This is a genomic window from Sphingobacterium yanglingense, assembly GCF_004363245.1.
In the GTDB taxonomy this organism is placed as follows: domain Bacteria; phylum Bacteroidota; class Bacteroidia; order Sphingobacteriales; family Sphingobacteriaceae; genus Sphingobacterium; species Sphingobacterium yanglingense.
On sequence record NZ_SNYV01000017.1, the window covers coordinates 346029 to 403699 of the forward strand.

Annotated in this window: 44 protein-coding genes (2 of these 44 cut by a window edge); 12 read left to right on the forward strand and 32 right to left on the reverse strand. The window is 40.7% G+C overall.

The annotated features are described in order from the left end of the window. The 10 genes from CLV99_RS19465 to CLV99_RS19510 form a co-directional block, all read right to left on the reverse strand. Positions 1 to 34, reverse strand: partial view of a sigma-70 family RNA polymerase sigma factor gene (locus CLV99_RS19465; protein WP_133586176.1) — the 5' end (the start) only. 494 nt of this gene lie to the left of the window's left edge; only the first 34 of its 528 coding nucleotides appear in the window; it begins with the start codon at positions 32 to 34; the stop codon falls past the left edge of the window. A 254-nt stretch (positions 35 to 288) separates the two neighbouring features. After that, on the reverse strand, positions 289 to 3642 hold the full coding sequence (locus tag CLV99_RS19470; protein WP_246032814.1) for a SusC/RagA family TonB-linked outer membrane protein: 3354 nt from the start codon (positions 3640 to 3642) through the stop codon (positions 289 to 291). Between the two features lie 142 nt (positions 3643 to 3784). Then, positions 3785 to 4903, reverse strand: a complete 1119-nt coding sequence (locus CLV99_RS19475) for a FecR family protein (protein ID WP_133586175.1) — start codon at positions 4901 to 4903, stop codon at positions 3785 to 3787. A gap of 66 nt (positions 4904 to 4969) precedes the next feature. Then, on the reverse strand, positions 4970 to 5497 hold the full coding sequence (locus CLV99_RS19480) for a sigma-70 family RNA polymerase sigma factor (RefSeq protein ID WP_133586176.1): 528 nt from the start codon (positions 5495 to 5497) through the stop codon (positions 4970 to 4972). 254 nt (positions 5498 to 5751) lie between these two features. Beyond that, complete coding sequence (locus CLV99_RS19485; protein ID WP_133586177.1) at positions 5752 to 7119, reverse strand: outer membrane beta-barrel protein; 1368 nt, start codon at positions 7117 to 7119, stop codon at positions 5752 to 5754. Further along, positions 7109 to 7684, reverse strand: a complete 576-nt coding sequence (locus tag CLV99_RS19490; RefSeq protein WP_133586178.1) for an RNA polymerase sigma factor — start codon at positions 7682 to 7684, stop codon at positions 7109 to 7111. The genes CLV99_RS19485 and CLV99_RS19490 overlap by 11 nt, the downstream gene beginning before the upstream one ends. Before the next feature lie 72 nt (positions 7685 to 7756). Next, complete coding sequence (locus CLV99_RS19495; protein ID WP_162850164.1) at positions 7757 to 8335, reverse strand: DUF4840 domain-containing protein; 579 nt, start codon at positions 8333 to 8335, stop codon at positions 7757 to 7759. A 172-nt stretch (positions 8336 to 8507) separates the two neighbouring features. Beyond that, positions 8508 to 9734, reverse strand: coding sequence for an SH3 domain-containing protein (locus CLV99_RS19500; RefSeq protein ID WP_133586180.1), 1227 nt, complete (start codon positions 9732 to 9734; stop codon positions 8508 to 8510). Between the two features lie 36 nt (positions 9735 to 9770). Continuing rightward, positions 9771 to 10214: a hypothetical protein gene (locus CLV99_RS19505; RefSeq protein WP_133586181.1), complete on the reverse strand. Its 444-nt coding sequence runs from the start codon at positions 10212 to 10214 to the stop codon at positions 9771 to 9773. Positions 10215 to 10218: 4 nt separating this feature from the next. Continuing rightward, positions 10219 to 10647, reverse strand: a complete 429-nt coding sequence (locus CLV99_RS19510) for a hypothetical protein (RefSeq protein ID WP_133586182.1) — start codon at positions 10645 to 10647, stop codon at positions 10219 to 10221. A gap of 359 nt (positions 10648 to 11006) precedes the next feature. Here CLV99_RS19510 and CLV99_RS19515 point away from each other — a divergent pair, with 359 nt between their 5' ends. The 5 genes from CLV99_RS19515 (at position 11007) to CLV99_RS19535 (ending at position 16048) form a co-directional block, all read left to right on the forward strand. Next, positions 11007 to 11804 carry a hypothetical protein gene (locus tag CLV99_RS19515; protein WP_133586183.1) on the forward strand — a complete coding sequence of 266 codons (798 nt, stop codon included), beginning with the start codon at positions 11007 to 11009 and terminating at the stop codon, positions 11802 to 11804. 89 nt (positions 11805 to 11893) lie between these two features. After that, positions 11894 to 12475, forward strand: a complete 582-nt coding sequence (locus tag CLV99_RS19520) for a hypothetical protein (protein WP_133586184.1) — start codon at positions 11894 to 11896, stop codon at positions 12473 to 12475. Between the two features lie 75 nt (positions 12476 to 12550). After that, a complete protein-coding gene (locus CLV99_RS19525; RefSeq protein ID WP_133586185.1) occupies positions 12551 to 13108 on the forward strand; it encodes a hypothetical protein in 558 nt (185 codons plus the stop codon). Next, positions 13108 to 14823, forward strand: coding sequence for a HEPN domain-containing protein (locus CLV99_RS19530; RefSeq protein ID WP_133586186.1), 1716 nt, complete (start codon positions 13108 to 13110; stop codon positions 14821 to 14823). Before CLV99_RS19525 ends, CLV99_RS19530 begins: the two co-directional genes overlap by 1 nt. Before the next feature lie 19 nt (positions 14824 to 14842). Then, positions 14843 to 16048, forward strand: coding sequence for a hypothetical protein (locus CLV99_RS19535; protein ID WP_133586187.1), 1206 nt, complete (start codon positions 14843 to 14845; stop codon positions 16046 to 16048). A gap of 199 nt (positions 16049 to 16247) precedes the next feature. On the opposite strand, the gene CLV99_RS19540 is transcribed toward CLV99_RS19535, so the two are convergent. The 18 genes from CLV99_RS19540 to CLV99_RS19630 all read right to left on the reverse strand — a co-directional run bounded on the left by CLV99_RS19540 (position 16248) and on the right by CLV99_RS19630 (position 42486). Next, positions 16248 to 17027 carry a hypothetical protein gene (locus tag CLV99_RS19540; protein ID WP_133586188.1) on the reverse strand — a complete coding sequence of 260 codons (780 nt, stop codon included), beginning with the start codon at positions 17025 to 17027 and terminating at the stop codon, positions 16248 to 16250. 425 nt (positions 17028 to 17452) lie between these two features. Next, positions 17453 to 18640 carry a TlpA disulfide reductase family protein gene (locus tag CLV99_RS19550; protein ID WP_133586190.1) on the reverse strand — a complete coding sequence of 396 codons (1188 nt, stop codon included), beginning with the start codon at positions 18638 to 18640 and terminating at the stop codon, positions 17453 to 17455. A 97-nt stretch (positions 18641 to 18737) separates the two neighbouring features. Next, positions 18738 to 20054, reverse strand: a complete 1317-nt coding sequence (locus tag CLV99_RS19555; protein WP_133586191.1) for a RagB/SusD family nutrient uptake outer membrane protein — start codon at positions 20052 to 20054, stop codon at positions 18738 to 18740. A gap of 11 nt (positions 20055 to 20065) precedes the next feature. Continuing rightward, positions 20066 to 23632 (reverse strand): SusC/RagA family TonB-linked outer membrane protein, encoded by a 3567-nt coding sequence (locus CLV99_RS19560; protein ID WP_133586192.1) that lies wholly within the window; start codon positions 23630 to 23632, stop codon positions 20066 to 20068. Positions 23633 to 23757: 125 nt separating this feature from the next. Beyond that, entirely contained in the window at positions 23758 to 24858 is a 1101-nt protein-coding gene (locus tag CLV99_RS19565) for a FecR family protein (protein ID WP_133586193.1), read from the reverse strand. A 53-nt stretch (positions 24859 to 24911) separates the two neighbouring features. Beyond that, positions 24912 to 25463, reverse strand: coding sequence for an RNA polymerase sigma factor (locus CLV99_RS19570; RefSeq protein WP_133586194.1), 552 nt, complete (start codon positions 25461 to 25463; stop codon positions 24912 to 24914). A gap of 60 nt (positions 25464 to 25523) precedes the next feature. Then, positions 25524 to 26819, reverse strand: coding sequence for a chloride channel protein (locus CLV99_RS19575; protein ID WP_133586195.1), 1296 nt, complete (start codon positions 26817 to 26819; stop codon positions 25524 to 25526). Positions 26820 to 26867: 48 nt separating this feature from the next. Beyond that, on the reverse strand, positions 26868 to 27689 hold the full coding sequence (locus CLV99_RS19580) for an MBL fold metallo-hydrolase (RefSeq protein ID WP_133586196.1): 822 nt from the start codon (positions 27687 to 27689) through the stop codon (positions 26868 to 26870). 56 nt (positions 27690 to 27745) lie between these two features. After that, the gene (locus CLV99_RS19585) at positions 27746 to 29248 is read right to left on the reverse strand and encodes a PKD-like family lipoprotein (RefSeq protein WP_162850165.1); all 1503 of its coding nucleotides are present in this window, start codon (positions 29246 to 29248) and stop codon (positions 27746 to 27748) included. Between the two features lie 4 nt (positions 29249 to 29252). Then, the gene (locus CLV99_RS19590) at positions 29253 to 30026 is read right to left on the reverse strand and encodes a DUF4843 domain-containing protein (RefSeq protein WP_133586198.1); all 774 of its coding nucleotides are present in this window, start codon (positions 30024 to 30026) and stop codon (positions 29253 to 29255) included. A gap of 3 nt (positions 30027 to 30029) precedes the next feature. After that, positions 30030 to 31502 carry a RagB/SusD family nutrient uptake outer membrane protein gene (locus CLV99_RS19595; RefSeq protein ID WP_133586199.1) on the reverse strand — a complete coding sequence of 491 codons (1473 nt, stop codon included), beginning with the start codon at positions 31500 to 31502 and terminating at the stop codon, positions 30030 to 30032. 11 nt (positions 31503 to 31513) lie between these two features. Further along, on the reverse strand, positions 31514 to 34927 hold the full coding sequence (locus tag CLV99_RS19600) for a SusC/RagA family TonB-linked outer membrane protein (protein WP_133586200.1): 3414 nt from the start codon (positions 34925 to 34927) through the stop codon (positions 31514 to 31516). Between the two features lie 5 nt (positions 34928 to 34932). Continuing rightward, a complete protein-coding gene (locus CLV99_RS19605; RefSeq protein WP_133586201.1) occupies positions 34933 to 36078 on the reverse strand; it encodes a FecR family protein in 1146 nt (381 codons plus the stop codon). A gap of 15 nt (positions 36079 to 36093) precedes the next feature. Next, positions 36094 to 37338: a TlpA disulfide reductase family protein gene (locus CLV99_RS19610; RefSeq protein WP_133586202.1), complete on the reverse strand. Its 1245-nt coding sequence runs from the start codon at positions 37336 to 37338 to the stop codon at positions 36094 to 36096. Positions 37339 to 37777: 439 nt separating this feature from the next. After that, positions 37778 to 38353, reverse strand: coding sequence for an RNA polymerase sigma factor (locus tag CLV99_RS19615; RefSeq protein ID WP_133586203.1), 576 nt, complete (start codon positions 38351 to 38353; stop codon positions 37778 to 37780). A gap of 37 nt (positions 38354 to 38390) precedes the next feature. Next, positions 38391 to 39818 (reverse strand): L-serine ammonia-lyase, encoded by a 1428-nt coding sequence (locus CLV99_RS19620; protein WP_133586204.1) that lies wholly within the window; start codon positions 39816 to 39818, stop codon positions 38391 to 38393. A 325-nt stretch (positions 39819 to 40143) separates the two neighbouring features. Next, the gene (locus CLV99_RS19625) at positions 40144 to 41847 is read right to left on the reverse strand and encodes a glycoside hydrolase family 3 protein (RefSeq protein ID WP_133586205.1); all 1704 of its coding nucleotides are present in this window, start codon (positions 41845 to 41847) and stop codon (positions 40144 to 40146) included. Between the two features lie 96 nt (positions 41848 to 41943). Next, positions 41944 to 42486 carry a TetR/AcrR family transcriptional regulator gene (locus CLV99_RS19630; RefSeq protein ID WP_133586206.1) on the reverse strand — a complete coding sequence of 181 codons (543 nt, stop codon included), beginning with the start codon at positions 42484 to 42486 and terminating at the stop codon, positions 41944 to 41946. A 266-nt stretch (positions 42487 to 42752) separates the two neighbouring features. Here CLV99_RS19630 and CLV99_RS19635 point away from each other — a divergent pair, with 266 nt between their 5' ends. After that, positions 42753 to 45524 (forward strand): outer membrane beta-barrel protein, encoded by a 2772-nt coding sequence (locus CLV99_RS19635; protein ID WP_133586207.1) that lies wholly within the window; start codon positions 42753 to 42755, stop codon positions 45522 to 45524. Positions 45525 to 45546: 22 nt separating this feature from the next. On the opposite strand, the gene pncA is transcribed toward CLV99_RS19635, so the two are convergent. The 3 genes from pncA to CLV99_RS19650 all read right to left on the reverse strand — a co-directional run bounded on the left by pncA (position 45547) and on the right by CLV99_RS19650 (position 48429). Then, a complete protein-coding gene (gene pncA / locus CLV99_RS19640; RefSeq protein WP_133586208.1) occupies positions 45547 to 46137 on the reverse strand; it encodes a bifunctional nicotinamidase/pyrazinamidase in 591 nt (196 codons plus the stop codon). Between the two features lie 193 nt (positions 46138 to 46330). Further along, positions 46331 to 47008 carry a response regulator transcription factor gene (locus CLV99_RS19645; protein WP_133586209.1) on the reverse strand — a complete coding sequence of 226 codons (678 nt, stop codon included), beginning with the start codon at positions 47006 to 47008 and terminating at the stop codon, positions 46331 to 46333. Further along, positions 47005 to 48429, reverse strand: a complete 1425-nt coding sequence (locus CLV99_RS19650) for a sensor histidine kinase (RefSeq protein WP_133586210.1) — start codon at positions 48427 to 48429, stop codon at positions 47005 to 47007. The genes CLV99_RS19645 and CLV99_RS19650 overlap by 4 nt, the downstream gene beginning before the upstream one ends. A 118-nt stretch (positions 48430 to 48547) precedes the next feature. On the opposite strand from CLV99_RS19650, the gene CLV99_RS19655 reads away from it, so the two are divergent. Further along, positions 48548 to 49912, forward strand: a complete 1365-nt coding sequence (locus CLV99_RS19655; RefSeq protein ID WP_133586211.1) for a DUF4270 family protein — start codon at positions 48548 to 48550, stop codon at positions 49910 to 49912. A gap of 3 nt (positions 49913 to 49915) precedes the next feature. Then, a complete protein-coding gene (locus tag CLV99_RS19660; RefSeq protein ID WP_133586212.1) occupies positions 49916 to 50905 on the forward strand; it encodes a Kelch repeat-containing protein in 990 nt (329 codons plus the stop codon). 281 nt (positions 50906 to 51186) lie between these two features. Here the strand turns inward: CLV99_RS19660 and CLV99_RS19665 are convergent, their stop codons facing one another. Further along, positions 51187 to 52176 carry an aspartate-semialdehyde dehydrogenase gene (locus CLV99_RS19665; protein WP_133586213.1) on the reverse strand — a complete coding sequence of 330 codons (990 nt, stop codon included), beginning with the start codon at positions 52174 to 52176 and terminating at the stop codon, positions 51187 to 51189. A gap of 332 nt (positions 52177 to 52508) precedes the next feature. Between CLV99_RS19665 and CLV99_RS19670 the strand changes: the two genes are divergently transcribed. The 4 genes from CLV99_RS19670 to CLV99_RS19685 all read left to right on the forward strand — a co-directional run. Then, positions 52509 to 54128 carry a lamin tail domain-containing protein gene (locus CLV99_RS19670; RefSeq protein WP_211348583.1) on the forward strand — a complete coding sequence of 540 codons (1620 nt, stop codon included), beginning with the start codon at positions 52509 to 52511 and terminating at the stop codon, positions 54126 to 54128. Between the two features lie 159 nt (positions 54129 to 54287). Beyond that, complete coding sequence (locus tag CLV99_RS19675; RefSeq protein ID WP_133586215.1) at positions 54288 to 55238, forward strand: NAD-dependent epimerase/dehydratase family protein; 951 nt, start codon at positions 54288 to 54290, stop codon at positions 55236 to 55238. Between the two features lies 1 nt (position 55239). Beyond that, positions 55240 to 55965, forward strand: a complete 726-nt coding sequence (locus CLV99_RS19680) for a YebC/PmpR family DNA-binding transcriptional regulator (RefSeq protein WP_133586216.1) — start codon at positions 55240 to 55242, stop codon at positions 55963 to 55965. Positions 55966 to 56137: 172 nt separating this feature from the next. Further along, a protein-coding gene (locus tag CLV99_RS19685) for a hypothetical protein (RefSeq protein WP_133586217.1) crosses the window boundary here: on the forward strand, positions 56138 to 57671 show its 5' portion. Its footprint extends 77 nt past the window's final position; 1534 of the gene's 1611 nt are visible here — the first part of the coding sequence; its start codon is at positions 56138 to 56140; its stop codon lies off the right edge, out of view.

A 57671-nucleotide genomic window follows, 5' to 3' on the forward strand; every position in this document is an offset into this window, starting at 1 on the left:
AATACTCTTTGAAAAGCGTTTCTATTCCTAACATACCCCTTATCAATTAAGAATTTCAAAAATAAGCCAGGAACAATTCCGAAGCCAAGGCAAATTATAAATTTTTTATCTATTTCAGGGTCTTGATTATGAAATCTATAAGAGAGAAGAAAAAATCTTATAAAGAAGAAATGCAAGGTAATTTAACCTTAGTCGGGGGAATTTTATATTTCACATCGCTAATGAGCATTAGCTAACGTTATCACAGCCAAAAATTTAACAGATAACCTAGCTCCGCTGACTGATACCTTATGGCAGCGGTATTCTAAAGCCGATGTTCAAATTGAAGTTGACCGGCTTTTGATTATAGATCGTCTGCACTGTACTATTATTATCCATATTATAGCGGATACCCGGCTCTAGGTATAATCCGATCTTTCTCGTCAGTTGAGTTTCTATACCTACTCCAGCATTTACAGAAAATTGAACCGGAGAAGCTTTTAATAGCTCCTGATCTGTTGCTCTTACATTATCGTCAAGGACAAACTCATTTGTGATCCGACCGCTGGTCGACTTCTCTATAGCCGCTCCCCCGGTTACATATGTAGAAACTCTCTTTTTTTGCCAGACTTTATAGCTCACCTGTACAGGCACACCGATATAATTCAGTTTTTGAGATTGAGCTACCTTATTAGCAGCACTTCCTGAAGAGAGCGTTGATACGGTCTGCGCATAGGTCAAACCGATATTCAAGCTCATTTTCTTATTCACCCGATATTGAAGCCCCAGTCCAAGCGCCACCGGACTACGGTGTTGAATATCTGTCGTCACGTTTTCTGCCGAGTTAGCTTCAATGATATCCGACATCAACCCGCCATTCTCTTCATCATAGATATCCCACTTATCCTTTGCATACCCCATATTAGCACTGATACCATAGGATACTTCACCAATACGATCATTCCAGTTTAAGGATACCTCCCCCCCTCTATAGCTTCTAGCAGCATAGTTTTCAGGTGCCAACTCTCGACCATAAGTATCTGGCATAGCATTCTGCCTACGCCCTAGAATGTCCGTCTCTTTTCGCACAAACCCATCCAATGAGCCACTCAATCTACTGTTTAACATTGCGAAGTCTATCCCCACGTTATAACTTTTGGAAGTCGTCCAAGTTAGGTTCTGAGTAGGGTTATTACCATAGGCAATTCCGTTATAGTAACGGTCGCCAAAAATAGACCCTCCGCTCGGTGTATACTTCTCACGGTACAAAAACTGTCCTATACGTTCGGCACTCACATTCAAATCATTCCCTGTTGATCCGTACGAGGCACGTAACTTTAAGTCATTCACCGTATTCTTTAAATTCGTAAAGAAGCTTTCTTCGGACACACGCCAAGCAGCGGACATGGAAGGGAAGAATCCCCAACGTTTGTCATTTGGAAACAATGGCGAGCCGTCATAACGGAATGAGAATTCGGCGATGTAACGGTCAGCATAATTATAGTTGACACGTCCGATTACACCTCTTCTCGAATCGACCGTTTCTTTGGCCGTAGTCGATCTATAGTTACGATCCGTTGGATAGATAAACATCTGATCTAAACTCACGATCGGGCTTTCTGCACGCGAATTGATAAAAGTACCACCTTCTTTAAATTGCTCGTAAACCAAGATTCCATCCACAGCATGTTTATTGAATTTACGGCTATAGTTCAAGAACCAGTTGACCTGATATTGCCAGGTCCTTTCGGGAGTATAATCCATAAAGGGTTGTGCTTGACTAAACGTAAACACATTGATCTTGTCTTCCGAAGGTGGAGCCGGGATAAATCGGTTTCCATTAGGATCTAAAGAAGTAAAAGTATAGTTCTTCTGGAATGTCATGAATCTCTTTTTCATGTAGTCCTGAGCCACGTACGAACCGACCACTTTAGTCGACAGCCCCTCTATCAGCTTATCCAATTTATAATTGAGTGTCAGAATCGGATTCACCTGTCTGACTTTGCGATTGACGTAGCGATTTCCGATTACCTGGTCGATTACGTTCCAAGCCTGCCACGAACCCATGGGGGTCTGTACCGGGTATTCCGTAGGACTATCACTTGGTGTTCCGTCTGCATTTAGATAGAATGGATACATCTTCGGCCAGTTGAATGTCACCCGATAAAAATCGGCAACATCAAAATCAGCATCATCTGCAGAGGTGCTAAATGGCCAAAAAAAACGATCCGAATTCGTCTGGTTCATGGCTATATTTACATCCACACTAAAGTCGTCCGAAAGCTGGGCACTTACATTACTCCGTAAGTTAAATTTTTCATGCTCCAGCGTTTTATAAGAACCTAATTCTTTACGGTAACTTACCAGGTTGTAATAGGTAATCTTGTCTCCACCACCATTCACGGAAATCGACTGACGATGACTAAATGGATTACGCCATATCACGTCATTGACACTGTATTTTTTATCCAAAAAATAATCAAACTCTTCCTTTCCGTTTGGGGCTACAAAAGGGTTCTTACGATCCCCTTGCTCCCAGTTAAACTGGGCAACCCTATTCTGATAAGTCAATTCATCTGCCGCAGTTGTAATATCAGCGAGCAACGTCTGTGTCGGTGTACTGAAATTATAACTACTCTGTACATTAAATACCGGCGCCTGATTGATTCCTTTTTTGGTGGTCACCACTACTACACCATTACCGGCCCTTGTACCATATACTGCTGCTGTAGCGGCATCTTTCAAAAAGCTCATCTGGTCGACTTCATTTGCTTCGAGCGCATCGAATGCTGCTTTATCACGTACTATCCCATCAATAACATATAAAGGCTCTGCAAAGCTACCTCGTATCCGTAAACTTGAAGAAGCACCAGCCATACCTGACGTATTGGTTACATTCACACCTGGGGCACGGCCCGCCAACGTATTGGACAGATTAGATGGTGCTATGTTTTTCAATTGATCAGCATTCACAGAACTTACAGGTCCCGTTAAGTTTGCTTTGCGTTGTCGTCCATACCCTACTACCACCACCTCATCCAGTGCATCGACCTCATCTTGCAGTACAACTTGTACCCCCTCCAACTTATCCACGGTTATGATCTGTGTTTTGAAACCAAAATAGCGCACTTCAATGCTATCTCCTACTTTACCTGCTACAGAAAAACGTCCATCTGCAGATGTGGCGGTAGACTTGCCCCCCCGTACCGCAACTGTGGCACCCGATACCGGATTGCCCTCTCCATCCACGACACGCCCAGTCACCAACTGCTGTACCGCATATTTTGCTACAGCACGCTCATCCCGTTTTATTACCACCGTATTATTATGGATCGTATAGGTGAGATTGCTTGCATTAAATACCTTAGAAAGGGATTGGTCCAGGCTTTCATCACTAATCTGTACGGTAGTGCGCTCCTCGGCGAGCAGGCCATGCTCATACACAAATCGTACTCCCGTTTGTTTTGAGATTGTACCCAAAACTTGTTCAACTTTTCCGTTTTTAACTTTTAAGGTTACTTGACCATTGGTCGTTGCGAAGCTGGTGAACATTGAGGTTACTAAAATTAAACCGGTCAATTTCATCTTAATCAGCGTTTTCAAAAATCGGGCCTCCCGGTTAGTAACGGGCACAGCGATTTTTGAATATTTTTTAATATTCATAAATTTGTAAAGAATTTAATGGTTTATAACAAATTTGAATTCATCATTAGCGGAGGTATGGCAGTACCTTCGCTTAGTTTATAATTTGGTATTCTATCTCATATATCGCCCTCCCAGTTTAGGTTTATTATTTCACAATCAGTTATTTGACAATCAGCCTATCTTCTTCTATTAGATACTGATATCCTGTCAGGTCCTTTAATACCGAGCACACTTTAGCCAGTGTTACATTACGTTCGATACTCCCGGTATATTTCTTTGTATCCAACGTCCTATCCACCTGCAACTTCACCCCATACCAACGGTTTATCTCCCTAAGAATCGTCTTGATATCTTTGTTATTGAAATTGAAGAAACCATCTTTAATGGCCAATGCATCTTCAAGAAGTGTCGATTCCTCTGCTTTCAGTGTACCATTCACAATCCCTGCCTGGTATCCGGCCTCAAGAACGGCTTGTGCAGTCTGTGTATTCAATTGTAGTCGACCTTCGGTAAGCACCACCTGCGGTGCATCTTCGGTATAATTCCGAATCGAGAAAGCAGTCCCTAATGCTTTGATTTCTAAACCATCTACCTCGACAATAAAAGGTTTGGCCGCATCCTTCGCTACTTCAAAAAAGGCCTCTCCTTTCACTTTAACCCGACGCTCCGTCTTTGAGAAAGCCGATAGATATTCGACTTTTGACTCTGGGCTCAACCACACCTTGGTGCCGTCAGAGAGTTTTAGGGAATAAGAAGACCTAATCGGAGTGATGATCCGGTACCGACGGTTATTCGTATTTGCAGTACCCGGTGACTTTCCAACATCCTCTATACCGAGCTGCTTCACAAACTTGTCGTCGACTTCAAAGCGTGCCTGTGCATCCGTTGGCAGAATATCGTTCTTTTGCCCATATACAGTGTCCTCTACAATATAAGCGGGCTTATCACTTTTGGCAAACCACAATACCCCGATGACCGACACTGCAATCAATAGCGCCGCCACAGTCCCCCACCTTATCCAATTGTATTTAACAACCGGAACATTCTGCGCTACCACACGGGACTGAAATACACTCCATTCCTTATCTATTTCTAGTTTCAGCAGATCTATTGGGGTTTCTATCCGACCACTTTCTATGACATTCCGCAAATACGTGCGTGCTTCTGGGTATTGGATCAATAAACCGGACAAAAGAAGCTCCTGCTCATCATTCAATATATGCCCAGCTGCCAATAAAGACGCCAGCTCCGCCAATACAATTTTGTCGTTTTCTATCATAATTTGTTTATAAGTAACTTGAAAATCAAAAAAGGGTGTCTTCGGATTTACTTTTTTTAATATTCTTTAAATAGCGCTATAAAGGGCTGTTAAAAACAACAGAACAAGTAAGGGTACAAGTTTGCTTTTCAATATCCGTAGAGCTCTTTGCCGTTGGCTTTTAACCGTATTCAAACTTATATTCAAAAGCTTAGCAACCTCATCGTATTTCTTTCCATCAAAATAGATAAGCTTACAGATATGCTGGCATTTATCTGGCAAGGTGGAAAGTTGTTTATGGAGCACTCCGATTATCTCAGCTCTAATCAAACTAGTCAATTGATCTTCATCTTCTCCTTCGACTTCCAATATCGTATGCACCTTTGCAGCAGTCGCTTCTCTTCGTTTATAATTTAAGCATTGATATTTGACGGTACTATATAGAAAGCTTTTGACAACAGGTTCTGGTTGTTTGAGGATATCATTTCTATCAAGAAGGATAATAAAAGCCTCTTGTACGATGTCTTTGGCTATTTCCTCGGAATCAACGAAAGGATACGCATAGACTGTCAACCGTACAAAATACTCTTTGAAAAGCGTTTCTATTCCTAACATACCCCTTATCAATTAAGAATTTCAAAAATAAGCCAGGAACAATTCCGAAGCCAAGGCAAATTATAAATTTTTTATCTATTTCAGGGTCTTGATTATGAAATCTATAAGAGAGAAGAAAAAATCTTATAAAGAAGAAATGCAAGGTAATTTAACCTTAGTCGGGGGAATTTTATATTTCACATCGCTAATGAGCATTAGCTAACGTTATCACAGCCAAAAATTTAACAGATAACCTAGCTCCGCTGACTGATACCTTATGGCAGCGGTATTCTAAAGCCGATGTTCAAATTGAAGTTGACCGGCTTTTGATTATAGATCGTCTGCACTGTACTATTATTATCCATATTATAGCGGATACCCGGCTCTAGGTATAATCCGATCTTTCTCGTCAGTTGAGTTTCTATACCTACTCCAGCATTTACAGAAAATTGAACCGGAGAAGCTTTTAATAGCTCCTGATCTGTTGCTCTTACATTATCGTCAAGGACAAACTCATTTGTGATCCGACCGCTGGTCGACTTCTCTATAGCCGCTCCCCCGGTTACATATGTAGAAACTCTCTTTTTTTGCCAGACTTTATAGCTCACCTGTACAGGCACACCGATATAATTCAGTTTTTGAGATTGAGCTACCTTATTAGCAGCACTTCCTGAAGAGAGCGTTGATACGGTCTGCGCATAGGTCAAACCGATATTCAAGCTCATTTTCTTATTCACCCGATATTGAAGCCCCAGTCCAAGCGCCACCGGACTACGGTGTTGAATATCTGTCGTCACGTTTTCTGCCGAGTTAGCTTCAATGATATCCGACATCAACCCGCCATTCTCTCCATCAAGGGGATAATCCCCACTGGTCACTGGTGCACCACTCATACTGGCATAACCACTCACGTTCTGCCCCGAACTAACACGCATCCGATTCGAATATGCTGCTATAGACCATCTCCCACTGTTTATTAATTTATTCTTTATTTTGCTGTTATCAGCATAAAGATTATCCATGGCCAATCGTTCATAATTTTCATTATTGCGCACCAACACCTCATCATCACGATCACTATGGGTAGGATTAAATACACGATTCTGCAACACCATCTCTAAAGGCTTTATCGTATTATTTTCGAAGTCAAATCCGTTATCCCAGCCCACAAGCTTTGTCAGTGCAGGTAATTCAGCGAAATAAGAATTTTTCACAATTTTATCCGATGAACCATTTTTCAGTTTAGCCTGTTCTGTTTCATTATGATGAGACTCCATATCATTCGAATACGACATTCCTTGAGATAACCCTTCTCCGCCTGGAAGTTCGGAGTTTATCCCCTCGCTATGTTGGCTCAAAATAGGCTCATCAGCAGGAGGCTGTGTAGGGTAGAAAACAGGATACAGAAACACCAATACCAGCGCTGCGGTAACAATAGCTGTCCCTCCCCATATCAGCCTGATCACCGAACGCTTATTAGCTTTGGGTACCGCTTCCTGCTGTAAATTCGGATGTAACGGAATTACCTTTCCTGAATCGGCATCAAAAAGCCTATCTGAAATGCTCTCCCATAAGTTTTCCGGTGCTTGCTCTTGCCCATTCTGCACCTTCTTATCCAAATCATTTAACCAGTTATCTTTCATAAGCTACCTCCTGTGACTGCCTAAATTTACCTATCTCTCTTGCCAAAAGCTTTTTGGCTCGATGAAACTGTGATGCTGATGAGCTTTCTGCTATCCCTAACTCTTCAGCAATTTCGCGATGGCTTCTCTTTTCAAAAACGAACAAATTGAATACAACTCTATATCCGACAGGGAGGCAACCGATCAAATTCAAGATCACCTCATTGGGGATATCATTTACTACGGGCTCCGGTTCGTCTGCTATTTCGGGAAAATCCTCATCTATTAATTCGAATTCTTCCTTTTTTGATAGCCGCAAATACCGCAGCGATTCATTAATGACGATCTTTGAAGCCCAGGCCCGCAAAGATCCCGCACCGCGATACTGAAAAGAATCGATCGCATTAAACATCTTGACGAAACTATTTTGCAACACATCTCCCACATCCTCACGAAACCTGATATACCTTAGACTGACATAGGTGAACTCGCTGGAATAAGCCTCATACAGCTCCTTCCATGCACGTTGCTCCCGCTTTTGCAAGCGATCTACGACGTCTTTCTCCCAGCCCTTGTTTATCGTCATGAATATTGGTAAGATGCATTTGCAAAAAAGAGGTCCCGCAAATCTATCTTAACAAGACCTCTTTTTTACGATTTACTTTTTCACAAGGGACTGAAAATCGTAGAATATAGCTTCAAATGGAGCAACAGCTGTACCATCGACAGTCACCTTGTCTACTGTAAGACCAAATTTTAAGGCTTTTGTTTTACCTGTATACGTGCCTGCCTGTTTTGCTACAACATTCACCACTACTTTCTTATTCGCATTATCCACGGGAAACTGTAGCTCTATTGCTTTAGGGGCAAAAGTAAGATCAACAGCTGTTTTACTACCGTTCACCTTTGCTGTGTAGCTTACATCGTACTTAACTTTACCCAATTTATTAATAACCTCCTGTGCTTTCACTTTATCTTTCACAACAGAAAACACGATTTCAGTCACAGGTAGATCCACTATCGAGATCGTATTGTTTTTTGCAGACAACGCAATTGTCGACTCCGACTTAGTCGTTCCCTGTGTTAGCGCCAACTTACCACTGAAATTCCCATTGACATCTTCCAACTTGACCGGGACAACTGGTTTCGTATTATTGTCTTTCTTACATGACACGAAAGTCAATCCTACAACCACCACTAAAGCCATCAACATCTTAATTGTATTTATTGTTCTCATTTTAAAGTTCTTTTTAATTTTTTTATAAAACATTCATTTTCCTGTGAGTACTCACCCTAATAAACCCCACAATTCAAATTCCTTGCATGAACATTTCAAGAAAAAATAAAATAAAACACAAAAAGCTCTTTTACAGAGCTTTAAATTTTAATAAAAATTTATACAAGAAGTTCTAGCAGTAGTAAACCGACTCAAAAGATACCGGCACCCCATCTTTAAAGCGGATTGCAAAGAAGCCTGCATCACCATTGGCGATACGGTAATAGTGAGGCATATTAGTCCAATCTACGGAGAGTAGATGACCAAACTTGCTAACAAAGTCACGTTCGCTGTAACTGCCATCAATGATTTCTTTGCCCAGCACTACAGCCTGCTGCTCGGCAAATGTCATGGAATACACCGAACCCACCATTTTATTTTTTGAGGGGTAATCCTCTTCAAACGCCAAAATAATATCAGGAGAGCGGTAAAAATAAAGCGGTTCCCAACCACATTCTGGCGAATCGGGGATATCCTTAACCTTTTTCAGATTCAGATCTGCAGCCTCTCTTTCCGAAATTTTACCATCCCAGAGCCTTCTTCCCTGAACTAGATAATACATACTCAGTCTACGCATTTCTTTTTCATACACCTCATAATCTAAGTTCTGGAGCTTAGAGGCTAGCAGAAGTTCAAAATCAATATCCACCTTAGCATTAGTCTGCCCTGATCGCTCCCAAGATTCTTTGTAATAATTGAGCGCCTGCAACATCTCTTCCTTTGTACCGGACCAAGCAATCTCGCGCAGGCGGCTTACTGCATTCAGTTCCTCAGTCATATCTTTACCTTTGACCTTAAGGTAGGCATCTAAAAGTTGTTGATACGTAAACCCCATCCCCAGGTACTTGGCCTGTATATATTCGGGCTGTTCATGAAAATGATCCCCGATATACACCCAACCATCATTATACAGCGGATAGTAATCCAAGGAAATATGTTCATTGAGGCGCGCTTTACGCACTATCTTACCTTCTACTGAAGGTTGATCACGGACACGTAATTCTGCTGCCTCGACATAGAGATGAGGACCTTGATATCCCTCTTCACCTCTGTAAAAATATTGCGCAGGTTCGCCAGCAGACTTTTTACCGAACATACGTGTATCCAAGGGCTGCTTTGGTATATAGCCGATGTCACCATTGCTGACCCGGATTCTATAATGTGTACGCGTCGAATCCAAAACTGTTATCGATGCCTCTGTGCAAAATACACCGAGTATAGCTTCTTTATTTTCTGGTGTGGAAAATAGATGTCCCCAGCGCGATGTATATACTGGTCTCCACTCTTTGGTCTGTGCATTTCCCAAAAACACAGCAAGCATACAGGCGATAAAGCCTGCAGCGAATCTTCTTTTACGCATACCTAATGATCAGCTTTTCGGGCTGTTCGACAGCCCCTATTTTTTCTTTTTCTTCTTTTTGCTGTCCTTACCTTTTTTCTCGAGTAACTCTACTCGTTTTGTCAAAGCCTGAACATGCAGGGCATGCTCTGCAATCAATGTGCCAAGCTCCTTGAGTGTATCATATAATGCAAGTTGGAGTTCCTGCATTGAAATTGGCGCGGGAGACTCATTAGCGACCACAGGCTTATTTTCCACAACACCTACAGGCATCGGTCTGAGCATCTCTCCTTCCCCTAGCAACAGCCAAGAGGGATTTATTTCGGGATATTTGGACAACACTTTCAGTAAGGCATCCGAACTAAGGCCAGATTTCTTTTGTTCGCCTTTAAAATTGGCATAAGACATGCCAAGATCCTTAAAGAACTCCATTTTACTCAATTTAGCGTGGCCAGCGATCAATAGGATACGCTCTTTAACAGTAAGTGATAGATTGTCCATATGATTAGTCTTTTCTTAGTAAGGTTATCTCGCGTTCCAGCAGTGTCAGATGCTTCTCCAAAGCGGCAATTGTCTTCTCCTGCGACTTAATAGTCACTTCTTGAGAAGATATAACACGCTGCATAGAATGAATGACAGCATTACTCACCCCCTCAAGCTCTGCATTCAAATAGGTTTCGTTACGTTCTTCAGTATGTACAGCATCCCGGAACATTTCCCCCTCACCAACCAATAGCCAAGCCGGGCTAATATCTTTGTGTACAGATAAAATCATTGCCAAGGCATCAGAACTAAGCGCAGACTGTTTTTGGACTCCCTTAAAATTACCATAAGACAATCCTAACTCATTGAAAAACTCCAACATGTTAATACCTTTCTCCTGCGCTATCCGAACCACCCTATCTTTAATATTATAAACTATTTTCTCTTTCATCTTGTTTAAGAAAAATATTTATCTTAAATTTGGTTAACAATTATAAAATAGTATCTCTAACAAGGATACTCCGTCAATTGAACTTGTGAGTTCATTTTCCCTACGCACCATTTACAATTACAAAACAGATGCAATGAAACCATTGTCGGCGCCGTAATGATTTCTAGTGTATCACAGTTTAATGTCAATGATGCCCTATCACTCGTCCCGATTCATCGGGATAGACAACTTGCTATATAGCGTAAGCGTTCGTGAGGAGCTCATTGTCAGCAAACTAAAAATTATTACGAAACCTTAGGAACATACGTCCAAAATAAATGGACAAATGCCACTTATCGTTTCACCACCTTTAAGTAATTATGATGAAAAATACACAAAAGAAACTGAAAGCTAAACAATTTAGGTATTTAAATAAGGATACCGTAAAAAATCCGATGATTTATATCCATAACTTTTATCGATACGAGACCAACGTTATTTATTGGATGAATAATATAAACTTATTCATTCAAGCAGGTTGCCTACCCGAGATGGCGGATCGAGCCCACGCGGAAACAGGATTCCATTGCAAACAGATGATTGAACAGATTGAAATCGCTTACGTCATCTTTAAACAGTGTCATATCCCAAAACAAAAGAACCCCTTACAATTTGTAGCACAGCGTGAAGATCATTTTAATTATACGCACAATCTTGAATACACCTGGAAAGGAAAAAGAGCTCCCTATGATACCATCAGCAAGTTTTTCTCTTACCAGAGCCTAAATAAATGGTATACTACGATGGATGACCTGATGATCTATATGTCCACAAAAGAATCGAGTTACTACGACAAATTCGGGGACAAGATATTAGCGATTAAAGAACTACTGATCCGCCTCGCATTTGCACTGTATTACATCTATGAAGATAAACATCTACAGATTTCCGTCCCGTCTTACGTTAAGGCAGAGCCTGCTCCTGTACACGAAGGCAAATCGAGATTATCAAAGCTAGGAGAATTAATCCACGACTCTATTGACAAGCAGTATGAAGAGAAAGAGCGAAAAGAAAAGGAAGAGGCAGAAAAGGAGGCAGAGGAGAGTAAAGAGGAGGAGCAAATTGCCTTAGAAAAAGGGGGCGAGATTTCGATTGAGTCGGAAGACAGTGCAAAATAGTAACTATTCTCGCTTATGAGAGTCGGGGCAAACCAGCCAGTGCCCCGACTTATTCAAACGAATATTATTTATCACTCAAAACTAACAACGTGAACAAAATTAACAACAAGCTGTCCAAGCAGAACTTTCGATATGCTGGTAAGCAGGAAATCATTGATCCTATTTCTATTTTGGACGACTTCTACAACGCCAAAGTAGATTTCACTTCATGGAAAAATCAAGTGAAGCACTTCCTTTTGGCAGGACTGGACGGAAGACTGAGGCGTAATGGGTTAGAGTATGGTTATATCTCTCAGCACCTGATAAATCACATCGAAATAGCGTATATCATCTACAAGCAGAGTAATATTAAAGCCCACACTACCTATAAGCGACACCTATCGAACCTCAGTGAGATGTATAAGGTCACAAGCCCAAGTAGCCTATTAACGGAAAAGGAGACACTATATCTCTTCTTCAGATATCAATCGCTAAAAGGATGGGTAGAGGAGATCGATTCTCTCGTATGCAATGCTTCTATCGGACTAAAAGATTATCATCACGAGATTAACTCCGAAGCAGTCATTATCTACCATCTCATTTCCTCTTTGACAGATGCCCTCTATCAAATCCATCAAAAGAATGGCGTAGAAATAGAATTACCATCCTATATACAGGTGGCTCAGACCTAAACAACAAATAAAACTTAATTTTTTTAAAAGCCCAGAGGAATGTAACACGAAAACAATCACAAACCACATACAACAATGGAAACAAAAACACACAAAACTAAGAAACTTCGGTATCTCGCTCCGGAGTACGTAAGCGAGCCGAATCGATTTCTCAAAGAGGTCGTTCAGAACTGGGGTATTAATTGGTCGCTCAACTTTGGGTTCTTATTCAGCTACTCGATGTGCCCCATGCTGGATAGAAACCGTGTCTTTGACTATGGGTTTACCTACCTCCATCTCGCGCAGATGATAGAGGCGGCCTATGCCGTACTTAAAATGAGAAACTGGCAGCCCACATCTAAGAAAAAACTATTTCAGTATAAAGATTTTGGAGAATTAAGCGCATTACTATTAGATAAAGAAAAAATAGATGCACAACGCATCATCTGCGATTTCTTTGGTTTTATGAACTTACGTGATTGGTACGATTTCCTCGATGAGTTACTTCTATCCAGCGATATCAACAATAAAAGGAAACAGGGCTATGAAATTGAGCAGGAACTCTTGATAGCACGTGAATTCATCCTGCTTCTGCCAGATGCACTTCTACAAATCCACAAAGACAATGTAGCATACTTTAACCCTCAATCGTAATGGACATGACAGCAACCCTAGAATCCAATCTTGAAATTATTTTCAAATATCTTACCGTCGATGAAATCTTCCTATGGACTTATCACCGCAATGGTATAGGACAAACTATAATACAGGTCCATACGCACAACAAGCAACGCAGTAGAACCTTACGGGAAAGATGTGAACGCGCGCTCCAACCCATGGAAGGTCACTGCTTCACCTTCTATAACACCAAAGAAGTTCAGTCTAGAATAAACGATGGACTTGGTCGCTTACACCTCAATTGCCAACCTAGGAACCAAATCTATGTGAATCCCGAACCTATAAATACAGTGATTCTGCCAAATCTCAGTAGCGAACAGCTTCTTGAGCAAACCAGAGCATATATAAAAAGGGAAAAAGACAAAATAATAGCCTTTATGGAAGGCTACCATCTCTATTTTGACAAAGAAAACTATACGAATGCTGCATTTATGCTCCATCAAGCTTTGGAAATATCATTACGGACAGCTCAAAAATTGCTATTGGGAGTCGAGGAACGCTCACATTCACTGAAACAAAATATCGATTTCTTCCAGCCGTATGACCTGACCTTGGCAAACCTACTCACAAGCAAGGAGGAGGAGCAAGCTATCAATAGGCTGACGGAGTCTTATACAGGCTCGCGTTACAAAAACAACTTTGTGCTCGATCTGCAAAAGACAGCATTCTGCAAAGACATTGCCGACCGGACATTTGCATGGATAGAAGATTACGAACAGGAATTACTGTTAGAGATAGCGGAAAGATTTATTCATATCCCAGACTCTCATCAACAAACTGATATTATAAAAACCAAAATCAATATGGAAAAGTCAACAAACATCAACAACAACCATCGAGATCTGATCCACAATGCGCTGAAAACCTATGGAAAGGTACATGGACTTTACTGTTTTGCTTATGTGACACGTCAAGACAGTATGTGCAACCTCCTAAATGTACAACAGTCGCATAACGAGATACACCACTATTATCTCTTTGCCATTATGGCTGATCAGAGCAAACCCATTGTGGATCTACAAAACTGCGTTATGCAGTTACTCCCAGAGAAGATAAAGGTCACGCTGATAGTGGAAAGTCCTGAAGCAGTGAAAAATTCTTTAAAAAAAGGGAACAACTTTCAGACAAATCTGCTACGTACTGCTGAATGCTGGCATACCAACAAAGAGATCCTCATCAAAGATGTGGAACAGATGACATCCCCGGAAAACTTAGGATATTTAAAATATCTATGGGCTAAACGCCATGAAACTGCCAACTTCTTAATCGACCCATGGTCGGGAGAAGATACCATTACCCCATTAAATGAAATATGTAGCTATATGTTGGTTTTGTCGATTGAGCAGATTTGTCTAGGACTTACAAAACAACTCTTCGATTATACGCCCTCGTCCACCAATCTACATTATCTCCTAGATCTATGCGATCTTATATGTCCAGAAGTTACTGCTGATTTTCAGAGAGAGCGTCCTCAACAAAGAGCAATATTCAGTCAGCTCGTAAAAGCTCAGCAAAAGTTTAGACACTCCACTACATATGAAGCTAAAGGGAAGCACTTGGCAGAGCTCTATCAACTCACAAAATCCTTTATTAGCAAAGCTAATAACTTTGTTGAGGCCTACTTTGAACAATTGACACCATTTGTGGTAGAAGAACAATCTGAAATACCTGAACTCTCATTATCTAACTAAACATCTAATAAATTCTATTATGGTTACTGAATTTAACTATATCCCTTCTCGTGAAGACAACGAATATCTTCACCATTTTTTCTACGAATTAAGAAGGGTCGTCCAGTGTCACGGACATGAACAAATGAAAGACAGACTGTGGTTATTGACAAAGACAATAGTATCTTATCCCTCAGAAGAAATTGACATTGAATATCAAAAGCAAACAATCAAAATACTAAAAGAACTAATAAGTGGAGCGTGGCATTGTAAAGATGAGATGAGAAAAGAGAAATACAGCCACCCTTCATTTTCTTTAGAGTGGACCGATAACCCCTATGCTCAGCGTAAAACTGACCAAGATCGCGACTACAAAAAAAGAAATATACATTGTCTAAGGGAGCTCGGTAATATTAAATGGCTAAGTGATCGTGAAATCACCAACTTTACTTTAGCTATAGATCATTTCTTTGATCAACTACACGTCTTGAATTGGTTTGCTCTCCTAGATAAATGGGAAGAATATACCACCAAACGCGGATGCATCTTTATTGATGGTTGGGATGACCAACCATTAACGACATACGAAGAATTGGCAAGACTTATTGAAGCCTCATTTCTGGCTGCCGAATTTCTGTATAGTCATCTCCCAGAGGAGGGAGTTCCTCACAACGAACATCTGTACGATTCAAGTTTTGCTATCACTAAATTAGATGCGATTAACACTGATGTATATAACCCTCTAGAACACATCAACGCCATATTTGGATATTACTCAAGCTCTGAACTCCTTTCGAATCTTGATCATTGGCTTGAATGTGCTATCACAGAAAACAAAATATGGGATGTGGACGAACCTGGAAGGCTAGTTGAATTTCACGACACCATAGTCTGTATATATGAAGCAGGTTGGCTTTTAACCCAAGGAGACCAAATACCTAAAACTTGGTTGGACCCCAATCGCTTTAAAGGTTATGCCGCACCAAAAGAAAACCTTAATCTACAAGGGAAGCTTTTACTACAACCAAAACAACGCGCCAACAGCGCTCGTACTTTATCTATATTATATAGAAGAACGGGACTTGATCTAACAAAAGACCACCTAGCAGAGGCACTTTCGTATGCTCTTCAAAAGAAATCTAGCCCTTATAACAAATATAGTCAAGTGAGAATAGTAATAAAAAAAGTTATCGAGATATTAGACATGATTAATAGAAACGTATGCCAAAAATACGGCTCCCAATAATTGAACAGACCAACGAGTTAGGTCTTAGCACGTCACGTCATATCGACCGAAGTGGAGATATCTAGCACCATAGTATAGTTTTTAGATGTCTCCACAAGGTCGACTACCTGTCCCGACTTCGGGATGAACGTATGCGTGCTATTTCCCTTCCAACCCTTTTATCATATTCCAAGTTGGATAGCGCAGGCTTTTAGTAACACTACACCCATTCCGTTCCTCCTTCTGGAGTAGGTTTCTGCACATGTGTTGATTCCCGAACCACATCCTTCATTAACTTCCCATCACGTATCCGAAAGACTTCCAGTATATCAGCTGCCATAAAAGCCTGACTGTTGGACAAATAATCGTCTTTACCGTCGGCATGCCATAGGCGACAACGAACCACTCCTGTAACAATAATCAGGCAATTGTCCCAATCCGAAGTCGGGAACATTGTTTCTTTTGCTGGAGGCTCTTTGCCAGGGAAGACCTGAAGTTCCCCAGAGTAAATAAAATCAATTTCATCCTCCAACTCAAAGGGCACTTTCAGCGCATGATAACGAATGCACAGCGAACTTATCCGCTTATCAAGGCTTGAAAAACTCCACAACTTGTCGTCTATAATTTTCAGTAAAACAGCCCCCTGCCCCTCATCATACAGGATTTCCGTTTGCCAAGGCACTAGCCCGGAGAAAGTTCGTTTCTTATTCCAACGGAAGCCTTTTAAAGCTGAGCTATTACCATAACCTATACGCAGCTGTCCTAGCTCATGCTCCTCATCCAACCTAACGAGCTCGCCCACCTTCTTCGCAAAACGATTAAAAACAGGGCGTCCGGCCATCTCGGGCCAGATTTTTTTCCCATGCTGGTATATCTTAGAACTCATCTGACTAGTATATGTAAAATCCACGTTTACAAGCTTACTATTTTCACTAAGGTTATACTGAGCACCGCGCTTGCGCAGCTTTTGGGAAATAATTTCTTTGATAATCTCGTCCATAACAGAGGCAATTGGTTAAAAACTATAACAGACTTAGAACCTACAAGTTAACAAAAATCAAACAACAGAACAAACACCACACACAAAGTCCGCTCAAGTCCCCTTAAGTCTGCTCAAGTCCCCTCAACTCCGCTATAGCTTCGACGACCCTTCGATACTTCTTCGTACTTCCCCCGGGACTCCTTCGGTACAGCTTCGGCCAACAGTCGCCTCTTCTTTGGTTATTCCTTGACTCAAAGGCAAACAACAGCCAAACAACGATCGAACAACAACCAACGATGCCCCGGACCTATCTCGAACCTCTCTCCTAGCATTCTCGAAGCGCCATGCAAGAACTGTCGAAGGGGATAACATAAACCAGTACATAAAAAAATGCCTTAGATAATACTTTATCTAAGGCTCATTCTTATAGAGACATCGCTATATCAATAACCGTAAATGTCTAACAATGCAACATCCAGCTTGCAACCGCGCATATTGAAATCAACAATACGTCCTTCCGGATCCAATAATATGGCAAAAGGAATGCCTTGTATATTATATGCTTTTGTGATCTCACCGTTAAAACCATTTGGATCATTGAGCTGTGTCCAAGTCATTTTCTCCTCCTCCATCGCTTTTCGCCATTGAGCGTCTTTCTCATCAATCGATATACTTATGATCTTAAAACCTGCATCTTTATACTTTTCATTGATCTTTACCAGGTGTGGTATTTCGCCACGACAAGGCCCGCACCAAGAAGCCCAAAACTCTAACATGCAATATTCACCTTTAGGAACCAACGAAGATATTTTCATTTTATTCCCTTCGGGAGTTAATAATTCAAAATCCTGGTATTTAGTATGGAGAGCTGTCTTTTTCGCTTTTTCGGATAGCTCTATAAAATTGGTATACCGATCGGTGCCGTCCCAACCTTTTTTTACAATCTGCTGAAGATCTGAAATTTGATCAACGGTCAGCTCTACAAACATACCCAAGAAATTCATACGAGCCTGATCGTAGGCTACCACGGAATTTGGATTGGCACGAATAAACGCTAATGTAGCTGCTTTAATCTTCTGCTCTACAGGTTGCATAGCTTTGGTAAGGCGAATACCCTCTTCGGTATTAAAAACACCATCCATAGTCGGAAGGTGGTATTTCTCCATATAATCTTTATACAGAGCTGCCATTTGCGCCCGTTCTTCTTTTAGCGACTCTTTAAAAGCGGTATACTCGTCTTCTGTTTTAGAACCTGTCACGGTAGCGGCTTTCTTCTTCGGATTGTGGTAATAGGTACTCATGCTATCGATATGAGCCTCTATCGTAATCGGTGAGTTCTCTAAGTAAAAATGGGTACTTGTCCAGTTTTTTTCATAAGACGTCTTACCTTTTAATGTACGGTCAATGATAATACGGTAATACATAGGTGAAGGGACAGATCCTACAAATTTGAATGTTCCGTTTTTTATAACGGCACTATCAACCTTTACATCTTCAGCGTAATCATTCTTATAGAGATAGACTTTATTACCTTCTACCTCTCCAGCAATATTTCCGGTGATGGTATATTTTTCTTGCGCATAGCTCCCCATGCTCAATAGCAATAATGCTACTGTGAATAATCTGTTCATATGTTTTATTTTATAGTTATATAAGTTAAGGAGGTTAAAAAGTTATGAAGGCCTCTCTCTTAACGATTATAACCTTTATCAGCATTATGACTTAACTTTAAAAATTCTTCGGCATTCCTGGGTTAAACATCAAAACCCTAGAAGGTATCTCAAAGGTATAAGTATAGGTCGCAGGATCAATACTCAAGAGATCTTCATGATTTATCGATTGCCGTCTTGCAGGCGTACCTAATCCCAATTTAGCCAAGCGTTTCATATCCATCCAACGGGTAGAACCAAATGCCAGTTCTCTTCTCCGTTCACTAAGCACCCAGTTCAAAACCTCTGCTTTATTGGCCGACACAAGCGGCTGATAGGCCGAGCTTTCGATACGCAGTACTCGAAGTTCATTCAGGATCTTCAGTGCGCCATCCAAATCATTTGCATGCGCCAACGCCTCGGCCTGAGTAAGCATCAATTCGGAAAAACGTATACCATATACGCCCCAATAATTTTCAAGACGCATATACAGACCATTATAAAAATAGCCAAACACATCCATCCTTAAATCATCCGCGGCAAACATATTAACAAGGTCATTGGAATAATGTAGGTCAAATATTAACGCATGGTATGTTGTTGTTCTCAACCAAAGAAGTTCTGTATTTTTATCTTGCATAGGGTAAGTATACTCGTTGTAATCTATGATTTCATGTGGTTCTTTCATAGCTAGGTCTGCATATTTCTTGGCTTCTGCAAAACTCCCCATATAAAGGTATACCCTAGAGAGTATCGCCTGAACTACCGCTTTATTAAAACGTGTCTTATTCAAACGATTAGTGCTCAAATATCCTTCTGCGTCTTTTAAGTCTGCTAGGATATGATCCATCGTCTCTTGTAGCGTTGTCCGCGGTGGTGTCGCCGTGGTCACATCGGTATAGGTCACCCAAGGAATACCAGGAAGATTAGCTGCCGTCGCTGGGTCATAGGCTTTGGTGAAAGCTGTCACTAAGACAAAATGTGCATTAGCTCGTTCAGCCAAAGCTTCTCCCAGCAATTGTTTCTTTTTTTCCTCACTGGCATCGGTAACAGCAGCAATATTGTTGATAATAATATTGGTGTTATAGATCTGGCGGTATAATGGTCCCCAGATAGCGGGTGTTCCATCATTGTCGACATCAATGGTCTCTCTCCAAAAATAGGCATTGGCCAATGGATCGGGAGCCACTAATGTATGAGGGGCGTATAAATCGTCACTGGCATAAGCCAAATGATCAGGATAGCAATTGGTATTGATTTCCGCATTAAGTATAGCATTGAACTCCTCAAAACGCTTTGGTATCACGATACCTTTGGGTTCAACATCTAGGTATTTATCGCAGGAAGAGAACACGCTTACTGCAACAATTAATCCGATTATATATTTAAAGTTCATGTGTTGGTCTATTAGAAGTTAGTGTATAAAGAAATACTGTACATCGCTTGCCTTGGTAACGAACGCTTACCTGTAGCACGATCAATCGCATCAGGATCTATACCATTATCACTAAAGGCATACTTGAGCGGATTCTGAACCTGAAAACGAAGCATGGTATTGGACAACTTAAATCTATTAGAGAAATCTTCTTTCAAGCGGTAGGTCAAGACAATATCTCGTAACCGTATGAAATCAGCTTTTTTAACAAATTTATTAGCATAGGTATAACCTGTCTTGGCATACGTGTTAAAATAATTTGGCTTCCCTATTTCAGCAAATCCGGGTATATCTGTTGTTGCTTCGTCGCCTGTTTTTTTCCAATAGTTCAATCCCTCTTCCATAAACGACCTATTCGTCACATTAGGATCTGGTGCCTGCGTGCGCATTACATGTCCGCCATAATACATCAACAGGAAAGACAAATCAAACTGTCCCAAGCTAAACTGATTGTTCAGTCCCATGACATACTTAGGTGTAGTAGTCCCCATATACAACATATCATCGATAGTAATCTCACTATTGCTCCCTCCCCCTGATGTACTGACCATGCGACGTTTTCCCTTTTTATCAATAATTTCGGGCTGTCCTTTTTCATTGAGTCCCGCATAATTGTATGCATACAATGCACCAATAGGTCGGTCAGCAACGTATTGCACCTGCGAAATCAGTGGCAGCATAGCAGCGTCGCCTGTCGGCTGCGCGGTAAGTACTTCCTTTACTTTATTGAAATTGAAGGACCCCGTAAGCTGTGTTTTCCAAGAGAAGCTAGCGTGTTGGATATTTGTAGATGTCACTTGCATCTCAAAACCATTATTCACAATGGTAGCCGTGTTGGCACTGTAGGAATTAAAGCCTGAAGTTGGATCCGAGCTCAGTAGACCAATGACATCTGAGGATTTTTTATGATAATAATCCAAGCTACCGGATACACGGTAGTTCCAAAGTGCAAAATCCAAACCAACATTAGACGTTGCAGTGCGCTCCCAACGCATAGAGCTATTCTCCGGAGACAAGACATCATAATACTTGACAGAAGGAGAATACGTAAAGTTCAAATCCGAACTAAGTATCATGTATTTACCATTTGCCGAAGTAGGCGTATTTCCATTCACCCCATAGGCAGCACGGATTTTCAATAAGGAAACCCAATTAAAATCCTTCATGAACTCTTCTTGATGCATACTCCAATTGGCTCCTATAGAGTAGAACGGTTTATATCTATACTTCGGATCGGTTCCAAATAGATTGGACTGATCGGTTCGGATGCTTCCGGTCAAAGCATATCTATTTTTGTACAGATAGGTTCCGTCTGCATAAAAGGACACAAAACGTCTGTCGTCGTAGTTTTCACCGAAATATTTTCTGTAATCAATAAAGGGAACCCCAGTATTAGGCAGCGTATTTCCAAAAGCTAGTGGACCTGTTGCTGCTAACCCAACAAAATCTATTGGTGTATATATGAGTGTCTGCCCATCGTAGCCAAATACCGAAGTCAAATAATTACTATTTTCAATCCGGCGCATCTCAGAACCAAACACTCCCGACAATTGGTGATCTCTTGATATGCTAGCATAATCAACATTAAACTGCCCCCTTACGGTGTAACTTTTCATCGACTCATTATCCCGAGACAAAAGGTCTCCCTTGGGAAGCTTGCTGAACACAGCTTGCCCCGTAGCCGGATCCTTTGATGCATTATAGTTCATGATTCGACGCATATCGATAAAATCCTCTTGTTTAAGAGTACTAATAAGATTACGCTGATCCTCATAAGCGCCACCAAGGTCAAAGTTTAACCAAGAAGTAATCTTTGTATTCAACCTCGCTTGGAAACGAACAGATGAAGTAGTTTGACCTATGTTTGCTCTAAAAACATCCGCATAGGGATAATACAACTGATCATAGAGTCCTTTTTCTATATTCAAATCATTATTACTCGGCATGATACTCGAAAATCTACTAGTTCCACTACCGTAAGCATCTACTCCCCATACCACTGGAAGTGCATTTCCATGGTCGTCGATTAGTCTTTCGTAGGATTGGAAATCATTGACCCCAACTCTACGATAAGGATTGTTGTTTTTCCCATTGCGATAGATGCCCTTGAAGTCCAAATGCATCAATCTGTTGAGCTGATGGGTAGAAGCAAAATTGAGTAGAATCCGTTTATTGTCTGTCGCCACATAATCTCCTCGCTCAGTCAAATAATTCCCCCCTAGCAGATAGGTATTCTTTTCGGAACCACCACTCAAGTCAAAATCCACTTGATTCGTCAAGGCATTCCTGTAGAACAGCTTTCTATATTCTTCCAGATTATCATAACTTCCTATTGTAGCCACCCGCTCATCCAACTCCGCCTGTGTAATCTTGCCTTCTTTAAAGTCAAAAACAGCGTCATGTACTGGTGTTGATGCCATTAATTTGCCAGTATAATTTGCTCTTACCCCGCCCACATCAGCCAATAGGTTGTCCTTTAAAATCGAAGTTAATGCAGAAGCGCTCGCATAGTTCATGTGATCGAAATTGGGACGTGGCTGTATTGCAGTCGTAGCACGCAGGTTAAATTTAGTCCCTCCCGTTTTTCCTCTTTTGGTCTCGATGACAATAACCCCATTTGATGCTCGAGATCCATAAATCGAAGCTGCTGCTGCATCTTTCAATACGTTGACGGAGACAATATCATTGGGGTTGATGCTCTGTATATCTATTTCTGTTGGGAACCCATCCAACACGATCAATGGCTTGCGCACGGCATCAAATGTAGACACTCCACGGATGGAAAGATCGTTGGACTGTGGGTTGTATACTAGCCCCGCAAGCTTACCTTCTAGGTTTTCTAAAAAATTGCCTGATACAGCGACACGCTGATCGTAGTCTTTTTGATTGATATTAGCGACAGCTCCAGTCAACTGTGCATCGGTCAAGGCCCTATACCCAGTCTGTACAATAACCACGGATTCGTCGATAGCATATTGAACTTGCTCTAATACGATATGGCTAAGATTGCTACTGACATTCAACTCTTTGGTATGATAGCCCAGTATCAATATTTCAATATACTTTTCATCAGGAAGCATCCCTAAGACAAAGCGTCCCTGTCCATTTGTCGCGCTACCACGAAAAGTTCCTTTTACGCGGACGGTGGCATTTTGAATGGGTAGCCCATTTTTATCATAAACAAAACCAACGATATCCTTGGTCTGCTGCTGACTGTCACCTCGCTTCAAAATAATGGTATTGTCTATAATTTCGTAATGAATAGGCAGGCTACCTAATGAAGTGCTCAATACCTCGCGCACGTCTTTCTGCTCAAAATTCACATTTTGTGCCTTCAGGTTTCGAATAAGCTGATCCTCATACACAAACTTGTAATTGGATTGGCTTTCAATCTTTTGGATCAGTTCTTTAAACGACAAATTTTTGGCGTTCACATTAATCAACTGACCATAAACGGATGCCTTACTTTGCAGGAGAGCTGCTCCCATAAGGGCACATACTAAATGGATTTTCATTAGTATTCCTCTTTTGTAATTCATAAATTTGATTGGTTTTGTTAGTTATTTAGTTATCACGACACGGTATTAAATGTTAACATCCATCGAGGTCAGATATGTTCGAGCATATTTGGCCTCTTCATTTGGTTGCCAACCGTTAGTTTCTATTATTTAACGATGATTTTTCTTCCTTCGATTTCAAAGTTTAAAACTTCTGTTGCTTCCAATACTGCTATTACCTTAGTCAATTTCGAATAACGTTCGATTCTACCTGTAAAACGTTTCGTTTTCAATTCGTCATTCTCAAACTCGACCTCTAAATTGTACCACCTTGCAATATCATTCATTAGCTCCTCGGCTGTCTTTTCATTAAAAACGAACTCTTTGTCCACCCAATCTATCTGCTGCTTCTCTTTTGACGATAGCAGCAGCTCATCGTTTTTATTTACAATCTGATCGCCCGGTTTCATCAGCACTTCTTTGCCCGAGACATTGCTGCTTACCTTCACACTGCCACGCAATAATTTGGTTGTTGTCTCCAATTCCGAAGCATACGCTTTGATATTGAACTGTGTACCCAATACGGTTACTTTTTGCTTGGCGGTACGCACCACAAAGGGCTTGCTTGACTTCTGAACATCAAAAAATGCTTCACCCGAAAGGTCTATCCTGCGGTCAGCTTTATTGTATCCTGCCAACAGCTTCAGCTCGGAGTCTGCATTCAGCTTGACTAATGAACCGTCGGGCAAGGTGATATCGAACTCTCCCCCTTTGGGTGTCTTGATAGTACTAGGCTGGAGCTCATCTGCCCCTGTCTGATTGATCTGTATGCCACCAGTAGCAAGCTTTACGATTTCAACTCCTCCCTGATGGAGTGTGGCGCCTGCGACCATTGCCTTCAAATCGAGTTCTTCGCCATTGGCCATGCTAAAAATCGCTGTTTCTTCTCCTGGTTGAATGCTATCCTTGGCTACCAGCTGGCTATCTGAGGCTGTATCTACACCTCTCATGAAATAGGCTCCTGCTATAAAAACTAAAACAACTGCCGCAGCAGCAATATTCTTCCAAACAGGTCTGATACGCTTGGTTTTATACAATTGCTGTATTTCATGCTTTCCTTCAGAAAAATGTGCCAACAGGATTTCTTGGTCTATCAACTGAGGTTTCTCTCCTATAGAAAGATACCAGGCTTCCACCTGTCTCTTTTCCTCAGGCGAAGCACTCCCTTCGTTGTATCGCTTTAATAAGTCTTGGAGGTTAGGATCCATAATCTGTCTTTTGAAATAAGACAGCTAACTATGGAATAGGGTGTAGATGTTTTTTAGAAAAAAAGGAAATTTATTTTGGATCGTATGATTTTCAACGCATTAACAATCTGTCTTTTCACAGTTTTGTCTGATATATTGAGCTTTTCACCTATTTCTCTATGACTTAGGTAATCAAACCTGCTCATTTCAAAAACTAACCGCATCTTCTCAGGGAGTAACTCTATACCCTCTTCTATTTGGGTCCTCAACTCTTTCTCAAAAACATAACTCTCCGTAGAATTATGGATCGACAAAGTATCTAAATGATCTAAATAGTTACTCCGCACCTTTTTCTTTTCCAAGAAGTTGAGGATTTTATTCTTTAACAGCACATAAAGATACCCCGAGAAGTTTTCGATCTCCCCAAGTGTTTCTTTTTTCTGATATAAGGTAATAAATGTCTCCTGAACCAAATCTTTTGCTTCTTGGGCGTCTTGTAGCTTCCGAAGAGCATGCACATACAAAAGTGAAAAAAAACGTTCGTAAAGTACATCAAATGCAGCGTTGTCTCCTTTTTGAACTAAGGAGAAGAGATGTTCATCACTATATCCGCTGTAGGCTTTCATTGCTTTTGAAGAAATGGAGTTCGTAAAGATAGTGAATCAGTTGGGATCCGAAAACCTTTCTTACCCCTTTACGACAGCATACTCCTCTTTATAAGTATATACATTATAGGGACAAACCCATTTGGCAAAAACTTTAGCAATAATGCTAGCAATCAACAGTGGGATAAACAATTGAAGACCATTTGGAACAATGCTCATAATAATGAATAATGCTGCAAATGGTGCATGTATCGCAGCCGAAAGCATCGCTACGGCACCAAATAGGGCAAAATTAAGTATGATTAGCTCGGTACCCAACCAATAATTACACAACTGTGCAAAGAGCATACCTAGAAAAGCTCCTGCAACTATACTGGGGGCAAAAACACCTCCATCACCACCAGCTCCTAAGGTCAATGATGCTGCCAAGGGTTTAAGAAATAGTAATAATACTAAAGGCAACCATGTCAACTGGCTTGTCGGGTTGAGTAGGCCCCAAGTCAACAACTCATGTAGTCCTGTATAACTATCGCCATAGAGTTGCGGCAAGAAAAAGATTAAAGCTCCTACTGTTATTGCTCCCAGATTGACTCGGATAAAGTTGTTCTTAATCGTACCGAAATAATGCTTTGCGTAAATAACCAGTTTGGTAAAGTACAGCGCTAAAACTCCACCGAAAACAGCCAACAAAAGGATATAAGGCAACGCTGATAAATTCCATTGCACGACCTCAAAAGGTAAGATAGGTTTATTATCAAGAAAATAAACAAATGTGTAGGCTAAAACCATCGACACCATACCGCTGAATAAAAGCGTTTTACTAAACCGTCGGGCAATGACTTCAAAAGCAAATAACACACCTCCTATTCCGCTCCCAAATAGCACGGTAACACCAGCCGTGACTGCTGCACAAATAAGTTCCGTCTTAAATGCCCATGCGGAATGTATACGTTTGTACGCTTGGTTACCTACAGTCGCCGTCGCTACCACAGTGGAGACCTCAACCCCGGTCGAACCACCGAAAATCACGGTTAAAAAACCATTGATGAAATGGGAAGGTATCTTGAAAAAAGGGAGATGATCCTTTCGCGTTTCTAAAGTTGTATATATTTCTTTGATTCCCTTATTCTTGCGGTTTTGAAAAGCAAATTTCCTCAGGAAATAAATGCTGGTGATTCCTACAGACGGCAATAAAACAAAGAGACCTGAATATTCCCCACGGATGTAATGATAGATATAGTGCTGAAAGAACTCTGTCAGGTGTTTTAGACTAAAAGCCAATACACAGGATATTAGACTAACAAGGACTACAGAAAGAAAAAGCTTGAAATAGTTATAACGAATGACACGCTTCCGAAATGTTTGTTGTTTTAACATATTGCGTTGAAAATGAACATGCAAAGTTAAAACTTCTGAGGGACTTTTTTATAGTTGCATCATCGTAATTTGCTGCTCGACATACACAAATCGTGATATCACTTTTTGTGCAGCGACATACTCGAATAATGGTGTTTCTTCGGTGCGTAGCGCAATAGACAATTCAATCCCTTCACAATGTGGTGCAAAGGTCTGTTGAACGATATCTACCGTATTATTTTCTCCAGATAGATGTCCCAGAATGAGGTGTATAAGCCTTGTACTTCGATTTTCAAGGAGCAATTCCAACGCTTCTCTATTCGAGATATGCCCCCAGCCTGAGCTGATTCTATTTTTGAGGTAGTACGAATAACGTCCTGTACGCAGCATTTCTTCATCATAATTGGACTCTAGCAATAATACATCAGAATGCTGTATGACATGCTTCACATTATCACAGCCTCGCCCTAAATCAGTCAAAATAGACACATTGGTCACACCGTCCGTGACTACAAAACTACAGGGTTCTTTGGCATCGTGGTATTTAGGAATACCGACAACCGTCAAGGCTCCAACCTCTATACGGGCATCAGCACTTATAATATGCACCAAATGCTCCGGTAATCTTAGCTTAGTTCCTTTGTAGGTTCCTTCTGTTAGGTATACTGGTATTTGATACCGTTTACAAAAAACAGATAGCCCTTTGATATGATCGGTATGTTCATGGGTTATGAAAATAGCTTTAACAGCAACTGGCGATAGTCCAAGCTTGGCCATACGTAGCTCCACGTGTTTGGTGTTGATTCCTACATCGACCAATACAACATCCTCTCCTTTGGCTACATAGTAGCAGTTCCCATTCGACCCCGAAGCTATTGCGGCATATTGCATATCTGCAAAAGTAATGAAAAAAGCCTTAGCTTGTTAGGGCTAAGGCTTTCTGTGAATTATAAACCTATTTCTACATCCACCGCTTTGTCGATAACATTTAAGTCTTGTTGATCGAATTTTTTGTCAACCATATTATAAACATAATATGAGCCTTTATATTCTTTAGTACTAGATGGGGCATAGGTAGCTATACCCATCTTTGTAAAATTGGACGCTGCCTGGATATCAAAATTCCACGACACGATATCCCCAGAACCGTCCTCAGGCAAGGTTAGATACGGTACGATATCTAATCCCGACCGGGAGCACTGATATATAGTTCTTCCTTTTGCAAAATACCAAAACTGACCAGAGAATACGAAATGTACCGCATCGACCATCTGAGGAACTAATTTAGAGGCAATAGTATTGACTTTCTGTGGCTGATAAGGGTATATATTAAGATCAGTCACCACATTATGCATAAACATCTCATTACCCTTTTTCGTTATAAATTGCCATATCAGATCTGTACCTATTATCATCTCTGCGTTAGCGACAAAGGAATGTCCCTTCGTAGACTGTGGATCAACCAAATGGTCAAAGTTCTGATTAAACATCCCCCCTCCTTTGAGGCTGTTGCCAAAGATTCTTATGCGTTCATTTTTCTTATCAAAACCTGCTACATAATGCCCGTTTAAACTGAGACTTGGACAGACTGCACTTTCATCAAACGAATAATCCAAGGGATCATAAGCATACACATCATTACTGATCAAGCCTGAAGCCATATTATAACATTTCCCCTCAATTAATGTAATGCCATTAACATTATTGGTCTGTAGTTGTCTAGGGTTGCACCAGACATAACTGGGTTCCAATAGCTCGCCTCCCAAAGTAGCGCCGGACCGAGGATACATTAAGGTGGGCAAGAACTGCTTTAGATCGACAACCATGATCGGATTTGCCCCTTCCTTAGTTGATATTACAGCTCTTTTGTATTCCCTATTAGTCGCTGAAGTAGCGCTATAGCTGACTTCCAGCCCTAATGGATACTTACCTAACTCAAAGCCTCCGGCCATCTGCTTCATATATATATAATCTTCATTTGCAGTCAAATCGCGTAAAACTAGAGTCGTTTCAAAATCTTCACTCTCCGTCAGGATGAATGATCCTTTACTAATTCCTGATGTAATTCGAATACGGAAACTTGCATATTGAGCGAGTGAGGTTTCTTTGTCTACGACAACCAACTTCCCAATTTTATCTCCTACACCCAGTTCGTCCGTATTAACATAAAGCTCCTCCTTAGTCCCCACTGTATCTTTATCCAAGATCCAATAATACTGAAGGGACAGCTTACTATCATCACGCAATGTCCCTTTTACCGTAGGTTTGATAAGGAGTTCCTTTCCTAAACGTATATCATAGTCCGTACCGTCCAATTCATTACCATCGGAGCGGAGTATTGTTAATGCATTGACATCGGTATAACTATAGTTTCCTTTATCTTTTGAGCAATGGGTCATGATCAGACAACCCAGCATCAATATGTAAGTATTTAATCTTATTCTTTTCATCTCATTATGGTAAATAGATTCTTGGTTTGGTTGTATCTCCCCCTGGATATACTGAAACATTTTCTAGATATTTCTTCAATTTATCGACATACATATAGGTCACTGGGTACCAAGAAGGGTAAGGACCAAAGGGCATATTATTCCAATAATACAGCGGTTGTTCTTCGTCATTGGTCGGAGTAGGATCTGCCCCCTCATAGTAAATATCCATCCATATACGATACACCTCACGATGGTATTGGCCAAATACGCTGACCCAACGTTTCCACCACGCAGGTTCCAACATCTGATCCGTAATGGCGATTCGTAACCTCGTATTATAATTATGGCCGAGCTGAAACTCTGAATTGGCCTGCAAGTCTAGCACAAGATAATACACACCATGCTGAAGTTTTTCGTCACGCTGCACTTTGATGTAGAGGGTGTCCATCATCTTATTAGCATGAACCATCGGTTCTGACAGCGTTATGATGGATCTGTCAATTGTAGTCAGCGTGTCATTAACGGTCACAGCGTATTTTCTATCAACAGACTTACCATCTCCGATTATATTGACTGGAATCGCCAATGTCTTCTCTTGAGTAAATTCTTCTTCAAAGATGAAAGAAAAATCAAGAGAATCAATGTAGAGCTGTGTTTTGCTGGAAGACCTATCAGGGTTTTCTACAGCAAAATAGACATAACTCTGACCTGTATCAAAGGCCGATATGTCCTGATCCTTCTTACATCCCCATACAAGAAGAGGAATCAGGTAAAATATATATTTTAGTCTCATCATTGTTTAGTTAGTTGTATTGTAAATCATTTCATCATCTGGAATTGGGAAAGTGAAATTGCTTTCACTAGGTGCAATATTCCCTGATGATCTGTAAATAGGATTATAGAGTCGTTTTAAAAATGTAAATAGATATCCCTCTCCAATGTATTCACGACGTACTTCATCAATCAGGTATTCTTTGACATCGTCTTTGGTCAAGGAGCCAGTATAGACTAGATTGGGTAATTTACGTGCTGTACGAACTGTATTAATATATTCAATCGATGTCTCCAAATTCTTATCGAGATAGTCTTCAGCTACCATAAAATACATCTCTGGAAGATTAATCAACTGTACTTCATAATAATGATCTTTAGGATCATCTTTACTATTTAACACTGTCGACGGGATGATGTATTTACCAAAGTAACCTGTGTTGATCGTCCACAAAATCAGTCTTAAATCTAGCGAGCTACCAGTATTGTACTCGTATATCTCATCTAAAAAATACGTATAATCAGGTTCCAGAGAGGTTTTGTTCGTACCCATTCCTCTTTCGAAATACGGCCTTGAGAGTGACGAGATATTATTGACGTAAAGCCCAAAGATATTTTCTTTTGAAAAATGGATATCCTTATTTATATAGTTGTTTTCCAATTCATTATTTTCCATTAAGCGGATAGCTTTGCTAACTCCAAGTTTAACAATCAGATCTTGTGCTCTAACGGAAGCTTCGCCCATATCTCCTTTCCATTGTGAGGTACGGGCCAATAGCGCCAGTACGGCGTAATAGTTCATTCGTACACCTCTACGATCCAAGAGCGAATTATAGATCTGCACATTAGCCCCATTTCCATCGGCTTCACGTCCTGCACTGATGATGGGATCTGATTCTAAATATGTTCTTGCTTCTTGCAAGTCTGCTTCTACTGCTTGTAGAAATTCGCTACTCGACAAGAATTTTTGTGGCACCTTTACCGCAGCCTTATAATAAGGCAGAGATTGGGTCTGTAATCCTTTTACCTTTACAACAGGACCAAATAATTTAAATGCTTCCAAATGTAAAAAAGCACGCAGGCCAAGTGCCTCACCCTTGACCAGTCCATAATAAGGATCTCCATTGATTTCATCTACCCGGTCTAGAATCAGGTTACATTGACGTATACCGTTATACAGTCCTGACCATATCGCTTGCAGTGTGTCTTGCGAACGCACAGTTTTATAATCAAATTTGTATAATTCGTAATATTGATTGGTGGTCGGTATCTTCCAATATCCGGCCATAGCATCCATCAGTCCATATTCCAAATTGCGACCATAGAGCTGCGGTGATGCCAAACTTCCGTAGACACCGGATAGTACAGTGACAAATCCTTTTCTGTCTTTCAACGCGTCATCGACAAGAACCTCTTCATCCGGTCTAACGTCCAACCATTTCTCACAGCTACTAGTCCCTAAAAGAACGACAATGCTTACTATATATATAATCTTATTCATTATTTTAAGCTTTAAAATTGTGCCATTAAACCAACATTAAATGTCCGTGCATAGGGGTAATCTATCCCTCTCTCCATTTTTACTGTACTCCATCTAAAGACATCGTTCATAGAAACATTAACACGGAAACGTTCTAAGCGATACTTCCGGACTATATCGCGGGGCAGATCATAGTTAATATTTAATGTTGAAAACCGCAGGTAGTTCTCCTGCTGTACAAAGCGGCTAGTCAAAAGCGTTTTCTTCTGATCTTTAATATCTTTGAAGAGAGCGATATCTCCTGGCGCTTGCCAACGATCGTGGAGTGCGCGAACGTCTGCATTCATCTTTGGGTTAATATTTTCAATCTTGTCTATGAGCGTCTGATTATACACATCTCCCCCTAGCGTATAGTTAAAATAAGCTTGTAAACTGAAAGATTTATAATTGATTGTGGTATTTAGTGTCCCAAATAGCTTAGGCTCTTTATTGCCTATTATGGTCATGTTCTTAGCGTCCCAGTCGTAGGTACGATTGCCATTACGATCTAGATATACTTCCCGTCCTGACGCAGGGTCTATACCTAGCGATCTGACTCCTTTGATATTGTCCAACGATTCTCCTTGTTGATAATATACGGTCTGAAAATACTCTAGATTCTTCGTATCACCCTCAAAATCAGGATCATTCTTTGTTTTCATATTATTTTCGTTGAGCTGCTTCAATGCATCAGAGATATTTAAGAGTTTACTCTGATTTTTCACAATCGATCCGGAGACAAACCAATTGAATGTTTTACTGCTGTTTTCATAAGCCTTAACCGATAGAGATGATTCGAATCCCTTGTTTTGTGTCTTACCCATATTCTCAAAGTAGGCATTTCCAGCTACGCCTAATGAGGGTGCTACCGTAATAAGAGATATCATCTTGTCCGTTGTCTTATCATAGGCTGAGAAAGTAAATGAAAGTCTAGAATCCCATAATCTACCACTGATTCCTATACTTGTAGATCTGATTTTGGGCCAGCGTAAGTCGGTATTCCCTTCATTATTATATGCTAGGCCTATCTCTTTAAAATAGATGTTATTGGAGTTTAATATATAGGATGTGGATGTCATTTTTGCGCTAAAGTTGTCCGCTCCATTAACCCCTGTATTTGCAAACAAACGTAACTCGTTTATAAAGTCATTTTTAAAGAATTTTTCCTTATGCAGATTGTACCCCACACCTGCACTCCAGAAGTTACCGTATCTATTATTCTTACCGAATTTGGAAGAGCCATCCATTCTATACGATAGATCTAATATATATTTTTGACGGTAGGTATAGTTACCTGTAGCTACAGCTCCAACCAGTCTACTTGGCACCTGTGCATATTCTGGTCTACTATTCAATGCATATTGGAGCGCCAGACTCGGAGAGACATATCTATCTGCCGTAAATCCGGTCAAGATATGCGACGTGGTGGACATATCAGAAGAATTGATCTCGCCGACTACACTACCGTTTACAGCATGATCTCCCATTACTCGAGCATAAGTCAACTGTAAATTAGCATAATAAGACAAACCATCGCCATTCAATAATTTGTAACTTCCTCTCTCATTTACCGGTTTTTCTAAAAAACCAGAGTGGAATGGAGAGGTATATACCTCTCCTTTTACAAAAGTCTTTTCCAATACTGCTTTGGAGTTTAAGATCAAATTGGGATTGATATACCATTCTAACGAAAAATTGTCTGTTAAAACTGTTGTAACTTCCTGATTGCGGTGTGTCAGGCTCGCATCGTATACCGGATTGTACCGAACTTCTTCTTCAAACTCATTCTTATAAATAGGTATAAGCTCGCCATCATCATCATGAATCGGCTGATAAGGATTCATCCGTGTGTACAGTGAGAAATTGCCATAAGGCGAATTGTATGCATTAGTTTGTTGAAAAGTAGCATTATTTCTAAAAGTTATCTTTTGAGGAATACGGTATATCAAATTGAATCCTGCTCCAGCCCGCTTTCTACCCGACCCTTTCATCGCACCTTTAAAGTCGTTATAGTTGGCATCAACACTATAACGAACATCATCGCCACCGCCTTCAACCCGAATGTTATGCCCCAGTGATAGTGTACTTTTTACAGGCTGTGAAAGCCAATATGTATCTACACCCTTCAATACATTTCTTTGGTTTTGGGCTAGAATATTATCTAAGTCTGTCTGATTTATATTATTGTTATAAGGCTCATCTGATGCAGTATATTTATATACACCGGCCGCCCGCTCATAATCCAACTTCTGTTGAGCATTCATCAAACTATAATCAGACAGGTCTACGACTGTTAGGGATGGTTTTAAATCATAGGTTACCGTAAATTTACCATCTTTAGGTAATCTGGTCTCGACAATAATAACACCATTTCCACCACGTGACCCATAAAGTACTGTCGTACTGGCATCCTTCAAAATCGAAATACTTTCAATACGATTAACATCTAGGTCATACAACCGCTCTAGCGGAACCTCAAAACCATCCAATATCACTAGTGGCGCATTGACGGCATACTCTCCTACGCTATTGGTACCCCGCACAGTGATCTCGGGCAATGCATTGGGATTGGATCCTACATTAACATCGTTCGCAATCTTAAATGCCGGATCTATACTTTGTATAGTGGAGAATATGTTATTGTTATTAAACTTTTCAAGCTCCTTACGCGTAATGGTTGTCGAGGCTCCTGTCATAGACTCTTTTTTACGCAGACCATATCCAGTGCTTACCGTTACCTCTTCAATCTCATTGTCCTTCATCTTTAAGACAACATCTAGATGATTGCGGCCGTTGACTTTCAACGTACGTGGTTCATATCCCAGTATTGAAAAGAGTACTTCGGCATCTTTTGTAACCCGTACTGCATACGTTCCATCATCTGCGGTCGTACTGGCCCAATTGCCAGAATTAAGCAATTTGACAGTAACTCCTTTTAGAGGCTTCCCTTTTTCATCGGTTACTGTTCCGACCAAACTATATTCTTGCTGAATTGCCATTTGTTGCGCACTTCTAGCATTGTCCATAGCTTTTACTTGCGTAGATGCTTTCTCTTTTACAATAATTGTATTGTTCTGGAAAGAAAGCTCTACCGGTTGATTGAGGGATATTTCCTTCAGAACAGTTTTCAAATCAGTATTCTTGACATCGATGGTGAGTGGCTTTGTCCCTCGAAGGAGAGCAATATCACCGATTAGATCGACATTTGCCTGTTTCCGAATTTTTTCCAGAACCTGGTGTAATGACGCTTTCTGTTCCTTTAGTGTAATGGTCTGTGCAAGGGCTCCTCCTAAAACATTCGCCATAAATACCCCACTAAACATAAGCATAGCAGTACCTCTTCCAATGTCTTTTTGGAGCTCCCGCCAACCGTTTTTCAGGCTGTAGCGGTAAAAATTAGTCTTCATTTAGATTATTTGTTAGTGTTAGCTTTGTTAATATATACTTTATTATTATTTAGATAGAACTCAATAGGTGAAGTCTGAGCGACCAGCCCCAATAGTTCTTTTAAATCTTTATTCCTACTTATACTTCCAAACAGACGATGCTCGTCAAGCCCAGTGCCGACCACAATATCTACGCCATACCAACTGGATAGCTTGGTGCCCAGTTCGTATAATGTCAAGTCATTAAGATCAAAATATCCCTCTTTCCAATCGATGTATTTTTCAATATTCTGAACGGCACGGACTCTCCCCTGTTGATAAACTTGCTGAGGAATTATATGGGTGCCGTAGTGAGCCTGGTCTGCCTTTCCTAACACAGAGCCCTCACTGGCAATAGCAACACTTCCTTCAAGAAGTGCTGTCGCATCTTCGCTGGTAAAATTCGCATTAAACTTAGTACCCAAAACCTTAATACTCTGCCTATCCCCTCTTACATAGAATGGCTGACGTACACCTAGATCGGTGCTTACTTTAGCTATCTCAAAATATCCTTCTCCTTTTAGTTGCACTTCGCGCGTACTTTCTTTAAAGTCGATTGGATATACCAATTCGGAATTGGCGTTTAACCATACTAAGGAGCCATCAGATAGCTTTACATAGGCAATCCCTCCGGATTTGGTTCGCAGTGTATTGTACACCACGGATTCTGAACCGCCCGTATTATTGATATAGTGCAATTCTCCTGTCGGTAACTTGGTAATCAAATATCCTTTTGCAGACAAGGTATCTCCGACCCTAATACTGTCTAGACTGTATTCTGTATTATCTTCTAAAACCACAATCGCATTGGACGAGGCCGGTGCTTTAATATCCTCTAATGCAAAAAACTGGACTTCTTCGCTTCGAAAAAAATTGAATTTTAAAACTGCTAATATCCCTACTATCAAAATGGCCGCAGCTGCAGTCCCCCATTTCCAATAAGAAAACTTACGCACAGAAGCACACTTTATTCTATTATCGAGAGACACTAATCTCTGTAAAAAATCGTCGCCAGAAATCTCTCCTTCTCCCTCCCGATAGTACTGCTCAAACCATTGTTCAACCAATACTCTTTCTTGTATAGTGCATTTGCCCTGAGCGTATCTTTTCAGTATATCATTGTCAATCTTCATCAATACAACTATCTACTAGTTCAATGTCTTTGTTAAAAAATCTAAAAGAGCCTGTCCTCTTAAGTCCTGAGCAATAATCTTGCCTGTAGGATCGATCAAAAAATTGGATGGTACTGCACGAATACCGTACTGAACAGCGACTGCGTTTTTCCAACCTTTGAGATCAGACACATGCTTCCATACCAATCCGTCCTGCTTAATAGCATCTAACCAGTTTTCTTTCTTGCTATCTAATGAGACACCTAAGATTTCGAAATTTCTGGCATTGAATTGATCGTATGCTTTCACCAGCGTAGGATTTTCGCCCCGACACGGCACACACCAAGATGCCCAAAAATCTACCAATACGTATTTTCCTTTGTAATCGGATAAATTAATAAGCTTACCGTCTGGATCAGCTTGACTGAAATTTTCGGCCGAAACTCCAGTTGTTATCTGAAATGTACCTATCAGCTGTTTGAGCTTAAGACCTACATTCGACCCCTGTAAGTTCTTGGCCAATAAACTGTACAACTCTATAGCTTCTTCGTAATTATCAGTACCATTTACATATTCTTTAAACTGATACAGGCCATATTCGTCTTCGGGGTACGAGCTGATAAATTCTTTAATTACGCTTCGGTTTAAATCCTCCATACGACCGTACTTTTTATTCAGAAGCTCATTCCGTTTCCGGATTAGATTTACTTTATCATCAATGGCTTTATTTCCTGTCCTATCCAAAAAGCGCTTGGGATCTTTCTTAAATCGCACATACACGCTTGAATCTAGCTCTTTCAACTCTTCAAGAAGCTTTAATCCTTCTTCTGCTTCGCTTCTAAACTCTTGACTTTTGAATACCTCCCGTTTTTCTTGCTTTAGCTTTTCAAATATACGTTGGGATTCCAGCCCTTTGTTGGACCCGATTATTTTGTGCTTATCTCCTTCAAAGGAAATTATCGTTTCTCCTTTAAATAATGTAAACCAAATATTTTTTTTATCGGCCCATCTCTGTGAGGCTGTATTAAAATCATCCCCAAATAGAACACCTCCATAACATGGTCCTTCAATCTCTCCTTTGAACGAGAATTTCCCACTGTGGATGGTTGTGGAATCAATGATCTGGCTGCCATCATCAAAAGCATAATACATTAAATAGACTTTCTCTGCCCCTGTTTTACCTAGCCCATTTATTGTGAAAGGTTCAAAAATCTGCGCGTACGAGTAAAAGGAGAGCGAAAAGAATACAGCTACAAGTAGGAATCGATAAAATTGAATCATTATAATCAACGGTTTAATCTATTATTTTTGATTAGCTAAGAAGTCCCTTTTCAGGACTCTCTATATACTATAACGGGGCAGGAGGAAGATTGTCCCGAAAAAAATAAAAAATATCCGTTAATAATTATTGACAAGTTATAACTGCATGATTACATGCTAATTCATTATAAAGTTCCTTTTGAGGAAGAAACTATCTGCTTGTAACCTTATGATTATTCCTGTTATAAAAAAACAGACGTACAACTATAACTGCTTCAAAGATAAGCCCACCTTTAATCAAAAACGTCCCCGTAGTCTTATCATAATGTGTTATGAATAGAAACAAGCCTACCATCACAGTAATCATCCCGATAACAAGTTGAAAAAACAGCATTTTATTTTTCATGGCTAAATAATTCTTTAAAACTAACTAGTACTGCAATATAAGAAAAATTTACTTTTACTGTTTCACTGTCATTAATAGAATAAGGAGGAAAGGTAATTTATCTTTTAGGTACTTTAGAATAATAGAATATTGGTTTCGGACAGTTTTTTCGGAAAGCCCCAACCGCTCTGCAATTTCAGGATTGCTGTACCCTTCTATTCGGAGTTTAAATATTTCTAGATATTGAGGATTGAAGTGCTGCAGTAATAACTGTATCCCTTCCAGGAAAAGAGCTTCTCTCAATTTATCATCAGCACGATCAACGGAATAGGTCTCCGCAAAGGCTGCCAAAGCGTCCATGTACTGCTGTGCATTAGCATCTTTGGCCATATGATCAATAATTATATGGCGGAGCGATTTGAAAAGATAACCTGCAAACTTATCACCGACCTCTATATCATTTCTATTGTTCCAAATACGCATAAAGACATCATGAACCAAGTCTTCGGCAATATCTAAGGGTACACGCTTGGCAGCATAGATGAGCATAGCTGCTTTATAGCGCTCATATATAACATGAAAAGCTGCACGCTTGTCTTTCAACATCAAAGCGTACAGCTCTTCATCCAATAAATGCTCCAGGTTAGACATATAATTGTATCAATGGAGCAAATATAGTTTTTTTACATTAACACTCCGGTAAGCTCAACGGTACTTTTACCGCTAGACCGCCATCGGCTGTTTCTTTGTATTTGACATTCATATCCTGTGCGGTCTCCCACATCGCACTCACGACCGCATCTAAGCTGACTTTGGCTTTATCCGGGTTGGATTGTAGCGCCAATTGAGCTGCAGTAATAGCTTTGATAGCTCCCATGGTATTACGCTCGATACATGGGATCTGAACCAATCCACCTATCGGATCGCAGGTAAGTCCAAGATGGTGCTCCATAGCAATCTCTGCCGCCATCAATACCTGACGCTGCGAGCCACCGAGACATTCGGTCAGTGCACCAGCAGCCATGGCCGAAGACACTCCAATCTCTGCCTGACAGCCACCCATAGCAGCTGAAATCGTCGCATTCTTCTTGAAAATAGAGCCTATCTCGGATGCTGCAGCGATAAACTGTATGACCTTATCGTCATCATAAGCATCGTGGAAAGTAATGTAATATTGAAGTACGGCCGGTATAACCCCTGCCGCTCCATTGGTCGGTGCCGTGACAACACGTCCAAAGGATGCATTTTCTTCGTTTACAGCAAGTGCAAAACAACTCACGCAGTCTAAGATATAACCAAAATCGCGCCCTCCCTGACGGATAGCATCAATCCATGTATCATAATCCTGGTATTCGCGCCCCTTTAGCATGCGCTTATTCATTTTAGCAGCACGACGTTCTACATGTAGGCCTCCCGGCAGTACACCGTCGGTGTGACAACCTTTATAGATACACTCTTTTATAGTCTGGAAAATACGTAAAATCCCTGCTTTAGTTTCTGATTCAGGGCGCCACGCACATTCATTTTCTAATACGATTTCAGAGATCTTCAATCCCGTACGCATGCAAGCACTCATCAACTGCTGTGCGGAATCGACCGGAAAAGCGAGATCTACTTCGGAAAGTACAGTCTCGGAATCATTCTCCTGTACGACAAATCCACCACCAATAGAGTAATAGGTCTCTGAAATGGCTTTCCCATCGATCAAAAATGCTTGGAATGTAACGGCATTGGGGTGAAACGGCAAGCTTTGGTCGAATAAGAAAAGAAGCTGCTCTTCATAATTGAAGTCTATTTTATGGCTTCCTCCAAGTACCAACTCTCCTTTACTCTTTATATGATCCACTTTAGGCATTACCTGTGACACATCAAAGGTTACAGGGTCATCACCACTGAGTCCAAGCAACACAGCGATATCTGTACCATGCCCTACCCCTGTCTTGGCCAAGGAGCCATACAGGAGAATATTGACCTGCTGCACCTTCTCGAAAACAGCTGTATCTACAAGTTTCTGTACAAAACGTTGTGCTGCTCTCCAAGGCCCTAAAGTATGCGAACTCGAAGGTCCGATACCTATCTTAAACATATCAAATACAGAAATTTGCTCTTGTGCCATTACGATAACTTAAGTCTATTTTATAAATCAGGGTCAAAGTTATCATTAATATGAATGAAATAAAAAGAAGCACTCACAAAAGAAGAAAATGTTTACATTATGGTGCTTTTAGACCTACTCTTTGGGAATTCTTTCGGTAGGGAGATAAGTTATCATGTTAACGAGTGATCGTGTTAACTAGTTATAGTGGTTATACAGTGATGGAGTTAGAAAATCAAATCGTGAAACTGTAAAAGGGTGAAATCGTGAAAAAGTAAAACCGTAAAATTGTTTATTTACAATTAATTCTACGGTTTTACAAATTTACAATTTCGCGGTTTTACAATTAAATTCCTTTTCCGTAAGCAAACTCTTTGCTCACATTAACAGGAAGTTTACCTGTTGCTTTGATCTGTTTCAACACGACTTTCAATGCTGCACGCTGCATAAAATCATCATTTTGATAAGCCACGACAATAGATGCACTACGTGCCACATCAACGGAATTGATTGCATATGGATTAGTAAACATAACGGTAACAGTACGTCTACCTGCAATTTTATCAATAAACTTTTTAACCGGTTCTTTTACATCCAATTCACTACGTGGACGGGAACGGTTATCATGTATCGCTAGTATAATCTGTTTGTGATCACGGATTGACTTCACTAAACTATCCAATTGCTCCTGCGTCTCATTACCTGTTATAAAGTAGCTCTGTCCCTTCGTCAACTGAAGACCGAGGCCTTTCTCGAAATCCTGTGCTTTATCGATACCTATGCTGACTACAGCTGACTCCTCCTTAGGATCAAATGACTGGATTCGCTTGTTTGATTTTAACACTGTAACGGATGCATCTGCCATACGTTGAATCAAAGACTTGGTTGCAGGTCTGTTTAGATCTTCGATAAGACCATTGCGGTTGGTCGGGCGATAGTTATTCAATCCTAACCAATATTTAGCTGCCAACACACGTTTGACACGAGCATCGAGTTCAGCTTGTTTGATTCTTCCGCTCTTGATCGCTTTTTCTACTAAATCGATAGCACGACCACTGTTTTCAGATACTTCTAATAGATCGTGACCTGCCTCGATAGCCATTACATCAGCTTCTCCATTTGGAAAAAACTTCTTTACACCTTTCATATCCATGGCATCCGTAACAGCTAGCCCTTTGAATCCTAACTCATTGCGCAACAAATCTGTAACGACTTTACGTGAGATAGAAGACGGCATATTAGGCGTATTATCTAAAGCCGGAATATTCATGTGTGCTACCATCACCGCAGGTGCCCCTTGCTTAATCAATTCCTTGAAAGGGTACATTTCTAACTCTTCTAATCTCTTTTTAGAGAAATTAAGTTGTGGCAGATCGTGGTGTGAATCTACATCAGTATCACCATGGCCAGGGAAATGCTTTAATGAAGCAATAATACCTCCATCAACCATCCCATCCATATAGGCTTTAGATTTGCGCGCTACATTCTCCTTGTTGTCTCCAAAGGAGCGGAAATTAATAACGGGGTTTTTGGGATTATTATTGATATCTACTACCGGAGCAAAGTTAAAATGCATACCGATACGTAAGAAATCTTTGGCTACCTCTCGTCCCATATCATAGATTAGACTATTATCCTGGATCGCTCCCAATGTCATCTGATACGGAAAAGATTGGGTAGAATCTGGTAAGCGCATGCCTAACCCCCACTCGCCATCAAATGTCATCAGTAATGGCACTTTTGCAAGCTTCTGATATTGGTTGAACATATCAACATGACGTACCGGACCACCTTGAAAAACCACTAATCCACCGAGCTGCTCGTTTTTGATAACTGTAGCCACGGAGTCAATATATTTTTGTCCCAGGTTGGTATGTGCACGCACCAAAAACAATTGTCCAATACGTTCTTTGGGAGTCAGACTATTAAAAACCGAGTCCACCCATTGGTGTTGCTGATTGATAAAAGGAACAAAGGCTGGCTTCTTCTGTGCGAATCCCACCATTGTCAAACCGCACAAAAATGCACTGGTTATAATTGACTTTAGCATATTATTTGTTTTATAATTAAGGCTCTAAAATAACACTTTTATACACAAATGCAGTATTATGCGCAAAAGTTTTTACAAACAATGCATAAAAACGCACTATATTAAATTGTATTTATCTTCTAGCATCATCGCCAGATCCAGTGAATTTGCGATGTCACCGCAGGCTTCTTTCTTCCACAACATGTCAATAATAAGAAGCATGAACTGTGTCTCTAATTCAGGTTCTTTATAACCCAGCTCTTCAAAAGCACGCTGTATAATGGGATGCACGGGCTTCATGAACTGCTCGTGCTGTTGTCGTGAAAACGGGGTGTGGGACAAACGTTCCTGTAACTTCCAGAACAGGGGTTCGTCGGCAACCAATTTGCTTGGAAGAAATATCATTGTCCTTAAAAAGTCTTTCGCATTTTTATAGGTCATCATACCCCGATGGTGCTGCAACACCCTTCTATAACCGGATTTTATCAAATTTGCCAATAGGGCATCCTTATTCCCGAAGTGCTTAAAAATCAAAGCCTCGGATACCCCAGCCAAGGCTGCGATTTCTTTGGTAGAAGTAGCCGCATACCCGTTCTCCGCAAACAGCGTCAATGCTGTATGCAAAATTTTCTCCTTTCTACTTAACGTGGTTTCCTTCATATAACAGTTTAGAACAGCACAAAGATATTGATTTTAGACCCAGAATACGATAGCAGGGTTTAACTGAAGTGTCATTTTAACCTATTTTAGAAAAAGACACCGTAAACGCCTATCTGCGCCCCTGAGCTATGCCTAGCGTGCTAAATATCAAATCATAGATCAATGAAGCTATTTTTTTTGCATCTTAACTGAAGTTTAATATGCTGTAACAGTAATTAACAAATAAAAGACTTAATATTGTCCCCAAAATATTAAGTACCAAACCCGTGAGACCTAGTGCACTAAGTTTTCTCTTTGCTACGATATGCTGTCTTATCGTATTTCAGTCTACCTATGCCCAAAATAGACTGTCAGGCAACATTGTCGACAAGACCACCTCTAAGCCGCTTTCTGGCGTGACGTTACGCATACTAAGTCTTAAAGACTCTTCTACAATCAGCTTATCCTCTAATGAGACTGGTTTATTTTCACAGCAGAATCTTAAAAAGGGAGATTATACCGTCAGCACCAATTTCATAGGTTTTAAATCCGAATCAAGGGTAATTTCTATTGACGCAAAACCTGTTTATTTATTCTTCCGACTGGAACCTTCGGAAATTGCCATTGAAGAAGTGGAGATCATTGCCTCCCCTGCAATTGTCTTAAAAGGTGATACAATGGAGTTTGACGCTAAAAATTTTTCTACACGGGAGTATGCGGAGGCCGACGAATTGGTAGCCCAGATTCCTGGCGTGATGATCGATGAGGAGGGCAATGTCGAAGCACATGGAGAAAAGATCACCCGGGTTATCGTGGACGGCAAAGAATTCTTTAGCTCGGATCCTCGTATCGCATTAAAGAACCTTCCAGCTGAGATTATAGCAAAGATCCAACTGATTGATGAAAAGTCGGAACAGTCGCGCTTCTCGGGCTTTGATGATGGTAAACGTAATAAAATCATTAACATCGTGACCAAGCCAGACAAACGGCATGGGTATTTTGGCAAGATCAATGGTGGAAAGGGAGATAAGGACAAATTTGGCATCAATGTATCTTTAAATGCATTTGATGGAGACAAAAAATACGCCATCAACCTCATGGCGAATAATATTAACGAAACAAACTTTGCCGAGCAGGGCCGCGGCGGAAGCCGTCGAGGTAATAACAATACGGAAAGAGGACTCTCAGACACTTACGCTGGCGCCCTAAACTTTACAAATACGTATCTCAACAAAAAAATGGAGGTTAGTGGAGATTATAATTTCAGATCACTCTCTACAGTGACCAATACGGCATCAAATATCGAATATCTCAGTGAAAAACAAGCCAATCAATTCAGAACGCAAGAGCAGCTATCGGACGACCTGAACAAGGAACATAAATTTAACGGGCGGATAAAATGGAACCTGGACTCGACCAACCGGATTGACTTTTCACCGAACTTACGATACACAGAAGTTCATAAGCTGAACAACTCTGATAGTCGAACGAGCCGTAACCGTACGGAACCCATCAACCACTCTATCCGTTCGGGCGACAGTAATAATAAAAGTTTTGATATCGGTGGATCACTCACGTACATGCACCGATTTAGAAAGAAAGGGAGATCATTATCATTAAGCGTAACGGCCAATAAAAGCACTAACGATGCTGTAGCGCTTAATCTGGCGACAACATCATATTACAAGAAATCGACTTCTGGAACATTGGGTGATACGGAACCGATATTAAGCCGTATTGACACGAACAACAACCGAAGTCTGACCGAAGGGTATGGATCTGGCATCAATAGCCGCCTATCTTTTACTGAGGCGATATCTACACAAAGTCGATTACAGGTGAATTATAACTTTCGGAATACCGCTAATTATTCTAACCGCGAGACGTTTGAATTTTTGGCGGAAACGGGACAACTGGGAAAATTACGAGAGCGGCTTTCCAATGAATTCAGAAACGATTACAACTACCACAGTGCCGGTCTATCTTACTCCTACAACAAAAAGGATGCGCTACGCATCCAAGCAGGTCTTAATTATCAACGTGGTATCCGCACGAACAACCGTAGCATACCAATACACCTAAAGACGACAGCGGATTTCAATAGCCTGCTTCCTGAATTCACCACGGTCTACAAGTTTTCGAAGGATAGAAATATAGAGTTCAATTATAACACGCAAACGAACACACCAAACATCAATCAGCTACAAGACTTCGTCAACAACGGTAATGAGCTGCGCATTACGAATGGCAATCCGGACCTGAACCAAGAATATGCACACACTCTACGACTACAATATAAGGACGTAAACAAACTTTCGGGACGTACATTGACCACGAATATGACCTTTGATTACATCAATAATAAGATAACAAACTCTGTCATAACAGCCAACCGAGACACCACATTGGTCTTTAATGATACTTCTTTTTTATTAGGTGCAGGAGGACAGTATACCACCCCCATCAATGTCAACGGGGCTTACAGTTTCAAACTCAACAATAGCTATGGCCTCCCTATAAAACCGTTAAAGATCAACCTACATACCAATACCCGGTTGTTTTTTGATAATGATATCGCAGAGAACAATGGAGAACTGATCAACAGTACTTCTTACGGATTTGGACAGAGCATTGGATTCAACTCAAATTTCAGCAAACAATATATCGTAGGCCTCAGCTATAATATCAATGGAAGGTTTACCCACAATCCTTTGGGCAGGCTACCAAAATATGAAGTATTCACCCATCGGCTGAACAACAATATCACTGTTGAGCTTTTCAAAAAACTCGTACTCTCTTCTCAGTTCACCTATTTACTGAACGGAGGAATCATGGGCGCTCCAGGTATAGAGACCACACTATGGAATGCCTCCATAGGATACAAGCTTTTTAAACGTAGAAATGGAGAACTTGGGTTAAAAGGTTTCGACTTACTGAACAATGCACAGAATGTAAACAGAAGGGTTAATGTCGACAATATTTCGGATGTAACATCAAATACACTAAACCGCTATTTCTTATTGTCTTTTACCTACAATCTACGCCAGTTCGGAGGGTAGGTCATGGGTGGGGACAAAGAGTCTAGAAAAAAAGCCCTCCTGCATGAATAAAGGTTTGCTTTTTATCCATGTACTCTTCTCTATTAATGGGCTTCGTCGCCTTAGATAAAATGACAGTTCTATAGCCTAAGCTAAGTGCATCCATTGCCGTAAAATGTACGCAAAAATCTGCCGCCAGCCCACATATATGCACCTCGGAAATACTCCGATTTTGCAAATAGCCGTGCAGCCCTGTATTTTTACGTCTTCCATTGTCGTAAAACCCGCTATAGCTATCTATCAAGGGCTCTATTCCTTTACGGAATATGGCTTCTACTCTTGTCTGATCTAAACTATCGGCCAATTCGGCTCCTCTGGTTCCTTGCACACAGTGATCGGGCCATAATACCTGTTCTAACCCCTGAAGATCGATCTGATCAAAAATATTGTGTTCTATATGTTGGGACGCAAAGCTTTTATGTGCAACGGGGTGCCAATCCTGTGTTGCAACGACTAGGTCGTATTTGGACTGTACACTGTTTATTACTTCAACAATCTGGTCTCCACCAGGGACTTCAAGGGCGCCTCCTGGAAGGAAATCATTCTGAATATCAACGATTATCAATACTTTCATCTACATATATTTTTTACAGAAAGTGTCCGTCCCATGACTAGCCCCCCTTATCTTCTCTCATCACTATTCAAGCCGGTAGTCGTATAGATTTTTTCAAAAGTAACGTTACCGTGTCTCTCTTCAAGTTCCTCACCATTCTTGATATTTCGCGTAGGGGCAATAAAGCTAGACACCTCGGTTTTACAGCATTAAGTTAATCAATATTCATGATATAGCCAATGCCTCTGACGTTTGTGATTTTGATCCGTCCATCCTGCGCGAAGTATTTACGTATTCTACTGATAAACACATCGAGGCTACGCCCTGTAAAATAGGTATCATCCCCCCAATAAGCCTTGATGATATCTTCACGTGGAACGACATTATCTTTGTTCTCAAAGAGCCTCCGAATCAGTTCGACTTCACGATAGGACAGTTTCTCCTCGGCAGAAGCATGGGTTAATATATTTTTATTGGTATCCAGCACATAATCGCCTATTTCGTATGAGGCATGTACAGGTCTCTTAACGCGTCTTGAAAGGGCTTCGATACGAACGATCAATTCCTCAATTTTGAAAGGCTTTCGGATATAGTCATTTGCACCCATATGAAAGCCTTTGACAACGTCTTCTGTCTGGGTTAGTGCTGAGAGAAACAATATCGGCACATGTGGGTTGGTTTTACGGATTTCGGCCGCAGCCGTAAAGCCATCCATCAGAGGCATCATCACATCGAGTACGATAACATCCGCGCTTTCCTTTTTAAAATAGCTCAACGCCTCCTGTCCATTCTCTCGGTGTACGACATCAAAACCGTGATCTTCTAAACTGTCTGCCACAATCAAGGCTAAACTCTGCTCGTCCTCGACGTATAATATCTTTACTTTGTTCATTGTTTTGGAATGGTTAGAATAAAGACGGTTCCTTTTCCTAAGATACTATCTACTTTGATCGTACCGCCATGTTGTTTGATTACCTGCTTGACATAGGCTAATCCTAAGCCAAAGCCCTTTACCGGATGTAAATTTCCGCTAGGAACCCGGAAGAAGACTTCAAATATATCTTTAAAATAAGTGGGATCAATCCCTAACCCATTATCAGCGATTGATAATATCACGTTTCCATTATCTTCTTTCAATCCAACCTGGATCTTAACGGCATCACCGGAATATTTGATGGCATTATCAAACAGGTTACTGATTACATTCTTGAGGTGGGCTGAGTCCGCGATAATGCTCAGTCTAGGCAGTTGTCCTATAAAATCTATACTAACATTTTTCTTTGCTCCTAATTGCGCGATTTCAACTCCCTCTTCTAAGAGCTGCACTAAATCTACAGCATCCCTTCTCAAATTAACGCCTGTGACCTCATCGATATCGAGCTGCAATACCTTTTCGATCATATTCGCCAGATGGGCGAGCTCTCGATGTGATATCCGTAAGTACTTTTCCATTTTTTCCTTATCGTCGCGAGCACCATAACGTTGGATCGACTCTACTGCTGCCATTACGGTAGCGACAGGCGTTTTTAGTTCATGGGTCATATTGTTGACAAAGGACTTGCGCAACAAAGCTAATTTATTCTGTCGGTTGATCGTCCATAGTAAATAAATAAAAGCACCGATCAATGCCAATATCAAAAGAACAGACACCATCAACTGCACAGCCATTTTTCCAAGAAGATAAAATACGGGCTGCTCAAAGCTGGCCAGCAGATACTCATCTTCTGTAGGATTGACCAGTATGGGGCGGGTTAATATAGTTCCATCCTCTTCTACTTTAATACGGTATTTGCCCTGAGCTCGACGTCCATCTTTCAAGGTTTTAATTGCTATCTGTACAGATGTAGTTATACCTTTGACATCTAGACTCTCAGCTAGCAGCGTATTGATCTCAGCTAGCGTCCCCTCACTAAAGGTGATGTTCTGTAGCATAAAGGATGGCATGATTGCTGTCGGTTCACCTGCTTCCTTCTTTGCCTCTCTGCGTTTAGTATATCTACGCATCCGCTCTTGAGCAAGACTATCCCAAAGCGTCTGTATTTTCTCTTCATCGATATTGCTATACATGGATTTAATGCGCGCTGCAAATACAGTCCCCTCCTTGGAGATACCCTGATCACGCTTCTCATTGATTATATTTTGATGATCATCATAATAGGTCTGTATTGCATTAAAAAGGCTTCTCTCGATCTCTGTAACCAAAACCTCGCGTTTATTAACATACCCTCCGTACAGCCAAACGCCCACGATTCCTCCAATCCCTATAAGGGACAGAACAATCATCACAACCAATATTTTATACTTTTTTAACATGATTAAAACAAATTTAAATTCTTAGATTTGCACGACGAATTGTTTAGGGTCATATTTAACAAATTATAACACATATTAACAATACGTATTACTTACATTTGCATGTCAACTAATATATATGAGGCAATTATTACGTTTTAGATACCTTTTCTTTTTATCCTTATTTGCTGCGACAGTTACCTTTTATAGCTGTGATAAAGATATGAGTGTTTCTTTGGGTAATTCCAATAATGATTTAGGTGTTGTGGTTCTTGATTCAATGACGATCAATACATCGACCTATCAATTGCTAAATCTTCCTTCAGCTGCTACAGGATCTTTATTAGTTGGTAAATCGAGCCAACCTGAAAGTGGATCGGTAACTTCGTCCTCTTATTTCAGAGTACAACTACAGACATTGACCAACGATATTCCTTCGAATGCAGTATTTGATTCTGTAAATCTTGTAGTAAGACCTAGTATCAACAAATATTATTATGGTGACACGACCAAAACGCAGAGCATCGCTGTACATCGTGTGACTGAAGAGATCAAACTGAAGGACATCACTAATAGCATAGACCAATATAATACTCCAATATATGTAACTGGTCCTACTATTTTTAATGATCAAAAATTCAGTTATGATGCCACACCTCTTGGAGACCATTCATTTCAGCCTAAAATAAGATCTATAGACAGTATCAGTATTAAGCTTGATCAGAATTTTGGACAGGAGATTTATGACATGGTCAAAGCAAACGACTATAACGTAACTACGAACGAGTCTTTTCAGCAATACCTTAAAGGTCTTGTATTGGTTCCTGGAAACCAAAATACGACTTTGTTAGGATTGAATGACACCTTACATGTAAACATCAACTATTCGTACATGGGAGCTGATGGCTTTATGAAAAAAGGAGCGAAAGTCATAACTTCAAGTTCTAAGGCCTACCAATACAACAATATTGAATATGACCGCACGGGCACACCTTATGCGAGCATAAACTCAGTCAACAGAGAACTAAAAAGCTCCGCAACAAATGGAGAAGTATTGCTTCATGCTGGAACGGGACTTGTAGCGAAAATCAACATTCCCTCGTTAAATGACTTTATGCATGAAGAAAATTTAGCGATAAATAAGGTAGAATTGGTTGTGGAAACGACTGGCCATAATTTTGGTTCGTACCCGGTTCCCAACGCCCTGATGCTTCTGATTGCAAACAGCAATGGGGTCCCCATTTCTTATGTACGTGCACCATTCTCGACAGCAATTCAGCAAGCAAGCTTTATTCCAGGCAATGACATGGGTATAAACGGCCGTTATGTCTTTAATCTGATCGATTATACGAAAAACGTCAACCAATCGGAATATCGCGGAACTTCTTTATTATTATCAGTTGCCTCTCCAGCCTTGTTTGGAACAGTAAATAATACTATTATTGCGACAGAAAATGGCAAACCGAAAATTAAATTAAACATTGTATATACTAAATTCAAATAATCTATGAATAAGAAAAATTGGCTTTTTGTAGTTGTAGCCTGTGTTTTTTCATTAACTGCTTTCAACTCTTGTAAAAAGGACAAAGATGATAACACAACTGACAATGGTCCTACGGAATGGGTAAAGGCTTCTGCGTTTGATGGTGACCCTAGAAGTTCAGCTGCTTCTTTCCAAATCGGAGATGTAGGCTATTTGGCGACTGGTATCTTAACAACAAATGAAAGAACTAAGGATGCTTGGACTTTCAAGAATAACTTATGGTCACGTATCAAAGAATTTGGTGGTGAAGCTCGTAACGGTGCTGTTGGTTTTAGTATCGATGGCAAAGGGTATATGGGTACAGGTTTCAACGGCACGGATGTACTTAATGACTTCTGGCAATATGATCCTGCAACTAACGAGTGGACAAAAATCGCTGACTTCCCTGGAGAAGCTCGCTACGGTGCTGTTGCTTTCACATTGGATGGCATCGGTTATGTAGGTACAGGAGCAACAAAAACACAGAAAACGTTAAAGGATTTCTATAAATATGATCCGAAAACTAACACTTGGACGTCTATTGAATCTCCTTTGAAAAACAAACGTGTTAATGCATTTGCTTTTGTAGTAAACGGTAAAGCTTATGTTGGCGGTGGTATGGACAACAACCAGTTCCCAGAAGATTTCTATTCTTTTGATGGAAAAACATGGAACGAAAATGTTGCTCCATTGAAAGATGCTTCTAATACATATGACTTGACTCGTCAATCTGCTTCAACATTTGTTATTGGTAACTTCGGTTATGTAGTAGGTGGTAAAAAAGGTTCTGTATTAGGTAACGTTTGGAAATACGATGTTGCTGCCAACAAATGGGAAAGCAAACACCAAGCATTGCCTCAGAATGCTAGAGAAGGAGCTGTTTCATTTTCTATCGGTGGAAAAGGTTACCTTACAACTGGTATGAATAGTGCTACGAAGTTTGACGACACTTGGGTATTTACACAAGTTAGATAGTTTAAACTGCTAAGATATATAAAAGGCGAATACATCTCTGTATTCGCCTTTTTCTTTTAAACCAAGAACTCACTCCATTGTTATTGCGTATCCTGTACAGAAGAAAACGATCTATAGGCGAGCAAGCAAAAGTAGCGATCTCTCAATTCCTAATCCCTTATGGTCTCCTCCTCTTATCTATAGCTAGCAATGATTTGTATTTATAAAAATATATTGCATAAAAAACGCCCTCCGAGAAGGGCGTTTTTTGGTATATATATGATTACGGTTAGTTCGTTATTTTATATTAAGCCTTTTTTATTCAATAGCTCAGCAACCTGAACTGCATTTGTTGCGGCTCCTTTCCTCAAGTTGTCGGCTACAATCCATAAGTTCACTGTATTGGCCTGAGATTCATCTCTACGTATACGTCCAACAAATACTTCGTCTTTTCCATGCGCATCCTTAGGCATCGGGTAAGCTAGATTACTTGGATCGTCCACCACAACTACGCCTTCTTGTGCTGCCAACGCTGCACGAAGCTCCTGTACATCAAAATCACTTTCGAACTCGATATTCACAGACTCTGAATGTCCTCCCATCACAGGAATGCGCACCGTAGTAGCGGTTACCTTGATTGAATCATCCTGCATGATTTTATTGGTTTCCTGAATCATCTTCATCTCTTCCTTCGTATAGCCGTTTTCCTGGAACACGTCAATATGCGGAATAACATTCAAATCGATTTGGTAAGGATAGGCTTTTTCTCCTTCTACACCTGCACGCTCATCGTTCAACTGCTGTACGGCTTTGACTCCTGTACCCGTCACTGATTGATAGGTGGATACAACAACACGCTTGATTTTATACTTCTCATGTAATGGTTTTAAGACCACCACCATCTGAATTGTGGAACAATTTGGGTTCGCAATAATCTTATCTGCTGAGGTTAATACATCTCCATTAACTTCAGGTACGACAAGCTTTTTGGAAGGATCCATCCGCCAAGCAGATGAATTATCGACTACTGTAATTCCTGCTGCTGCGAATAAAGGAGCATATTCTGTAGATACACTTCCTCCCGCAGAAAACAAGGCTACATCAGGCTGCATCGCAATAGCTTCGTCTGGTGTTACCGTCTTAAACTTCTTACCCTTGAATTCGATTTCCTTGCCCTTACTTCTTTCAGAGGCTACAGGAATCAATTCTGTTACGGGGAAGTTTCTTTCCTTTAACACCGTCAAAATTTCTGACCCAACAAGACCTGTTGCGCCAACTACTGCTACTTTCATTGTTATATAATTTACTGTTTAGTATATAGCGTGAATTCTATTTCTAATTTCACGATGCCAAACATAATAAATAAACAGGAGTATTCTATACAAAAAATTACATTTTTATCATCCTAAGGCTCCAAACATTGACACAAAACCGCTATTAGAACCATATAAATTATTAATTTATCAATAAAAATAGGCTCTACACCGAATATTTGCTATACGTAAACCTTATTTAGGCAAAATATATTCTTTATATTGCCTTAGTTAACGAAGTTATACTTTCGTGAAAAAAACCAATTAAAACCGAGATGAAAATCAAGCTTTATATGCTCTGTATTTGGTTCATGTCAATTACATATGGATACGGGCAGGATATTGTAATCAATGAAGTAATGGCCAACCCTAAAAATGGTCAGCTGCCTGCCGTCGAATATATCGAACTTCTAAACAATTCTACTTCTGTCGTAGATCTCGCATCACTCCGTCTGGATATCAACAAAAAAAGCGTACAGCTTCCCCCTTACCTACTAGCCCCTCAGCAATTCGTTATCCTATGTGCAAAGGAAGGTGAAGACCTTCTATCGAGCTTTGGTAATGTGATTTCTTTTAGTAACTGGGCCATTCTCAACAACTCAGGAGCCACAATCGGTCTCTATAGACAGGATACACTGTTGGATGAACTCTCTTACAAAGACAGCTGGCATCAAGGAAATGCTCAAAAAGCCGGAGGTTGGAGCCTAGAGCGGATAAACCCTGATTGGCGATGCAACACTGCAAGCAACTGGGCTTCGTCCGTTGCCCATCGTGGAGGGACACCAGGAAGTCCCAATTCTATAATGAATAGGGCATTTCTACCCAAAGTGGGAATAACAGCTGTAGAGATGTTGGACAAAAGCATTCGTCTCCATTTTAATACGGATCGGCTCTTTCTCCCTCATTTTGAAGGAGAACACTTCCGTATTAATCCAGGCAATATTATTCCAATAACGGCTTCTTGGGATGATAATACCGGCCAACTTGTCCTCGGTCTTGATCATGAGCTAAAAGCCCAGGAAGCCTATACATTGAGCACACAAGAATTGGCTATATGTGGCATTATGCTTCAAATCGAAGATTATTTGATTTTCAACCAGCCAAAAGTTCAATATAATGATGTTGTCATCAATGAGATTTTATTCAACCCTCAAGCAGAAGGAAGTGATTTTGTTGAGGTATTTAACAGAACATCTCTACCTATAAACCTTCAAGGCTGGCAATTAGGAAACAGAATATTATCGGAAAAGCCCTTGCTTCTCCCCCCTCAGGAGTTTTTGGTACTCACGGCAGAGCGGGATAAAATCATTCATACGCATGTGAACGCAATAGCAGCGCGTGTCCACGAGATGGCGAGTATCCCCTCCTACGCAAACCAACAAGGGATCGTCACGTTATTCTCGCCACAAGGATTGGTTGATTCACTGTATTACCATGCTTCAATGCACGCTCCATTGATCAATAATCCGAAAGGTATTTCCTTAGAACGGCAGTCCTATAATGAAGACAGCAATCTACCGGGTAACTTTAAATCGGCGGCGACACTAATCGGTGGATCGACGCCTGGCTTTCGCAATTCCACTGCAACGGATAGTCTCTGTAAAAAAAACGATATATTTTTGACTTCAAAAACAGTTTCTCCGGATGGTGATAGCTTCGAAGATGAGCTCGAAGTAAACTATATATTGAACGATTCGGACTACTTGTTCAACCTAAATATTTATACCGAAAAGGGAACGTTAGTCAACCGATTGATTCGCCAACAGAGCGGTGGTTCTGATGGAAAAATCATGTGGGATTGCAAGGATGAAAAAGGGCAAAAAGCACCTTCGGGACACTATATCTACTGGATGGAAATCTATCGGGAAAATGGCTCCAGAGAGATCTTTAAGGGTGCTTTTATCCTTGTTCAGAAATCGCATCAGTATTAAGAAAAACGCTATAAAACACCTATCTTTGCAACACGGAAATAAATAGTTGGTTTCGAAATAAAAAAATGCAAAAACAACACTAATCTCCGTATTACTTTAACAAGAAAAACCGAGCACGATAGAACTGCTGAAAGCTATCTTCTCGTAAATATTTATTTAATGAAAGAAACTATTATAATCTTAGGCTCAAACGGTCAGATTGGCACAGAACTAGCCGACGCTTTAAGAACCAAGTTTGGTGCGGAGAACGTTATCACTACTGATATCAGGGAACCTCAAACTGCGGTTGCTACTCAGAATTTTGAAATCATCAATGTGCTGGATAAAGTTGCCTTAAAGGCACTCTTCGAAAAGCACAAACCTACTCAAGTATATCTATTGGCAGCCATGTTGTCTGCCACAGGAGAACAATATCCACAGAAAGCATGGGATTTAAATATGAATGGGCTACTGAATGTATTAGATCTTGCTGTTGAACTAGGTGGAATAAAGAAAATATTTTGGCCAAGTTCTATTGCAGTATTTGGTCCAAACTCACCGAAAGTAGATACACCTCAGTACTGTGTAATGGACCCGAATAGTATTTATGGTATTAGTAAATTAGCCGGAGAACGTCTTTGTGAATACTACCATGAAAAATATGGATTGGATATCCGTAGTATCCGTTACCCAGGTATTATATCCTGGAAAACTGCTCCGGGTGGGGGAACAACTGACTACGCGGTACATATCTTTTTTGAAGCATTGGCCAAAGGCAGCTATGAGAGTTTCCTTTCTGCACAGACAGCCCTGCCTATGATGTATATGGATGATGCTGTACGTGCTACAATTCAGTTGATGGATGCTCCTGCAGAGAATCTAACGATCCGCTCGAGCTATAATCTTGCGGGTGTTTCTTTTACTCCAGAGATGATCGCACAAGAAATTAAAAAAATTCTTCCTAATTTTGGGATGTCCTACAGCTCGGGAGATCCTCGCCAAGCTATTGCCGACTCTTGGCCGCAAAGTATTGACGATGAATATGCCCGTAAAGATTGGAACTGGGAAATAGCGTATGACCTGGAAGCCATGACCAAGGACATGATCGAAAATCTTAAAACAAACAAATAAAATGGGTAGAGCTTTTGAATTTAGAAAAGAAAGAAAATTTAAGCGTTGGGCCAAAATGGCCGTACAATTTACGCGCTTAGGGAAAGAAATCGCAATTTCTGTAAAAGAAGGAGGCCCTCACCCTGAAAATAACTCTCGCTTACGTACTGCCATTCAAAACGCGAAGGCGGTAAACATGCCGAAAGACCGCGTGGAAGCTGCTATTAAGAGAGCTTCGGAAAAAGACTCAAAAGGCTACGAAGAATTTGTATATGAAGGATATGGCCCACATGGCGTACCGGTACTGATCGAGACAGCAACAGACAACACAAACAGAACAGTTGCTAATATCCGTAGCTATTTTACAAAATCAGGAGGTTCATTGGGTAAAACTGGTTCTCTAGATTTTATATTCCAACGTAAATCCATTTTCCGTTTTCCAGCAACAGAAGAACTTGATGTTGAAGAGCTAGAACTTGAACTCATCGACGGTGGACTAGAGGAACTCTATGTAGAAGCTGACGAAGAAGGCAATGATGTGGTTGTTGTGCAGACTTCATTTGAAGACTTCGGTAACATGCAGCGCCTTCTGGAAGAGAAAGGCATTGAGACAACATCAGCAAAACTGGAGCGTATCTCCCTGTCACACACAACATTGACAGAAGAACAAGCGGCAGATGTCTTAAAGCTCATCGATAAAATTGAAGAGGATGATGATGTGCAGGCGGTATACCACAACATGGAATAATAAGATACCCTAGTAAATAATTGTATCACACGACCTTCATACTTCAATGTATGAAGGTTTTTAATTACCTAGGAATATTACTTTCGTGTTTGACTACCCGCCAGATATAACGTTATAGCATTTTTTAGGGGATACATTGTGCGAATGCAAAGCATTTTATTTAAGTTTGAGTATGCTCAGTTTTGAAGAATTTTTTATAAAAAAGAAAATAGATCTTTTTGCATTGAAATCTGCAAACGAAGAGCTGTATCATGAGTTTAGGGTACACTATAATTCAATGGGTGAAAAAAGTTTTGATCACTCTAAAAAATTCTGGTTTAATAAGCTCAGAAAAAGCTACTTATTAAGCGAGGAAATAGTTCCTACCTCAACAACTACCCGAGAAGAAAACACCTCTAAATCACCTGAATCGGTGAATAAAATTGCGCCTCCTACAGGCTTCAAACCAAGGTCTGTTGCAAAACCTTTGGTTAAGGCCAGCGAAGAAGAAGAGAAGCTACCACAACAGGTAGCCACACCTTCTGGATTCAAGCCTCGATTTAAAACAGGTATGGCCAAAACAGCTGCTAACACAGCCGCTGAAGAAGTAGAAGAAAAGCCTCTAGAAGCTCCCACTGATCCGATAGAGAACATGACGGAAGTCAGCAATAAACCTTCAGGATTCAAACCTCGGTTTAAGGCAGGCCTGACAAAAACAGCAACTACCACATCCGTAGAAGCAGAAGAAAAGCCTGTAGAAACTCCTACTGATCCGATAGAGAATACAGCGGAGATCAGCAATAAACCTTCAGGATTCAAACCTCGGTTTAAAGCAGGAGTGACAAAAACAGCAACTACCACATCCGAAGAAGCAGAAGAAAAGCCTGTAGTAGCTCCCGCTGATCCGATAGAGAATACAGCGGAGATCAGCAATAAACCAACAGGATTCAAACCTCGGTTTAAAGCAGAAGTGACAAAAACAGCATCTACCACATCCGAAGAAGCAGAAGAAAAGCCTGTAGTAGCTCCCGCTGATCCGATAGAGAATACGACGGAGGTCAGCAATAAACCTTCAGGATTCAAACCTCGGTTTAAAGCAGGAGTGACAAAAACAGCATCTACCACATCCGAAGAAGCAGAAGAAAAGCCTGTAGTAGCTCCCGCTGATCCGATAGAGAATACGACGGAGGTCAGCAATAAACCTTCAGGATTCAAACCTCGGTTTAAAGCAGGAGTGACAAAAACAGCATCTACCACATCCGAAGAAGCAGAAGAAAAGCCTGTAGTAGCTCCCGCTGATCCGATAGAGAATACGACGGAGGTCAGCAATAAACCTTCAGGATTCAAACCTCGGTTTAAGGCAGGTGTGACAAAAACAGCAACTACCACATCCGAAGAAGCAGAAGAAAAGCCTGTAGTAGCTCCCGCTGATCCGATAGAGAATACGACGGAGGTCAGCAATAAACCAACAGGATTCAAACCTCGGTTTAAGGCAGGTGTGACAAAAACAGCAACTACCACATCCGAAGAAGCAGAAGAAAAGCCTGTAGTAGCTCCCGCTGATCCGATAGAGAATACGACGGAGGTCAGCAATAAACCAACAGGATTCAAACCTCGGTTTAAGGCAGGTGTGACAAAAACAGCAACTACCACATCCGAAGAAGCAGAAGAAAAGCCTGTAGTAGCTCCCGCTGATCCGATAGAGAATACAGCGGAGATCAGCAATA

Bases quoted from the DNA above. Each gene is read 5' to 3' on its own strand.
- pncA (WP_133586208.1), bottom strand. From the start codon at position 46,137: ATGAAAGTATTGATAATCGTTGATATTCAGAATGATTTCCTTCCAGGA.
- CLV99_RS19500 (WP_133586180.1), bottom strand. From the start codon at position 9,734: ATGCGTAAAAGAAGATTCGCTGCAGGCTTTATCGCCTGTATGCTTGCT.
- CLV99_RS19565 (WP_133586193.1), bottom strand. From the start codon at position 24,858: ATGGATCCTAACCTCCAAGACTTATTAAAGCGATACAACGAAGGGAGT.
- CLV99_RS19600 (WP_133586200.1), bottom strand. From the start codon at position 34,927: ATGAAGACTAATTTTTACCGCTACAGCCTGAAAAACGGTTGGCGGGAG.
- CLV99_RS19530 (WP_133586186.1), top strand. From the start codon at position 13,108: ATGGACATGACAGCAACCCTAGAATCCAATCTTGAAATTATTTTCAAA.
- CLV99_RS19645 (WP_133586209.1), bottom strand. From the start codon at position 47,008: ATGAACAAAGTAAAGATATTATACGTCGAGGACGAGCAGAGTTTAGCC.
- CLV99_RS19580 (WP_133586196.1), bottom strand. From the start codon at position 27,689: ATGCAATATGCCGCAATAGCTTCGGGGTCGAATGGGAACTGCTACTAT.
- CLV99_RS19665 (WP_133586213.1), bottom strand. From the start codon at position 52,176: ATGAAAGTAGCAGTAGTTGGCGCAACAGGTCTTGTTGGGTCAGAAATT.
- CLV99_RS19570 (WP_133586194.1), bottom strand. From the start codon at position 25,463: ATGAAAGCCTACAGCGGATATAGTGATGAACATCTCTTCTCCTTAGTT.
- CLV99_RS19495 (WP_162850164.1), bottom strand. From the start codon at position 8,335: ATGAGAACAATAAATACAATTAAGATGTTGATGGCTTTAGTGGTGGTT.
- CLV99_RS19675 (WP_133586215.1), top strand. From the start codon at position 54,288: ATGAAAGAAACTATTATAATCTTAGGCTCAAACGGTCAGATTGGCACA.
- CLV99_RS19510 (WP_133586182.1), bottom strand. From the start codon at position 10,647: ATGAAAGAGAAAATAGTTTATAATATTAAAGATAGGGTGGTTCGGATA.
- CLV99_RS19515 (WP_133586183.1), top strand. From the start codon at position 11,007: ATGATGAAAAATACACAAAAGAAACTGAAAGCTAAACAATTTAGGTAT.
- CLV99_RS19595 (WP_133586199.1), bottom strand. From the start codon at position 31,502: ATGAATAAGATTATATATATAGTAAGCATTGTCGTTCTTTTAGGGACT.
- CLV99_RS19630 (WP_133586206.1), bottom strand. From the start codon at position 42,486: ATGAAGGAAACCACGTTAAGTAGAAAGGAGAAAATTTTGCATACAGCA.
- CLV99_RS19480 (WP_133586176.1), bottom strand. From the start codon at position 5,497: ATGTTAGGAATAGAAACGCTTTTCAAAGAGTATTTTGTACGGTTGACA.
- CLV99_RS19660 (WP_133586212.1), top strand. From the start codon at position 49,916: ATGAATAAGAAAAATTGGCTTTTTGTAGTTGTAGCCTGTGTTTTTTCA.
- CLV99_RS19590 (WP_133586198.1), bottom strand. From the start codon at position 30,026: ATGATGAGACTAAAATATATATTTTACCTGATTCCTCTTCTTGTATGG.
- CLV99_RS19615 (WP_133586203.1), bottom strand. From the start codon at position 38,353: ATGTCTAACCTGGAGCATTTATTGGATGAAGAGCTGTACGCTTTGATG.
- CLV99_RS19475 (WP_133586175.1), bottom strand. From the start codon at position 4,903: ATGATAGAAAACGACAAAATTGTATTGGCGGAGCTGGCGTCTTTATTG.
- CLV99_RS19525 (WP_133586185.1), top strand. From the start codon at position 12,551: ATGGAAACAAAAACACACAAAACTAAGAAACTTCGGTATCTCGCTCCG.
- CLV99_RS19625 (WP_133586205.1), bottom strand. From the start codon at position 41,847: ATGCTAAAGTCAATTATAACCAGTGCATTTTTGTGCGGTTTGACAATG.
- CLV99_RS19620 (WP_133586204.1), bottom strand. From the start codon at position 39,818: ATGGCACAAGAGCAAATTTCTGTATTTGATATGTTTAAGATAGGTATC.
- CLV99_RS19485 (WP_133586177.1), bottom strand. From the start codon at position 7,119: ATGAAAGATAACTGGTTAAATGATTTGGATAAGAAGGTGCAGAATGGG.
- CLV99_RS19680 (WP_133586216.1), top strand. From the start codon at position 55,240: ATGGGTAGAGCTTTTGAATTTAGAAAAGAAAGAAAATTTAAGCGTTGG.
- CLV99_RS19470 (WP_246032814.1), bottom strand. From the start codon at position 3,642: ATGAATATTAAAAAATATTCAAAAATCGCTGTGCCCGTTACTAACCGG.
- CLV99_RS19490 (WP_133586178.1), bottom strand. From the start codon at position 7,684: ATGACGATAAACAAGGGCTGGGAGAAAGACGTCGTAGATCGCTTGCAA.
- CLV99_RS19560 (WP_133586192.1), bottom strand. From the start codon at position 23,632: ATGAATTACAAAAGAGGAATACTAATGAAAATCCATTTAGTATGTGCC.
- CLV99_RS19605 (WP_133586201.1), bottom strand. From the start codon at position 36,078: ATGAAGATTGACAATGATATACTGAAAAGATACGCTCAGGGCAAATGC.
- CLV99_RS19610 (WP_133586202.1), bottom strand. From the start codon at position 37,338: ATGATTCAATTTTATCGATTCCTACTTGTAGCTGTATTCTTTTCGCTC.
- CLV99_RS19670 (WP_211348583.1), top strand. From the start codon at position 52,509: ATGTCAATTACATATGGATACGGGCAGGATATTGTAATCAATGAAGTA.
- CLV99_RS19655 (WP_133586211.1), top strand. From the start codon at position 48,548: ATGAGGCAATTATTACGTTTTAGATACCTTTTCTTTTTATCCTTATTT.
- CLV99_RS19505 (WP_133586181.1), bottom strand. From the start codon at position 10,214: ATGGACAATCTATCACTTACTGTTAAAGAGCGTATCCTATTGATCGCT.
- CLV99_RS19550 (WP_133586190.1), bottom strand. From the start codon at position 18,640: ATGAACAGATTATTCACAGTAGCATTATTGCTATTGAGCATGGGGAGC.
- CLV99_RS19540 (WP_133586188.1), bottom strand. From the start codon at position 17,027: ATGGACGAGATTATCAAAGAAATTATTTCCCAAAAGCTGCGCAAGCGC.
- CLV99_RS19555 (WP_133586191.1), bottom strand. From the start codon at position 20,054: ATGAACTTTAAATATATAATCGGATTAATTGTTGCAGTAAGCGTGTTC.
- CLV99_RS19585 (WP_162850165.1), bottom strand. From the start codon at position 29,248: ATGAAAAGAATAAGATTAAATACTTACATATTGATGCTGGGTTGTCTG.
- CLV99_RS19535 (WP_133586187.1), top strand. From the start codon at position 14,843: ATGGTTACTGAATTTAACTATATCCCTTCTCGTGAAGACAACGAATAT.
- CLV99_RS19575 (WP_133586195.1), bottom strand. From the start codon at position 26,819: ATGTTAAAACAACAAACATTTCGGAAGCGTGTCATTCGTTATAACTAT.
- CLV99_RS19650 (WP_133586210.1), bottom strand. From the start codon at position 48,429: ATGTTAAAAAAGTATAAAATATTGGTTGTGATGATTGTTCTGTCCCTT.